At 66.2% G+C, this 56637-nt stretch carries 55 protein-coding genes (1 of these 55 only partly in view); 13 read left to right on the forward strand and 42 right to left on the reverse strand.

Translation table 11 applies throughout. The annotated features are described in order from the left end of the window. Nucleotides 1-389: 389 nt before the first annotated feature. The 3 genes from tyrS to AC3A4Z_RS21555 all read right to left on the reverse strand — a co-directional run bounded on the left by tyrS (nt 390) and on the right by AC3A4Z_RS21555 (nt 4750). A complete protein-coding gene (tyrS, locus tag AC3A4Z_RS21545) occupies nt 390-1703 on the reverse strand; it encodes a tyrosine--tRNA ligase (RefSeq protein ID WP_498714246.1) in 1314 nt (437 codons plus the stop codon). Nucleotides 1704-1805: 102 nt separating this feature from the next. Further along, complete coding sequence (locus tag AC3A4Z_RS21550; protein ID WP_498714248.1) at nt 1806-4034, reverse strand: HelD family protein; 2229 nt, start codon at nt 4032-4034, stop codon at nt 1806-1808. 53 nt (nt 4035-4087) lie between these two features. Next, nucleotides 4088-4750 (reverse strand): DNA-3-methyladenine glycosylase, encoded by a 663-nt coding sequence (locus tag AC3A4Z_RS21555; RefSeq protein WP_498714250.1) that lies wholly within the window; start codon nt 4748-4750, stop codon nt 4088-4090. A gap of 113 nt (nt 4751-4863) precedes the next feature. On the opposite strand from AC3A4Z_RS21555, the gene AC3A4Z_RS21560 reads away from it, so the two are divergent. Together AC3A4Z_RS21560 and AC3A4Z_RS21565 are read left to right on the forward strand one after the other, a co-directional pair. Next, a complete protein-coding gene (locus AC3A4Z_RS21560) occupies nt 4864-6399 on the forward strand; it encodes a DNA-3-methyladenine glycosylase 2 family protein (RefSeq protein WP_498714252.1) in 1536 nt (511 codons plus the stop codon). Continuing rightward, on the forward strand, nt 6396-6890 hold the full coding sequence (locus AC3A4Z_RS21565; protein ID WP_498714254.1) for a methylated-DNA--[protein]-cysteine S-methyltransferase: 495 nt from the start codon (nt 6396-6398) through the stop codon (nt 6888-6890). Before AC3A4Z_RS21560 ends, AC3A4Z_RS21565 begins: the two co-directional genes overlap by 4 nt. Before the next feature lie 3 nt (nt 6891-6893). Here the strand turns inward: AC3A4Z_RS21565 and AC3A4Z_RS21570 are convergent, their stop codons facing one another. From AC3A4Z_RS21570 to argC, 10 genes are all read right to left on the reverse strand, one after another. Beyond that, the gene (locus AC3A4Z_RS21570) at nt 6894-7655 is read right to left on the reverse strand and encodes a maleylpyruvate isomerase family mycothiol-dependent enzyme (protein WP_498714256.1); all 762 of its coding nucleotides are present in this window, start codon (nt 7653-7655) and stop codon (nt 6894-6896) included. A 10-nt stretch (nt 7656-7665) separates the two neighbouring features. Continuing rightward, nucleotides 7666-8214: a pyridoxine/pyridoxamine 5'-phosphate oxidase gene (locus tag AC3A4Z_RS21575; protein WP_498714257.1), complete on the reverse strand. Its 549-nt coding sequence runs from the start codon at nt 8212-8214 to the stop codon at nt 7666-7668. 149 nt (nt 8215-8363) lie between these two features. After that, nucleotides 8364-9791 (reverse strand): argininosuccinate lyase, encoded by a 1428-nt coding sequence (gene argH / locus AC3A4Z_RS21580; RefSeq protein WP_498714260.1) that lies wholly within the window; start codon nt 9789-9791, stop codon nt 8364-8366. Between the two features lie 5 nt (nt 9792-9796). Beyond that, entirely contained in the window at nt 9797-11002 is a 1206-nt protein-coding gene (locus tag AC3A4Z_RS21585) for an argininosuccinate synthase (protein WP_498714262.1), read from the reverse strand. 46 nt (nt 11003-11048) lie between these two features. Continuing rightward, nucleotides 11049-11579 carry an arginine repressor gene (locus tag AC3A4Z_RS21590; protein WP_493970590.1) on the reverse strand — a complete coding sequence of 177 codons (531 nt, stop codon included), beginning with the start codon at nt 11577-11579 and terminating at the stop codon, nt 11049-11051. Continuing rightward, nucleotides 11579-12589, reverse strand: coding sequence for an ornithine carbamoyltransferase (gene argF / locus AC3A4Z_RS21595; protein ID WP_498714264.1), 1011 nt, complete (start codon nt 12587-12589; stop codon nt 11579-11581). The genes AC3A4Z_RS21590 and argF overlap by 1 nt, the downstream gene beginning before the upstream one ends. Next, nucleotides 12586-13800 (reverse strand): acetylornithine transaminase, encoded by a 1215-nt coding sequence (locus AC3A4Z_RS21600; protein ID WP_498714362.1) that lies wholly within the window; start codon nt 13798-13800, stop codon nt 12586-12588. The genes argF and AC3A4Z_RS21600 overlap by 4 nt, the downstream gene beginning before the upstream one ends. A 107-nt stretch (nt 13801-13907) precedes the next feature. Then, the gene (argB, locus tag AC3A4Z_RS21605; RefSeq protein ID WP_050055635.1) at nt 13908-14867 is read right to left on the reverse strand and encodes an acetylglutamate kinase; all 960 of its coding nucleotides are present in this window, start codon (nt 14865-14867) and stop codon (nt 13908-13910) included. A 40-nt stretch (nt 14868-14907) separates the two neighbouring features. Beyond that, nucleotides 14908-16074, reverse strand: coding sequence for a bifunctional glutamate N-acetyltransferase/amino-acid acetyltransferase ArgJ (gene argJ, locus AC3A4Z_RS21610; protein WP_498714267.1), 1167 nt, complete (start codon nt 16072-16074; stop codon nt 14908-14910). Continuing rightward, the gene (gene argC, locus AC3A4Z_RS21615) at nt 16071-17102 is read right to left on the reverse strand and encodes an N-acetyl-gamma-glutamyl-phosphate reductase (RefSeq protein WP_493970586.1); all 1032 of its coding nucleotides are present in this window, start codon (nt 17100-17102) and stop codon (nt 16071-16073) included. Before argC ends, argJ begins: the two co-directional genes overlap by 4 nt. Before the next feature lie 169 nt (nt 17103-17271). Between argC and AC3A4Z_RS21620 the strand changes: the two genes are divergently transcribed. Beyond that, nucleotides 17272-18363 carry a fatty acid desaturase family protein gene (locus AC3A4Z_RS21620; protein WP_498714269.1) on the forward strand — a complete coding sequence of 364 codons (1092 nt, stop codon included), beginning with the start codon at nt 17272-17274 and terminating at the stop codon, nt 18361-18363. Nucleotides 18364-18441: 78 nt separating this feature from the next. After that, complete coding sequence (locus AC3A4Z_RS21625; RefSeq protein WP_498714270.1) at nt 18442-19407, forward strand: quinone oxidoreductase family protein; 966 nt, start codon at nt 18442-18444, stop codon at nt 19405-19407. A gap of 78 nt (nt 19408-19485) precedes the next feature. On the opposite strand, the gene pheT is transcribed toward AC3A4Z_RS21625, so the two are convergent. Continuing rightward, complete coding sequence (gene pheT, locus AC3A4Z_RS21630) at nt 19486-22029, reverse strand: phenylalanine--tRNA ligase subunit beta (RefSeq protein WP_498714272.1); 2544 nt, start codon at nt 22027-22029, stop codon at nt 19486-19488. Nucleotides 22030-22031: 2 nt separating this feature from the next. Next, nucleotides 22032-23093, reverse strand: a complete 1062-nt coding sequence (gene pheS / locus AC3A4Z_RS21635) for a phenylalanine--tRNA ligase subunit alpha (RefSeq protein WP_498714274.1) — start codon at nt 23091-23093, stop codon at nt 22032-22034. 223 nt (nt 23094-23316) lie between these two features. On the opposite strand from pheS, the gene AC3A4Z_RS21640 reads away from it, so the two are divergent. From AC3A4Z_RS21640 to AC3A4Z_RS21650, 3 genes are read left to right on the forward strand one after another with little or no spacing between them, the layout of a single operon-like run. Continuing rightward, nucleotides 23317-23787 (forward strand): hypothetical protein, encoded by a 471-nt coding sequence (locus tag AC3A4Z_RS21640; protein WP_498714364.1) that lies wholly within the window; start codon nt 23317-23319, stop codon nt 23785-23787. A 3-nt stretch (nt 23788-23790) separates the two neighbouring features. Beyond that, nucleotides 23791-24555 carry an SIMPL domain-containing protein gene (locus AC3A4Z_RS21645; protein WP_498714276.1) on the forward strand — a complete coding sequence of 255 codons (765 nt, stop codon included), beginning with the start codon at nt 23791-23793 and terminating at the stop codon, nt 24553-24555. 32 nt (nt 24556-24587) lie between these two features. After that, on the forward strand, nt 24588-25691 hold the full coding sequence (locus AC3A4Z_RS21650; RefSeq protein WP_498714278.1) for an Rv2578c family radical SAM protein: 1104 nt from the start codon (nt 24588-24590) through the stop codon (nt 25689-25691). Nucleotides 25692-25767: 76 nt separating this feature from the next. On the opposite strand, the gene AC3A4Z_RS21655 is transcribed toward AC3A4Z_RS21650, so the two are convergent. Then, complete coding sequence (locus AC3A4Z_RS21655) at nt 25768-26214, reverse strand: (deoxy)nucleoside triphosphate pyrophosphohydrolase (protein WP_498714280.1); 447 nt, start codon at nt 26212-26214, stop codon at nt 25768-25770. 167 nt (nt 26215-26381) lie between these two features. Between AC3A4Z_RS21655 and AC3A4Z_RS21660 the strand changes: the two genes are divergently transcribed. After that, nucleotides 26382-27590 carry an MFS transporter gene (locus AC3A4Z_RS21660; protein ID WP_498714282.1) on the forward strand — a complete coding sequence of 403 codons (1209 nt, stop codon included), beginning with the start codon at nt 26382-26384 and terminating at the stop codon, nt 27588-27590. Nucleotides 27591-27640: 50 nt separating this feature from the next. Here AC3A4Z_RS21660 and AC3A4Z_RS21665 read toward each other — a convergent pair whose 3' ends face one another. Further along, nucleotides 27641-28600 (reverse strand): cation diffusion facilitator family transporter, encoded by a 960-nt coding sequence (locus AC3A4Z_RS21665; protein ID WP_498714284.1) that lies wholly within the window; start codon nt 28598-28600, stop codon nt 27641-27643. Nucleotides 28601-28796: 196 nt separating this feature from the next. Here AC3A4Z_RS21665 and AC3A4Z_RS21670 point away from each other — a divergent pair, with 196 nt between their 5' ends. Further along, nucleotides 28797-29072 (forward strand): GlsB/YeaQ/YmgE family stress response membrane protein, encoded by a 276-nt coding sequence (locus AC3A4Z_RS21670; RefSeq protein ID WP_498714286.1) that lies wholly within the window; start codon nt 28797-28799, stop codon nt 29070-29072. An 87-nt stretch (nt 29073-29159) separates the two neighbouring features. Here AC3A4Z_RS21670 and AC3A4Z_RS21675 read toward each other — a convergent pair whose 3' ends face one another. The 4 genes from AC3A4Z_RS21675 to infC form a co-directional block, all read right to left on the reverse strand. After that, the gene (locus tag AC3A4Z_RS21675) at nt 29160-30071 is read right to left on the reverse strand and encodes a TrmH family RNA methyltransferase (protein WP_498714287.1); all 912 of its coding nucleotides are present in this window, start codon (nt 30069-30071) and stop codon (nt 29160-29162) included. Between the two features lie 64 nt (nt 30072-30135). Then, nucleotides 30136-30522, reverse strand: a complete 387-nt coding sequence (gene rplT, locus AC3A4Z_RS21680) for a 50S ribosomal protein L20 (RefSeq protein ID WP_050055645.1) — start codon at nt 30520-30522, stop codon at nt 30136-30138. Nucleotides 30523-30638: 116 nt separating this feature from the next. Next, the gene (gene rpmI, locus AC3A4Z_RS21685; protein ID WP_009358635.1) at nt 30639-30833 is read right to left on the reverse strand and encodes a 50S ribosomal protein L35; all 195 of its coding nucleotides are present in this window, start codon (nt 30831-30833) and stop codon (nt 30639-30641) included. 116 nt (nt 30834-30949) lie between these two features. After that, nucleotides 30950-31984: a translation initiation factor IF-3 gene (gene infC / locus AC3A4Z_RS21690; protein WP_498714289.1), complete on the reverse strand. Its 1035-nt coding sequence runs from the start codon at nt 31982-31984 to the stop codon at nt 30950-30952. Between the two features lie 387 nt (nt 31985-32371). On the opposite strand from infC, the gene AC3A4Z_RS21695 reads away from it, so the two are divergent. Beyond that, nucleotides 32372-32758, forward strand: coding sequence for a DUF1844 domain-containing protein (locus AC3A4Z_RS21695; RefSeq protein ID WP_050055647.1), 387 nt, complete (start codon nt 32372-32374; stop codon nt 32756-32758). Nucleotides 32759-32903: 145 nt separating this feature from the next. Here the strand turns inward: AC3A4Z_RS21695 and AC3A4Z_RS21700 are convergent, their stop codons facing one another. The 8 genes from AC3A4Z_RS21700 to AC3A4Z_RS21735 all read right to left on the reverse strand — a co-directional run bounded on the left by AC3A4Z_RS21700 (nt 32904) and on the right by AC3A4Z_RS21735 (nt 39159). Then, nucleotides 32904-34205 carry an MFS transporter gene (locus AC3A4Z_RS21700; RefSeq protein WP_498714292.1) on the reverse strand — a complete coding sequence of 434 codons (1302 nt, stop codon included), beginning with the start codon at nt 34203-34205 and terminating at the stop codon, nt 32904-32906. A 54-nt stretch (nt 34206-34259) separates the two neighbouring features. Further along, entirely contained in the window at nt 34260-35147 is an 888-nt protein-coding gene (locus AC3A4Z_RS21705; protein WP_498714293.1) for an SseB family protein, read from the reverse strand. Nucleotides 35148-35175: 28 nt separating this feature from the next. Then, the gene (priA, locus tag AC3A4Z_RS21710) at nt 35176-35922 is read right to left on the reverse strand and encodes a bifunctional 1-(5-phosphoribosyl)-5-((5-phosphoribosylamino)methylideneamino)imidazole-4-carboxamide isomerase/phosphoribosylanthranilate isomerase PriA (RefSeq protein WP_498714295.1); all 747 of its coding nucleotides are present in this window, start codon (nt 35920-35922) and stop codon (nt 35176-35178) included. Nucleotides 35923-35966: 44 nt separating this feature from the next. Further along, a complete protein-coding gene (locus AC3A4Z_RS21715; RefSeq protein ID WP_181762693.1) occupies nt 35967-36125 on the reverse strand; it encodes a CG2302 family histidine operon protein in 159 nt (52 codons plus the stop codon). Next, entirely contained in the window at nt 36125-36937 is an 813-nt protein-coding gene (gene hisH, locus AC3A4Z_RS21720; RefSeq protein ID WP_498714299.1) for an imidazole glycerol phosphate synthase subunit HisH, read from the reverse strand. Before hisH ends, AC3A4Z_RS21715 begins: the two co-directional genes overlap by 1 nt. Further along, nucleotides 36934-37554 carry an imidazoleglycerol-phosphate dehydratase HisB gene (gene hisB / locus AC3A4Z_RS21725; RefSeq protein ID WP_498714301.1) on the reverse strand — a complete coding sequence of 207 codons (621 nt, stop codon included), beginning with the start codon at nt 37552-37554 and terminating at the stop codon, nt 36934-36936. The genes hisH and hisB overlap by 4 nt, the downstream gene beginning before the upstream one ends. Nucleotides 37555-37614: 60 nt before the next feature. Next, nucleotides 37615-38733 carry a histidinol-phosphate transaminase gene (locus tag AC3A4Z_RS21730; protein ID WP_498714303.1) on the reverse strand — a complete coding sequence of 373 codons (1119 nt, stop codon included), beginning with the start codon at nt 38731-38733 and terminating at the stop codon, nt 37615-37617. Nucleotides 38734-38802: 69 nt separating this feature from the next. Then, nucleotides 38803-39159, reverse strand: a complete 357-nt coding sequence (locus AC3A4Z_RS21735) for a LysM peptidoglycan-binding domain-containing protein (RefSeq protein WP_498714367.1) — start codon at nt 39157-39159, stop codon at nt 38803-38805. Nucleotides 39160-39540: 381 nt separating this feature from the next. Here AC3A4Z_RS21735 and lexA point away from each other — a divergent pair, with 381 nt between their 5' ends. Beyond that, a complete protein-coding gene (gene lexA / locus AC3A4Z_RS21740) occupies nt 39541-40275 on the forward strand; it encodes a transcriptional repressor LexA (RefSeq protein ID WP_498714305.1) in 735 nt (244 codons plus the stop codon). Nucleotides 40276-40340: 65 nt separating this feature from the next. Here lexA and AC3A4Z_RS21745 read toward each other — a convergent pair whose 3' ends face one another. Together AC3A4Z_RS21745 and hflX are read right to left on the reverse strand one after the other, a co-directional pair. Next, complete coding sequence (locus AC3A4Z_RS21745) at nt 40341-42398, reverse strand: ATP-dependent DNA helicase (RefSeq protein WP_498714307.1); 2058 nt, start codon at nt 42396-42398, stop codon at nt 40341-40343. Continuing rightward, on the reverse strand, nt 42391-43971 hold the full coding sequence (gene hflX, locus AC3A4Z_RS21750; protein WP_498714309.1) for a GTPase HflX: 1581 nt from the start codon (nt 43969-43971) through the stop codon (nt 42391-42393). Before hflX ends, AC3A4Z_RS21745 begins: the two co-directional genes overlap by 8 nt. Before the next feature lie 425 nt (nt 43972-44396). On the opposite strand from hflX, the gene AC3A4Z_RS21755 reads away from it, so the two are divergent. Then, nucleotides 44397-45020, forward strand: a complete 624-nt coding sequence (locus tag AC3A4Z_RS21755; protein WP_498714311.1) for a class I SAM-dependent methyltransferase — start codon at nt 44397-44399, stop codon at nt 45018-45020. Here AC3A4Z_RS21755 and dapF read toward each other — a convergent pair. The 6 genes from dapF to AC3A4Z_RS21785 all read right to left on the reverse strand — a co-directional run bounded on the left by dapF (nt 44992) and on the right by AC3A4Z_RS21785 (nt 50600). After that, nucleotides 44992-45936, reverse strand: a complete 945-nt coding sequence (gene dapF / locus AC3A4Z_RS21760; protein WP_498714317.1) for a diaminopimelate epimerase — start codon at nt 45934-45936, stop codon at nt 44992-44994. The two genes, AC3A4Z_RS21755 and dapF, sit on opposite strands and share 29 nt — an antisense overlap. 52 nt (nt 45937-45988) lie before the next feature. Further along, a complete protein-coding gene (gene miaA / locus AC3A4Z_RS21765; RefSeq protein ID WP_498714320.1) occupies nt 45989-46885 on the reverse strand; it encodes a tRNA (adenosine(37)-N6)-dimethylallyltransferase MiaA in 897 nt (298 codons plus the stop codon). A gap of 2 nt (nt 46886-46887) precedes the next feature. Beyond that, complete coding sequence (gene miaB / locus AC3A4Z_RS21770) at nt 46888-48483, reverse strand: tRNA (N6-isopentenyl adenosine(37)-C2)-methylthiotransferase MiaB (RefSeq protein ID WP_498714322.1); 1596 nt, start codon at nt 48481-48483, stop codon at nt 46888-46890. A 3-nt stretch (nt 48484-48486) separates the two neighbouring features. Continuing rightward, nucleotides 48487-49125, reverse strand: a complete 639-nt coding sequence (locus tag AC3A4Z_RS21775; RefSeq protein WP_498714326.1) for a regulatory protein RecX — start codon at nt 49123-49125, stop codon at nt 48487-48489. A 3-nt stretch (nt 49126-49128) separates the two neighbouring features. Continuing rightward, on the reverse strand, nt 49129-50184 hold the full coding sequence (gene recA, locus AC3A4Z_RS21780) for a recombinase RecA (RefSeq protein WP_091418086.1): 1056 nt from the start codon (nt 50182-50184) through the stop codon (nt 49129-49131). Nucleotides 50185-50375: 191 nt separating this feature from the next. Beyond that, a complete protein-coding gene (locus AC3A4Z_RS21785) occupies nt 50376-50600 on the reverse strand; it encodes a DUF3046 domain-containing protein (RefSeq protein ID WP_050055659.1) in 225 nt (74 codons plus the stop codon). A 41-nt stretch (nt 50601-50641) separates the two neighbouring features. On the opposite strand from AC3A4Z_RS21785, the gene AC3A4Z_RS21790 reads away from it, so the two are divergent. Beyond that, nucleotides 50642-51148, forward strand: a complete 507-nt coding sequence (locus AC3A4Z_RS21790) for a MarR family winged helix-turn-helix transcriptional regulator (protein WP_498714329.1) — start codon at nt 50642-50644, stop codon at nt 51146-51148. Between the two features lie 146 nt (nt 51149-51294). On the opposite strand, the gene AC3A4Z_RS21795 is transcribed toward AC3A4Z_RS21790, so the two are convergent. The 5 genes from AC3A4Z_RS21795 to AC3A4Z_RS21815 all read right to left on the reverse strand — a co-directional run. Next, complete coding sequence (locus tag AC3A4Z_RS21795; RefSeq protein ID WP_050055661.1) at nt 51295-51747, reverse strand: helix-turn-helix domain-containing protein; 453 nt, start codon at nt 51745-51747, stop codon at nt 51295-51297. A 150-nt stretch (nt 51748-51897) separates the two neighbouring features. Then, the gene (locus tag AC3A4Z_RS21800; protein ID WP_493970560.1) at nt 51898-52392 is read right to left on the reverse strand and encodes a nicotinamide-nucleotide amidohydrolase family protein; all 495 of its coding nucleotides are present in this window, start codon (nt 52390-52392) and stop codon (nt 51898-51900) included. Further along, a complete protein-coding gene (gene pgsA / locus AC3A4Z_RS21805; protein ID WP_493970559.1) occupies nt 52389-53030 on the reverse strand; it encodes a CDP-diacylglycerol--glycerol-3-phosphate 3-phosphatidyltransferase in 642 nt (213 codons plus the stop codon). Before pgsA ends, AC3A4Z_RS21800 begins: the two co-directional genes overlap by 4 nt. 23 nt (nt 53031-53053) lie before the next feature. After that, a complete protein-coding gene (locus AC3A4Z_RS21810) occupies nt 53054-55930 on the reverse strand; it encodes an FtsK/SpoIIIE family DNA translocase (RefSeq protein WP_498714333.1) in 2877 nt (958 codons plus the stop codon). 145 nt (nt 55931-56075) lie between these two features. Next, a protein-coding gene (locus AC3A4Z_RS21815) for a ribonuclease J (RefSeq protein ID WP_498714335.1) crosses the window boundary here: on the reverse strand, nt 56076-56637 show its 3' end. Its footprint extends 1130 nt past the window's final position; 562 of the gene's 1692 nt are visible here — the last part of the coding sequence; the start codon falls outside the window, past its right edge; its stop codon occupies nt 56076-56078.

Genomic DNA, 56637 nt, shown 5'->3' on the forward strand with positions numbered 1-56637 from the left:
GATCAATTCAACCAATCACTAAAACAATTGGTATCAACAAACTTGGCACACTATTGAGTTCTCAAACAACAGACACATTCGAATATTCCCGAAACAATCCAAGTAAATGAATTTCTTTTTCGTATTTCTTCGCTGCGATGTTTCGATCTTATTTCATTCATTTTCACTTTGCAAATCCGGTTGTTTTCCCGGTATTCACTCGGTGGAATGAATCCGCCCAGCAAGAAACGAAACAATTTCTCCAATCCGCGCTTTGCGCGGCCAAGAATTGCTTCTTATTTGTTGGGGGTTGGCCGCCACTCGGCGGTGGCGACTCAGAAAACAATACACGCCCCTCCGCGGGCGTGCAAATCGCCTGCGGAGGAGCGTGCAAAGTGTGCCGCTATGGGCTAGGGAACCAGTACTTCCACGGTTGCCAGGTTCTTCTTGCCCCTGCGCAGGAGCAGGTACCGGCCATGCAGGAGTTCGGACTCGGAGATCACGGCTTCAGGATCCAGCACCTTCTCGTTGTTCACATAGGCACCGCCCTCGCCAACCGTGCGTCGGGCAGCAGACTTGCTGTCCGAGAGCCCGGAGGCAACCAGCAGGTCAACGATTCCGAGCGCATCCACCTGCACAGTGGTGGAAGGGAGTTCTGAAGTAGCTGCCTGGAGCGTCTGCTTGTCCAGTGCGGACAGGTCACCGTTCCCAAACAGCGCAGCCGATGCGGCGATGACCTTTTCGGTAGCCTCCACCCCATGGACCAGGGCCGTGACTTCGAAGGCAAGCTTCCGCTGGCCTTCACGTGCAAAGGGGCGCTCAGCCACAGCGGCCGCAATGTCTTCGATCTCGGCGCGGGTCAGGAAGGTGAATACCTTAAGCCGGTCCACAACGTCAGCATCTGCGGTGTTGAGCCAGAACTGGTAGAAGGCGTAGGGGCTGCACATGCCGGCGTCGAGCCAGATGGCGTTACCCTCACTCTTGCCGAACTTGGTGCCGTCAGAGTTGGTGATCAAAGGCGTTCCCAGCGCGTGGACGCTCTTGCCCTCCACCTTGCGGATCAGCTCGGTGCCGCTGGTGAGGTTGCCCCACTGGTCCGAACCGCCGGTCTGCAGCATGCAGCCGTAGTCCCGGAAGAGCTGCAGGTAGTCCATGCCCTGCAGGATCTGGTAGCTGAACTCCGTGTAGCTGATGCCTTCGTCGGAGTTCAGCCGCGAGGCCACGGCGTCTTTGCGCAGCATGGTGCCAACACGGAAGTGCTTGCCCACCTCACGCAGGAAGTCGATGGCGCTCAGCGGCGCGGTCCAGTCCAGGTTGTTGACCATGCGGGCCGCGTTGGCGCCCTCGAAGCTGAGGAACCGGCTCACCTGGGCCTGAAGGTAGCCCACCCATTCGGCCACCGTGTCCTTGGTGTTCAGCGTGCGCTCGGCCGTGGGGCGGGGATCACCGATCAGGCCGGTGGAGCCGCCCACCAGGCCGAGGGGCTTGTGGCCGGCCAGCTGCAGCCGGCGCATCACGAGCAGCTGGACCAGGTTGCCCAGGTGGAGGCTCGGCGCGGTGGGATCGAAGCCGCAATAGTACGTGACCGGGGCACCGGCGAGGAGCTTTTCCAGCTCTGCCTCGTCAGTGGAGACGTGGACCAGGCCACGCCACTTCAGTTCCTGCCAGATGTTGGCAAAAGTGGGGTCGTTCTGCTGCGTTTCGAGGCTGTTGATTTCTGGCACGCCTTCTAAGTTAGCAGTATTACCGGGCACCGGCGCCTGGACAGAGGCGCCGGTGCCCGTCCGTCGCGCGGAACAAAATGCGGCGGGACCGGACAGCGAAGGTCAGCGCTTGATGCCGGCCGGGACAGGCTCGGCAGCGATCAGCCGCAGCCGCTGGGTGGCGCGGGTCATGGCCACGTACAGGTCCCCCACCTTGCCGTGCTCGTGGTTGAGCATCGTTGCGGGCTCCAGCACCACCACGCCGTCGAACTCCAGGCCCTTGGCTTCGCGGGGGCTGATTACCACGATGTCCTGTTCGTAGCTGCCGGCACCGGTACCGATGCGGCGGCCGTATTCGGCGCGCAGGGCAGCAGTGGCCTCCGGCAAAAGGTGACCGTCGGCGATGACAGCCAGCAGGCCGCCGTCGAGCGCTTCCAGTTCCTCCGGCAGGACCTCCACCAGGCGGCTGACCACCTGGCCCGGCTCCACCTCGTCGATGACGGGCGACCAGCGCCCTTCCCGCACGGCCTTGGGCGCGGACACCACAAGTCCCGCCGCGTTGGCCATGCGGACCGCGGCCTCGGCAATCTGGGAGGGAGTCCGGTAGTTGACCGTCAGCTCCTCCAGCTGCCAGCGGTCCCCGAACATCGGGGCGAGCGCACCCTGCCATGAGTTGGCGCCGGCCACGGAACTGGTCTGCGCAATGTCCCCCACGATGGTGAAGGACTTCAGGGGGCAGCGGCGGACCAGCAGGCGCCACTGCATGGGCGACAGCTCCTGCGCCTCGTCCACCACAATGTGTCCAAAGGCCCAGGTGCGGTCGCTGGTGGCGCGCTCGGCAGCCGTCAGGCGGGCTTCCTGTTCCTGGTTCTGCTCTGCCAGCTCCTCGGCAGACATCAGCGGGTCCACCCCTGCCGCCTCCATGTTGACCAGTGTCTGCTTGGCGTTGGCCAGATCGCGGGCACGGTCGTGCTCCTGCTGCGCCAGGCCACGGCCGGCCGCCGGGTCCAGCTCACCCAGGAGCTCTGCGGCTTCGTCCAGGAGCGGAACATCGGACTCAGTCCACGGCGCGTCGGCCGGGCGCAGCAACAGGGCCCGCTCAGCCGGGCTCATGTCCGGAGTGCAGAACTCAAGCAGCGCCGGCTTGCTGAACAGCTCCGAGATCAGCTTTTCGGGCGTCATGGGCATCCAGCACAGGTTGAGGGCAATGCGCACATCACGGGCAGTGCGGACGTCCTCGGCCAGATAGGAGCGGTCCGCGTTGTTGCCGATGTTGCCGGCTTCCACCAGATCGGTCATCTGTTCTGTCAGTTCGCGCAGCAGGATCTTGACGAACGTCACGCGGGCTTCGTTGTGCGGCTTGCCGGTGGAACGGGCACGTTCGCGGGCACGGCGGACCTGGCGCGGGGTCAGCACCAGCTTGCGGCCGTCCACCTCCAGGATCCGGTTTTCCGAGGGGATGCGCTGGCGGTTGGCTACAGCGTTGGCCACCACTGTTGCCATATCCAGGCGGCCCTTGATGGCGGCGACGTCGGCGTCAGGTTCCGGGACAGCGTTAATGCCGGGCATCAAGCGGCCCAGGCTGGCCATCACGACGCCGGTCTCGCCGAGGGAGGGCAGCACCCTTTCGATGTACTTCATAAACGACGACGACGGGCCCACCAGCAGCACGCCCGCGGACTTCAGGCGGTCACGGTGGGTATAGAGCAGGTAGGCGGCGCGGTGCAGCGCCACAGCGGTCTTGCCGGTGCCGGGCCCGCCCTGCACCACGACGGCGCCGGAGATGGAGGACCGGATGATGCGGTCCTGTTCGGACTGGATGGTGCTGACGATGTCCGACATGCGGCCGGTGCGCTTGGAGTTCAGGGCCGCGAGCAGGGCACCTTCGCCCTGCAGGGACTCGTCGTCGGAGAGCATGTCGGCGTCCAGGACGTCATCTTCGATGGCTTTGACTTCGCGGCCCTGCAGGATCAGGTGCCGGCGGCGGCGGACGCCCTGCCGGTCAAAGGCCGTGGCCTGGTAGAAGTGCCCGGCTTCGGGCGCGCGCCAGTCCACCATGAGCCGCTGCAGGTCCTCGGTGGTGAGGCCGATGCGGCCGATGTACTGTGCCTCCCCGGAGTCCAGGTCAAGGCGGCCGAACACCAGCCGGTCATCGACCGCATCCAGCTGTGCCAGGCGGTCCTCATACAAAGCCGCGAAAGCGTCACGCTCGGAAACGTTCTGCATGGTGCCCACAGCCCCTGCCCGCCGGACCTGCGCCAACTGCTTGCGCTTTTCCTCGCGCAGCTCCTCCAGCCGGGCATACAGCCCGGCAACATAGTCCCGTTCGTGGGCCAAATCGGCGTCGAGCATTTAAACGTTCCCCTATCGCAAAAGACAGACCGTCCATTCTACAACCATTTCCGTTAACGCAGGTGTGCCCTGGCCTGCCTGGGTTTCGCTGCCTTGTACTTGGAAACAGTGGGGTCACCGCTGATCCAGAACCGCCAGGAGTAATCGTCCGATCCGCCGGCGCCTGACACGCCCACCCGGGGACCGGAGCTCACGTGGTCAGCGGGACGCTCCGGGAGCGTGAGGCCGAACGGCGGCGCCAGTGCGTCCCGGCCGCTGTATGCGGTGGTCAGGCCCAGCGCCTTGGCGAGCCGTGCCGGCCCGCTGGCGAGGTCGGCAGGACTTTTGGAGGTGGCGCGGCGGTGCCGGGCGAGCTCCACGCCCTCCACAATCTCCCCGGCGCGCAACAGCAGTGCAGAGGCCACCCCCTCCGGGCCGCACACGATGTTCGTGCAGTGGTGCATCCCATACGTGAAGTAGACGTACAGGTGCCCGGCCGGGCCGAACATCGGGGCATTCCGGGGAGTGGGGCCGCGGTAGGTGTGCGAACCGGGATCCGGATGCAGGGAATCCTCCGGACCAAGATAGGCCTCCACCTCGGTGAGGCGGACGGACACCCTGCCCTCCCTCGACTCATGGGTCAAGACGGCCCCCAGCAGTCTCGGGGCCAGCTCGCGGGCATTGCCGGACAGGAACTCCCGCAGCGCTTCCGGATCCGGCGAGTGGCTTCTGCTCATGGCCAGACTCTACCCAAATCAGCAGCGATAGGACGTGAATCCGAGAGAAACAGCGCCACGGCCATGTCCGATTTCCGCTAGCTCCGACTTCGCCAGGCTGGCAGGATGGAGGAATGGATTTCTGGCAGCGCTACCGGGCAATTGATGCCCGGGACACCCGGTTCGACGGACAGTTCTTTACTGCCGTGCGGACCACGGGCATCTATTGCCGCCCGTCGTGTCCGGCCAGGACGCCCAAGGCCGCGAACGTCACCTTCTACGAGACCTCCGCCGCTGCGCACGACGCCGGCTACCGGGCCTGCAAGCGCTGCCTCCCCGAGGCGGTCCCCGGAACCCCGGCATGGAACGTCCGCCAGGACATCGCCGGCCGGGCCATGCGCCTGATCAACGACGGCGTGGTCAACCGCGACGGCGTGGACGGCCTGGCCGCCAGGCTTGGCTACTCATCGCGGCAGCTGAACCGTATCCTCAGCCAGGAACTCGGCGCCGGTCCCCTCTCGCTGGCCAGGGCAGGACGGGCGCAGACAGCGCGCACCCTGCTGGTCTCCACGTCCATGAAGCTCGCCGACGTCGCCTTCGCTGCCGGCTTCAGCAGCGTCCGGCAGTTCAACGAAACCATGCTGGAGGTCTTCGACATGACCCCCACCGCCCTCCGCGCCGCCCGGCACCCCCAGGCCGCCGGCGGCTCCACCGCCCTGACCCTCAGCCTTCCCTACCGCCAGCCCTTCGACCCCGGCATCTTCACGTTCCTGGCCGTGCGCGCCATCCCCGGAATCGAAGCAGGAACAGCGTCCTCCTATGCGCGGACCCTCCGGCTGCCGCAGGGCGACGCCCGCTTCCGGATTGAGTACGACGCCGGCGCTCCCGGGCGGCCGCTGACCCTCACCATCGGCGCGGTGGACCTTCGCGACCTGCCGGCACTGCTCAGCCGCGTCCGGCGGCTGTTCGATCTGGACGCCGATCCGGTAGCGATCGACAGTGCCCTGGCAGTGGACGGCCGGCTCTCCGCCTCAGTGGCAGCCGTGCCGGGCGTCAGGATGCCCGGCGCGCTGGACCCCGCCGAAATGCTCGTCCGGGCGATGATCGGCCAGCAGATCACCGTAGCGGCGGCGCGGACGGCACTCACCCAACTGGCCGCCGTCGGACGTTCCAGCCAAAGCCCCGGCGACGGCCTGGAGCGTATGTTTCCCACTCCGGCCGAGATCGCAGCTGACGGCCACGCCCTCCTTCGGGGACCCAGGAAACGCGCGGATTCCCTCCGTGCGGCCGCCGCCGCCCTCGCGGAGGGCACCCTGGATTTCGGCTATGGCGACGACGTAGCCAGCCTGGGTGCGAAGCTGCTGCCGCTGGCCGGGGTGGGACCATGGACGGTGGGCTACCTCGCGATGCGGGTCCTCGGCGCCCCGGACATCTTCCTGGCCAACGACGCGGCGGTGCGGAACGGGGTCAAGGCGCTGGCCCAAAGGGATGCAGCAGCCGGCGGCCCCGGCACCGCCAGCCCCGACTTCCGCGAAGTCAGTCCCTGGCGCTCGTATGCCACCATGCACCTGTGGCGGGCAGCAGCCCAGGCCGCGGCCGTCTCCCGCCGGAGCGGCACTACAAAGGTTGCCGGTGCAGCCACCGGAACAGCAGAGAAGGCGAAACCATGAAGGCCCAGTTGCTTCAGATGTCCACTCCGGACGGCCCGTTCACCATCCTGGCCCAGGACGGTGTGGTCCTTTCCAGCGGGTGGACCGACAAGCCCGGCGACCTGACCGGACAGATCCATCCCTCCCTGCGCCCTGCCTCCATTGAACTGGTTAACGGCCTTGGCGACATCTCCGCAGCTGTGGAGGCGTTCTACGCAGGGGACCCAGGGCCGGCGATGCGTGTGCCCGTGCTGCAGAAGTCGGGTCCGTTCCGTGCCCACGCCTGGGACGTGCTGCGCCTCGTGCAGCCGGGATCTCCGGTGACGTACACCGAGTACGCCGGGCTGGCCGGCAACCCGAAAGCCGTCCGGGCGGCCGCCAGTGCCTGCGCATTTAATGCCGCAGCGCTGTTTGTTCCCTGCCACCGCGTCATCCGGACAGACGGTTCGCTGGGCGGATTCCGGTGGGGACTGCCCATCAAGGAGAGCCTCCTGGCCCGCGAGGCCGCCTGACCGCTACTTGGAGGTGGGGGTTCCGGCTGGCCATGGCAGGAGTTCGGGCAGGTCCACACCGTCAGCGGCTGCGGAGGCGCGCAGGCTCCCCAGGGTAGGTTCGCGGCCGGCCAGCCAGGCGGCAATGTCCGTGATCATGCCGTTGACCACGATGGACCGGTTTCCGCTGCCGATGCTCACCGGTGGGAGGCCGAGCGGCTGCAGCACCAGCTTGTCCTCGGCCGGGACACGGGCTGCGAGGAAGTCGAACAGGTGCTCGCAGAAAGGCCTGCTCCACGTTTCCGGTCCCCTGCCCGTCTCCAGGTCCGCGTTGTGGATGACGAGTTCGCGCCACAGCGCGAGGCCGCCGTCCAGGACCACTCCCCCGCGGTACGAGATGGGTGCCCACCAACCCGTTTGGTTAGCGGACGAGTCCTTGATTCCGGGCAGCACATCAAATGCCCGCAGGACCCGTTCCAATGCCGCAGCCAGGTCCGCACGGTGGGCGGCGGCGTCGTGGCCGGCCGCCACATCGATCGCCTTGTTCCGGCCCGCCATGCCGCCGTCGTACAGCTCAATGGTTTCGCCGCGCGCGGCGTACTCAAGCTGCCGGGCCATCGCGTTGGAGATCCCGGCCAGGTGGGCCAGGACGTGGCCCCTCGTCCAGCCGGGAAGCGCGGATGGCGCCTCGACATCCGCGTCACTGAGTTTGGCAACATCGACAGCGATGTTATCGGCAGCCTGATGGAGTGCGGCGAGCAGGAGTTCGGGTTCGGGAGCTGTCATGGCGCTCATCCTAGCCGGGAAGGGCGCCGTCCGGGCCAAGGCGGTGCCGAACGTGCTGGCCGTCGATGCTGGCCTGCCAAAACTCGATTTCGGCGGGCCGGAGGGCGTAAAGCTGCCAGTTGGCGTTTTCACTGCCGTCAGCCCGCGGCCGCTCCGCCCAGTCCCGGGCCGAAGCCTCGGCGGACAGTTCCACCACGGGCCCAGCCACCCGGACCTGCCGGCCCTGCGAGGCCCAGTAGAAGTTCATGGCGGCGCTGGGTTCCTCTTCCAGCTCCCGGCCTTTCCGGGACGTGCGGGACGTGGCGAAGTGCCAGCCGTCGTCGTCTATGTTTTTCAGGATCAGCATCCGGGAGGACGGCTGGTGCCCGCCGCCGGCAGCACTGCCAATCGTGGCGAGGCTGAACGCGTGCGGCTGCTGCTCCCCCGCGGCCAGCGCCTCGTCCAGCCACTGTTTGAACAGTTCTGTGGGATCCTGCGGCGACTTGTCCGGATCGAAGCCGGGAAGCTCGGCCGGGAAGTCGGGAAGCGTGCGAAGGAACTTGCGGAACGTTTCGCTCATGGCTCCACCCTAGCGGCGGGTCCGCGCCCCATTAATGCGCAACGCTCTCTCAGTTAATGCGCGAATTTCGGCTACGCTCTCTCACTTTCTTAGGGAAAGTGAGAGAGCGTTGGCCCAAAAACCGCATTAAGTGAGAGAGCGTTGGGTTGTTACTTTGCGTACTCGCGCACGCCGTCGAGCTCGGCTTCCAGTGCTGTCAGCTGGCGTTCGACGGCGGCCGGTGCCGTTCCGCCCTGGGAGTTGCGGCTGTTCAGCGAACCCTCCGTGGACAGGACCGTGCGGACCTCCGGCGTGAGGTGCTCCGAGATGGCCGCGTACTCCTCGTCGGTCAGGTCCCACAGCTCCACGCCGCGGGATTCGGCCTGCTTGACCGCCGCTCCGGAGAGTTCGTGCGCCTCGCGGAACGGGACGCCCTGGCGGACGAGCCACTCCGCGATGTCCGTGGCCAGCGCGAAGCCCTGCGGCGCCAGCGATTCCATCCGTTCGGTGTTGAACGTCAGGGTGGCGATCATGCCGGATACGGCAGGGAGCAGGAGCTCGAGGGTGTCGGCGGCGTCGAACACCGGTTCCTTGTCCTCCTGCAGGTCGCGGTTGTACGCCAGCGGCAGGCCCTTGAGCGTGGCCAGGAGCCCGGTCAGGTTGCCGATCAGGCGTCCTGCCTTGCCGCGGGCCAACTCCGCCACGTCGGGGTTCTTCTTCTGCGGCATGATGGACGATCCCGTGGAGTAGGAATCGTGCAGCGTCACAAAGGAGAACTCCTTGGTGGCCCAGAGGATGACTTCCTCCGAGATCCGGGACAGGTCCACCCCGATCATGGAGCAGACCCAGGCGAACTCGGCGAAGACGTCGCGGGAGGCGGTGCCGTCGATCGAGTTGTGGGCCGCGGAGTAGAAACCGAGATCCGCGGCTACCGCCTCCGGGTCCAGTCCCAGCGAGGAGCCCGCCAAAGCGCCGGAACCGTAGGGCGAGACGCCTGCGCGCTTGTCCCAGTCCTGGAGCCGCTGCACGTCGCGCAGCAGCGCCCAGGCGTGGGCCAGCAGATGGTGGCTGAGCAGGACGGGCTGGGCATGCTGCAGGTGGGTCCGGCCCGGCATGGCGACGCCGTGGTGGGCCTTGGCCTGCTCCACCAGTGCGTCCACTGTGGCCAGGACACCGCGGGCGATGATCCGGGCGTGGTCACGCAGGAACATCCTGCCGAGCGTGGCCACCTGGTCGTTGCGCGACCGGCCGGCACGGAGCTTGCCGCCCAGCTGCGCACCGGCACGCTCGATCAGGCCGCGTTCCAGCGAACCGTGCACGTCCTCGTCGGATTCGGCCGGCAGGTAGGCGCCCGAGGCTACGTCCTCATCCAGCCGGGTCAGGGCGTCGAGCATCCCCTCCAGCTCGGCGTCGTCCAGCAGGCCGGCCTTGTTCAGCACCCGGGCATGGGCCTTGGACCCGGCGATGTCGTAACGCGCGAGGCGCCAGTCAAAGTGCGTGGACTTGCTCAGCGCCGCGAGGGCGTCTGCGGGGCCGCCGGCGAACCGGCCACCCCACAGCGCGCCGGTGTTTGTAGCCTCAGCCTTAAGCTCAGCCACAGGGGCTACTTTCCCGCGACGCGGATGTCGCGGCCGGAGGCAACCTTGGCGGACATGCCCCACAGCTCGATGAAGCCCCGGGCCATGGACTGATCGAAGGTGTCGCCGGTGTCGTAGGTGGCCAGGGAGAAGTCGTACAGCGAGGTGTCGGAGCGGCGGCCGTTGACGATGGCCTGGCCGCCGTGGAGCACCATGCGGATGTCACCCGAGACGTACTTCTGCGTGTCCTCGATGAAGGCGTCCAGGGAGCGCTTCAGCGGCGAGAACCACTGGCCGTCGTAGACCAGCTCGGCCCAGCGCTGGCCAACGGTGGCCTTGAAGCGGGCCTGCTCGCGCTCGATGGTGATGTCCTCGAGGTGCTTGTGGGCGGTGATCAGCGCCATGGCACCGGGTGCCTCGTAGATTTCGCGGGACTTGATGCCCACCAGGCGGTCCTCGACGACGTCGATCCGGCCCACGCCCTGGGCACCGGCGCGCCGGTTGAGTTCCTTGATGGCCTGCAGCGGGGTGACCTTCACGCCGTCGATCGCAACCGGGACACCCTGCTCGAAGGAGATGATGACCTCATCCGGTGCCGGTGGGAACTCCGGGGTGGCGGTGTAGTCGTAGATGTCCTTGGTGGGGGCGTTCCAGATGTCCTCGAGGTAGCCGGTTTCCACGGCGCGGCCCCAGACGTTCTGGTCGATCGAGTACGGGTTCTTCTTGGTGGTCTCGATGGGCAGGCCCTTCTCCTCGGCGAAGGCGATGGCCTTGTCGCGGGTGAGGGCGAGGTCGCGGACCGGTGCGATGCACTTCAGGTCCGGGCCGAGGGTCTGGATGCCCACTTCGAAGCGGACTTGGTCGTTGCCCTTGCCCGTGCAGCCGTGCGCAACAGTGGTGGCGCCGAATTCGCGGGCGGCCTTGACCAGGTGCTTGACGATGACCGGGCGGGAGATGGCGGAAACCAGCGGGTAGTGGCCCTGGTAGAGGGCGTTGGCCTTCAGTGTGGGCACGCAGTATTCGTTGGCGAACTCGTCGGACGCGTCGGCCACGTAGGCTTCGACGGCGCCGCAACCCAGGGCGCGCTGGCGGATGGTCTCGAGGGACTCGCCGCCCTGTCCAACGTCAACCGCCACGGCGATGACCTCAGCGCCGGTGGCTTCACCGATCCAGCCGATGGCTACGGACGTGTCCAGGCCGCCGGAATAGGCCAGCACAATGCGTTCAGTCACTTTAGATGCTCCTTGTTGGGGGGTTTGGTGGTTGTTGTCTTCAAGCTTATTGCCCGGCTTCCTCGGCCAGCTGCAGGAAGCGGGCTGCGAGGTCGGGGCCGCCCAGCGGGTCCCGGGACACCAGCAGCACGGTATCGTCACCGGCGATGGTGCCCAAAATGGACGGCATCACCGAGTGGTCGATGGCCAGGGCCAGGAAATTGGCGGCTCCCGGCGGGGTGCGGAGTACGGCGATGTTGGCCGAGGCCTCCGCGGTGACCAGGAGTTCGCTGCAGAGCCTGGCCAGCCGGGCGTCCAGGATTTCCTGGCTCACCCCGCTTTTGGCGGCCCGCTCGCCGCCCTCGCCGGGGACGGCGTACACCAGCACGCCTTCCTTGCCGCGGACCCGGACGGCGCCGAGTTCCACGAGGTCGCGGGACAGGGTGGCCTGGGTGACCTGCACGCCATCGTCGGCCAGCAGTGCCGCCAGCTCCGCCTGCGATCGCACGGACTGGTTCGTCAGGATGGCCGTGATGCGGGCCTGGCGGGCTGTTTTGGTCGCCGGGCTGGAGCCCTGCGACGCCGGCTGGGCGGACACTAGAACGTGCTCTCCCCGGTGCCTTCGACAGGAGAGAGGCCCTCGACAAAGGCGAGGCCGGACCGGTGCATGAGCCAGGCCATCAGGGCCTTCTGGGCGTGGAGCCGGTTTTCGGCTTCATCCCAGACAATGGACTGCGGGCCGTCGATGACGCCGGCAGAAATCTCATAGCCGCGGTAGGCGGGCAGGCAGTGAAGCACGACGGCGTCATCCGCAGCCTGTGCCATGGCGGCCTCATCCACGGAGTAGTCCCGGAACAGCTGCATCCGGGCTTCCTTTTCGGCTTCCTGGCCCATGGATACCCAGGTGTCTGTTGCGACGACGTCGGCACCCTGGAGCGCCTTGGCGGCGTCGGTGGTGATCAGGACAGAGCCGCCTGTTTCAGCCGCCCGCTCTTCGGCGGCGGCGACAATCTCCGCGGCGGGCAGGTAACCTTCGGGCCCGGCGATGCGGACGTGCATGCCGGCCGTAACGCCTGCCAGGAGGTAGGAATTGGCCATGTTGTTGGCCGCGTCCCCGAGGTAGCTCATGGTGAGGCCCTTGAGTTCGCCCTTATGTTCCTTCACGGCCAGCAGGTCGGCGAGCAACTGGCAGGGGTGGTAGTCGTCGCACAGCGCGTTGATGACCGGCACCCTGGAGTTGTCCGCCATCGCCACCAGACCGGCGTGCGCACCGGTCCGCCAGACGATGGTGGACACCATGCGCTCCAAGACCTTGGCGGTGTCCTCCACGGACTCCTTGTGGCCGATCTGGGCTTCGCCCGGGTTGATGATGAGGGCGTTGCCGCCCATGTCCGCGATGCCCGTGGCGAACGAAACCCGCGTCCGGGTGGAGGTCTTGTCGAAGATCACGGCAACGGTCTTGCGGCCGCTGCCTCCTGCGGCGAAGGGCTGGATGCTGTACGGATCAGCCTTCATTCGGACGGCGAGGTCCAGGACCTCCGCCTGCTCGGCGGGGCTGAGGTCCGTGTCCTTGAGGAAGTGCCGGGTGGTGCCGGTGGCTGTTGTCACTGGGCGTCCTTAGCTGCTTGGAGGATGGCCGGGAAGGCTGCGAGGAAGGAGTCTGCCTGCGCTGTGGTGAGGACCAGCGGCGGCGCCAGGCGGATGGTGCGGGGTCCGGGGCTGTTGACGATGAAGCCGGCGTTAAGGCCGGCCTGCACCACGGCCGAAGCTACGTCCGCGTCCAGGTCGAAGCCAATGAGCAGGCCTTCGCCCCGGACTTCGGTGACGCCCGGGATGGCTGCCAGCCCGGAGCGCAGGTGCTCCCCCACCGCAGCGACATTGGCCAGGACATCCTGGCTCTCGATGGCGTGCAGGGTGGCGAGGGCAGCCGCCGTGGCCACGGGGTTTCCGCCGAAGGTGGTGCCGTGCTGGCCCGCGCTCAACAACGACGACGTGCCCTCACCAAAGGTGATAAGCGCACCGATCGGGAAGCCGCCGCCCAGGCCCTTTGCCAGGGTGACAGCGTCCGGCATGATCCCGGCGTCCTCACTGGCCAGCCATTTACCCGTACGGCCGATGCCGGTCTGCACCTCATCGAGGATGAGCAGCGTCCCTACCCTTGCAGTCAACTCCCGTGCTGCCTGGAGGTATCCGGGCGGCAGGGGGCGCACGCCCGCTTCGCCCTGGATGGGCTCCAGGAAGACCGCAGCCACGGTCTCGTCCACAGCGTCCTTGAGTGCTTCGACGTCGCCGAACGGGATGTGCACCACACCGCCGGGCAGCGGCTCGAACGGCGTCCGGTAGGCCTCTTTGGCGGTCAGGGCAAGGGCGCCCATGGTCCGGCCGTGGAAGGCCCCCTCCAAGGCAATGATTTTGGTCCGCTTGGTCTCCCCGCCGCCCGTGTTGCGGCGGGCCAGCTTGAAGGCGGCCTCGTTGGCCTCGGTTCCGGAGTTGGTGAAGAACACCTTGGAACCGGCCGGCGCATTGCTGAGGGCCAGGAGCTTTTCGGCCAGCGCGATCTGCGTGGGGCTGGTGAAAAAGTTGGAGACATGGCCGAGCGTTGCCAGCTGGCTGGAGATGACCGACGTGACGAAGGGGTTGGCGTGGCCCAGTGCGTTGACTGCAATGCCGCCGAGCAGGTCGAGGTATTCCTTGCCGTCGGCGTCCCACACGAGGCAGCCGGCGCCGCGGACCAGGACGCGTTGCGGCGTCCCGAACACGCCCATCAGCGAGGTGGAGTAGCGGGCCAGCCACTCGGATCCGCTTCCCGTTCCAGTCATAACGGAAGCTTTGGAGGCCGGACCGGCGATGGGGGCCCGGGAGTGGTCGGGCACCGCGAAGCGGGCGGGGCCCCCATCGCCGGCCGGACTCACCTCAAAAGTTTCGTTCATGCGTTCATCTCCTCGTCGGGGACGACCTGGGTGCCAATGCCCGCCGTCGTAAATGTTTCAAGAAGCATGGAGTGGGGCAGGCGCCCGTCCACGATATGGGCGCGTTCCACCCCTTCGTCGATGGCCTTGAGGCAGGCGGCCATCTTGGGGATCATGCCCGATTCGAGTTTGGGCAGCATGTCCCGCAGTTCCGAAGCCGTCAGTGAGGAAATCAGCGAGGACTTGTCCGGCCAGTTGGCGTAGAGGCCTTCGACGTCTGTCAGGATGACCAGCTTCGAGGCGCCCAGCGCCGAGGCGACGGCCGCGGCCGCGGTGTCCGCGTTCACGTTGAGGACCTGGCCGGTGGGCTGGAAGCGTGCCGTGCCGGCCACGCCGTCGCCGCCGTCCACGATCTCCGGGGCAACGGTGGAGATCACCGGGATGCGGCCGGCCTCAAGGATGTCCACAATGCCTGCGGGGTCGACGCCGACAACCTCGCCTACCAGCCCGAGATCCACTTCTTCGCCGTCCACCACGGTCCCGGTCCGGACAGCGCGCAGCAGCCCGCCGTCTTCCCCGGACATGCCCACGGCGTAGGGTCCGTGGGAGTTGATCAAGCCCACCAGTTCGCGTCCCACCTGGCCGGTGAGGACCATTCGGACCACGTCCATGGCCTCGGGTGTGGTGACGCGCAGTCCGCCCTTGAACTCGGATTCAATGCCCAGCCGGCCCAGCATGGAGTTGATCTGCGGGCCACCGCCGTGGACCACCACCGGGTGGATGCCCACGTGGTGGAGGAAAACGATGTCCTCGGCGAAGGCGCGGCGGAGTTCGTCGTTGACCATGGCGTTGCCGCCGTACTTGACCACCATGATGGAACCGGCGAACCGCTGGATCCAGGGCAGCGCTTCGATCAGGGTTGCTGCCTTGTCCTGGGCATCGGACATGCTGGTGGTTTCACGCGTCTGGGTGTTCATGCTGTCACTTTCCGCAACGGTTTTTCCGGGGGCGCGGCTCCTAGCTGGAGTAGGCGCTGTTCTCGTGCACGTAGTCGTGGGTGAGGTCGTTCGTCCAGATGGTGGCCTCGGCGTCGCCCGCCTGCAGGTCGATTTCCACGAGAACTTCGCGGGGCTCGAGGTCCACCAGGGCACGGTCGTCGCCGATGCTGCCGTTGCGGCAGATCTGGATGCCGTTCATGGAGACGTTGAGCTGGTCCGGCTCAAAGACGGCGTCAGTGGTCCCCACCGCTGACAGCACGCGTCCCCAGTTGGGGTCTTTGCCGAAGATTGCAGCCTTGAACAGGTTGGAGCGGGCCACGGACCGGCTGACGGTTTCGGCGTCGGCTTCACTGGCGGCGTTGAACGTACGGATGGCGATGTCGTGGCTGGCACCTTCGGCATCACCAATGAGCTTGCGGGCAAGCTCGGCGCACACCTGGGTGAGGCCGGCGCCGAAAGCCTCGGCGGAGGGCACTGCGCCTGAAGCGCCGGAGGCAAGGAGCACCACGGTGTCGTTGGTGGACATGCAGCCATCTGAGTCAGCACGGTCGAAGGTGACGCGCGTGGCGTCGCGGAGCACGACGTCGAGCATTTCCGCCTCCACGGCCGCATCCGTGGTGAGGACCACCAGCATGGTGGCCAGGCCGGGAGCGAGCATCCCGGCGCCCTTTGCGATGCCGCCGATGCTGAATTCCTGGCCGTCGGCGTCCGTGCCGATGAACAGTGCGGCCTTGGGCACCGAGTCGGTGGTCATGATGGCGTTGGCAGCATCAGGTCCGCCGTCGGTGCTGAGGGCCTTGGCAGCTGCCTCCACGCCGGGAAGGATTTTGTCCATGGGCAACTGCTCGCCGATCAGGCCGGTGGAGCAGACGAAGACATCGGTGGCCGAGAGACCCAGCACTTCGGCCACTTTTTCGGCCGTGCTGTGGGTGTTCTGGAAGCCGGTGGGCCCGGTGCAGGCGTTGGCCCCGCCGGAGTTGAGGACCACAGCGTCCACACGGCCGTCCGAGACCACCTGGCGGGACCAGTGGACCGGGGCGGCAGCCACGCGGTTGCTGGTAAAGACCGCGGCGGCGGCCTTGGCGGGGCCGTCGTTGACCACCAGGGCGAGGTCCGGGTTGCCGGAGGCTTTCAATCCGGCGGTGACGCCGGCTGCCCGGAATCCCTGAGGCGCGGTAATGGTCACGGAGCTACTCCCTGGAAGTTAAGGCCTGCGGTTTCTGCGAGGCCGAGTGCGATGTTCATGGACTGGACCGCGCCGCCGGCGGTCCCTTTGGTGAGGTTGTCAATGACGCAGGTGACGATGACCCTGCCGGTGTGCGCGTCGAAGGCAAGCTGCATAGCCGCGTGGTTGGACCCTTGGACGGCTTTGGTGGCGGGCCACTGGCCTTCCGGCAGGACGTGCACAAACGGTTCGTCGTCGTACGCGTCGGTCCACGCCTGGCGCAACTGTTCCGCGGTGGTGCCCGGTTTTACCCTGGCCGTGGCCGTGGTGAGGATCCCGCGGCTCATCGGCGCCAGCGTGGGTGTGAAGGAAACTGTGACCTGCTCCCCTGCCGCGTTGGACAGGCCCTGTTCGATTTCGGGCGTATGCCGGTGGCCGCCGCCCACGCCGTAGGGGCTCATGGACCCCATTACTTCGGAGCCGATCAGGTTCACTTTTGCTGCCTTGCCTGCGCCGGAGGTGCCGGAGGCGGAAACGATCACGACGTCGTCGGGCTGCAGGAGGTGCGCGGCGAACCCTGGCGTCAGTGCCAGCAGGGCCGACGTCGGATAGCAGCCTGGGACGGCGATGCGGTTGGCGCCCTTGAGGGCTTCACGCTGTCCTGGCAGTTCCGGCAGGCCGTAGGGCCAGGTTCCGGCATGGGCTGAACCGTAGAACTTTTCCCACGCTGCGGGATCCTCCAGGCGGTGGTCGGCGCCGGCGTCGATCACCACTGTCCCTTCCGGAAGCTGGGCGGCAATCTCGGCGGAGGCGCCGTGCGGCAGGGCGAGGAAGACCACGTCGTGGCCGGAGAGGTTCTCCACGGTGGTGTCCTCCAGGATGCGGCTGGACAATCCGTGCAGGTGGGGCTGCAGCTCGCCGAGGCGCGAACCGGCGTTGCTGTGCGCGGTGATTGCTCCGATGGTCACATCCGGGTGGCCCGCGAGGAGGCGGAGCACCTCTCCCCCGGCGTAGCCGCTGGCGCCTGAGACTGCAACAGAAATAGTCATGCTCCCACCTTACAGCAAAAGTATTCACTAGACCCGATATTTATGCATGCATCGAAACCCCCGCCGGTGGATGCGCCGGAAGGCCTGGCGTATCCTCAGGAGAGGGTGATCTTGACCGTGCAGTCCGAATGTCGGCTGCAATGTTGCCCGCAACAGTCATGAGGCAGCTTTGTCCACCACCCTACCCACTTCCGGTCGCTCCATACCGCGTATCCGGCAACCGAACGCCGTTGTCCTGAGCTATTCCGAACTTCTGAAGGCCGTCAAGGCTGAAGGCCTGCTGGAACGGCGGGTTGGCTTCTACGCCACGCTGTTCACAGTCCTCGTCCTCCTGATGGCAGCGGCCTGGTTTGGCTTCGCCCTGATCGGGGACAGCTGGTTCCAGCTCCTGATCGCAGCCGCCATCGGCGTCCTCTGCACCCAGCTGAGTTTCCTCGCCCACGAGGCCGGCCACCGCCAGATTTTCGCTTCACGCCGGGCGAATGACTGGTCCGCGCGACTGCTGGCCACGTCCGTGGCGGGCATCAGCTACTCCTGGTGGGAACAAAAGCACGGCGCCCACCACAACAACCCGAATGTGATCTCCAAGGACCCGGACATAGCCACCGGCGCAATCGCCTTCCACACCGAGGGCGCCTCCACGCGGCAGGGTCCGCTGTCCTTCCTGACCAGGAAACAGGGCTGGTTCTTCTTTCCCCTGCTCTTCCTCGTGGGGTTGGGCCTCCAGATCGATTCCGTCCGCTTTATTGTGCGCCGGGCAAAAGTGACGCACCGCTGGGTGGAGATTCCGATCCTTACCGTGCGCCTGGCCCTGCTCCCCGTACTCGCCTTCACCTTCCTGCCCCTGGGTATGGCCTTCGCTTTCATCGGCGTCCAACTGGCGGTCTTCGGCTTCTACATGGGCGCCTCGTTCGCGCCCAACCACAAGGGCATGCCCGTCCTGCCGGCGGACAGCAGGGTGGACTTCTTCAGCCGGCAGGTCCTGACATCACGGAACATCTCCGGCGGCCGCTTCATGGACATCCTGATGGGTGGCCTGAACCGCCAGGCGGAACACCACCTCTTCCCGGACATGGCCCGGCCCCAGCTGGACAAGGCGGCCAAAATTGTCCGTGAGTACTGCGCCAAGCACCAGGTTCCCTATACCGAAACCACCCTTGGCACCTCCTTCGGCATCATTGTCCGCTACCTCAACCAGGTGGGGCTTGCCGCCGGGCGCCACTTCGAGTGCCCCATGACGACGGTTACGCGCCGCTACTGAGTATCGCCGGCCGGCCGGCCGGCGGCGCCTAGGATGGGTTGACCGGGCCAGGAAACTCCCGCCCGCGGAAGGAAACCCATGACGCACGCTATTGTCGCCGGGCAAGCCGGCGGTCCCGAAGTCCTCTCCTACGTTCCGGTTGAGCGCCCCGCTCCCGGACCCGGGCAGCTGCTGATCCAGGTGGCCGCAGCCGGAGTGAACTTCATTGACACCTACAAGCGCAGCGGCGTGTACAAGGTGCAGTATCCGTTCATTCCTGGCTCTGAGGCAGCCGGTAGGGTTGCAGCCGTTGGTGAGGGGGTCACCGGGTTCGCGGAGGGGGACCGCGTGGCCACTGCCGAAGGCGCTGAATGCTACGCCGGCTACGCGCTGGTGGACGCTGACAAAGCGCTGCCCGTTCCCGACGGGCTCGACGATTTCACCGCTGCCGCCCTTCCGCTGCAGGGCCTGACGGCGCACTACCTGATCAACTCCACCTTCAAGGTGGAGGCCAGCCATAACGTCCTGCTGCACGCCGGCGCCGGCGGTGTGGGGCTCCTGCTGATCCAGCTCCTGAAGGCAAAGGGCGCCCGGGTCCTCACCACCGTATCCACCGACGAGAAGGAACAGCTTGCGCGTGAGGCCGGGGCGGACCACGTCCTGCGCTACGAAGGTTTTCCGCACCATGTACGCGAGCTGACCAACGGCAAGGGTGTGGACGTGGTGTATGACGGCGTTGGCCGCGACACTTTTGACGGTTCCCTCAGCTCGCTGCGTGTCCGGGGCATGCTGGCCCTCTTTGGTGCGGCGTCCGGCCCCGTACCGCCGGTGGATCCGCAGCGCCTCAACGCCGGTGGTTCGCTGTTCCTGACCCGGCCAACCATGGGCCACTACCTGCGGGACGAGGCGGAACGGCGCTGGCGTTCGGACGAAATTTTCGCCGCGGCGGCCGGCGGAAGTTTGAAGGTCCGGATCGGCGCACGCTACCCGCTGTCCCAGGCCGGCCAGGCGCACCGCGATCTTGAGGGCAGGAAGACCACCGGCAAGGTCCTCCTGGTTCCTTAGACATGTTTTAGCGCCTCAACGGCAGAAGTCCCCGCAACCACGGTTGCGGGGACTTCTGTCACTGAGGGTTGCCTGCGCTTAGCGCTGCACCGCGCCGAACCGCTCGGCGGCCAGGGCAACGGCGCTTTCACGGGCTGCCGATGCCTCGTCCGCCGTCAGGGTGCGGTCGTCGGCCCGGAACCGGAGGCCGAAGGCCAGCGATTTTTTGCCGTCCTCGATCCCCTTGCCGGCGTAGACGTCAAAGAGTGCAACGTCTTCCAGGAGTTCGCCGGCGCCTTCGCGGAGGGCGGCCAGTACCTCATCGGCCGGGATGTCCGAAGGGACCACAAGCGCCACGTCCTGGGTGGCCACCGGGAACGAGGAGATGTGGCGGGCCACAATCACATCCGGGGCGGCCTCGAACAGTGCATCGGCGTTGAGCTCGAGGGCCACCGAGCGCGCCGGCATGTCCAATGCCGCCAGCAGCTTGGGGTGCAGCTCGCCGGCGTAGCCCAGCACTTCGCCGCTACGGAGGGAGAGCCGGGCCGTCCGGCCGGGATGGAATGCCTGGTGGCTTCCCTGGCTGACTATCAGCTCCACGCCCAGGACGTCGCCGGCGAGCCGGGCGATATCCAGGGCATCAGCCCAGTCCCACACACGCGGGGCGTGCGCTGCGGCGGCCGGCGAATCATGCCCGGTGAGGACCACGGCGAGATGGAACGGCTGGGCGGGGACGCCGTCGTACAGGGCATCCAGCACCTCATCGGAGGGCTTGGCACCCAGCGGCGGGATTGATTCGGTACCCATTTTCTCGGCGGGCAGGAACACCACGCCGGACTCGAAGAGCGCCAGGTCGCGGAAGCCGCGCGAGTGGTTCCGCTTGGCCACTTCGATGAGCCCGGGCAGGATGGAGGTCCGCAGGAAGCCCTGCTCCTCGCTGATCGGGTTGGCCAGCTTGATGGCCGTCCGGCCCGCACCCTGTTCGGCCACGCCGAAGGTATCGTTCGCGGCTTTGGACACGAAGGGGTAGGAGAGGACCTCGGTGAGGCCCGCATCGGCCAGTGCCTGGATGAGGCGGCGGCGCTGCTGCTGCACGCGGGTCAGGCCGCGCCCGGGAGGCGCCACGGGAAGCGTCGCGGGAATCTTGTCGTAGCCCACCAGGCGGGCGATTTCCTCGGAGAGGTCCTCCTTGGTCTCCAGGTCATGGCGCCAGCTGGGGGCAGTGACGCTCCAGCCGCCGTCGTTCTTTTCCACGGCCGCGCCCAGGTCCTCGAGGGAGGTCACGATCTGCTCTTCAGTGAAGTCGATGCCGATCCGGGCGGCAGCAAATTCCGCGGGGAGATCGATGGTTACGGTGTCCGGGGCGGTTCCGACGTCGGTTCCGGCCTCGTCTGCCGTGCCGCCTGCCAGCTCCACGAGCAGGTCCACCACGCGCTGCGCCGCGATGCCGGCCACCTGCCAGTCAACGCCGCGCTCGAAGCGCTTGGACGCTTCGGACGGCAGCTTGTGGCGGCGGCGGGAACGGGAGATGGACACCTCGTCGAAGTGTGCAGCTTCCACCAGGATGTTCGACGTCGTGTCGCCCACCTCGGTGGCCGCGCCGCCCATGACGCCGGCGATGCCGATGGCGCCGGAGTCGTCGGTGATGAGCAGGTCCTCGGGGTCAAGGGTGCGCACCTTGTCATCGAGGGTGGTGATCTTCTCGCCGGCCGCGGCACGGCGCACCACGATGTCCCCGGACAGCTTGTCCAGGTCGTAGCAGTGCGTGGGCTGGCCCAGTTCCAACATCACGTAGTTGGAGATGTCCACCGGCAACGAGATGGAGCGGATGCCCGCCAGGCGGAGGCGGGACACCATCCACGGTGGGGTGGGCCTGGTGGCGTCCACTCCGCGGACAGTCCGCGCCACGAAGCGGTCGGCGCCAGGCTTGCCGTAAATGGGGGCGTCGTCGTTGAGCTTGACGCCGTACCCGCCGGAAAGTTCCGCCGGGGCTGCCACGAGCGATGCGGGATCGGTGAAGGTGGTCCCGGTTGCGTGGGCGTATTCCCGTGCCACGCCACGGATGGAGAAGGCGTAGCCGCGGTCCGGGGTGACATTGATTTCAGCGGCTTCATCGTAGAGGCCCAGCAGCTCCATGGCATCCGTGCCCACTTCCGGGTCGAGCCCGATGCGGGACAGCACCAGGATGCCGTCGTGGTCCTCGCCGATGCCCAGCTCACGGACAGAGGCGATCATGCCGGCGGAAAGGTGGCCGTAGGTCTTGCGGGCAGAGATGTGGAAGTCGCCCGGCAGCACGGCGCCCGGCAGCGTGACCACCACTTTGTCGCCTTCCACGAAGTTGTGGGCGCCGCAGATGATGCCCTGCACGCCGGAGGGGTCGATGCCCTTGCCGGTGAGCGTCTGCTCCTGCCCCTCCGGAACAACGCGGACCTGGCACCAGTTGATGGTTTTGCCGTTGGTCTGCGGTTCCTTGACCAGGCTCAGAACCTGGCCCACCACGATGGGACCCTTCAGGGTGTCCGTGGGACGGTGGACGCCTTCTTCTTCAAAGCCCACCTTGACCAGTTCGGCCATCACGTCTTCGGCCGTTGCTCCGGCCGGTACCTCCGCGAATTCACGCAGCCAGGAAATTGGGATACGCACTGTTAGATCTCCATCCCGAAGTGCTCGCTGAAACGTACATCGCCTTCGATCATGTCGCGCATGTCGCCGACTTCGTTGCGGAACATGAGCGTCCGCTCGATGCCCATGCCGAAGGCAAAACCTGAATAGATGTCCGGGTCGATGCCCGCGGCGCGGAGCACGTTGGGGTTGACCATGCCGCAGCCGCCCCACTCGATCCACCGCGGCCCGCCCTTGGCTCCGGGGTGGAAGATGTCCAGCTCGGCGGAGGGCTCGGTGAACGGGAAGTAGTTGGGACGCAGCCGGATCTGGGCTTCGTCGCCGAACATCTGCCGCGCGAAGTGCTCCAGGGTGCCGCGCAGGTCCGCCATGCTGAGCTTCTTGTCGATGGCCAGGCCCTCGAACTGGTGGAACACGGGCGTGTGCGTGGCGTCGAGTTCGTCGGTGCGGAACACCTTGCCCGGGCACAGCACGTAGATGGGCAGTTCGCGTTCCAGCATGGAGCGGACCTGCACCGGGGACGTGTGGGTGCGCATCAGGAGGTGGGCCTCGGGCGGCTCCACAAAGAAGGTGTCCTGCATTTCGCGGGCCGGGTGGTCCGGCTTGAAGTTCAGCGCATCGAAGTTGAACCACTCCGATTCGACCTCGGGTCCCTCGGCGATTTCCCAGCCCATGCCCACGAAGATGTCCGCGACGCGGTCCTGCAGGGTGGACAGGGGGTGCCGGGCACCGGCACGACGACGGCGGGGCGCGGCAGTGACGTCAACGGTCTCTTCGAGGAGGATCCGGGCGTCGTTTTCGGCTTCCAGCTCTGCCGTGCGGTCCGCGAGCGCCTTGTTAACCCGGCCGCGCGAGGCGCCCATGAGCTTTCCGGCGATGGCCTTCTGGTCCTTGGGCAGCTTGCCGATTTCACGGTTGGCCAGGCTGAGCGGCGACTTTTCACCCGTGTGCGCGAGCCTCACCGCCTTCAGCTCGTCAAGGGTGGCCGCGCCGGCGATGGCGGCGATGGCCTGGTCTACAGCGGCAGTGATGGCGGCTTCATCCGTGGGGTTCGGAATGGCGGCGCCCGGCAAAGTTTCAGTCATCTACTGTTCTTAGCTACGAGTCGTGGCTGCCGGCGGGCATTTCCGGTTTCCCGGCAGCGCTTCCGCTGGCAGGTCATGGATGAATGCCCTCAATTTCAGTTCATTCAATGACCAGGTCAGGGCACACCGGAAAATCCGGCTGCCACTGCCCTCCAGTCTAATTGAACCGTCCGGCTACCATGGCCTCATGACACCACGGAAGCCTTCGGGGGTTCGGCGGCCGCTGACAGCTCCACAGGTTGTGCGGGTGGTTGCGAACGCCGTCAACGGCAGCACCGTCCTGGGTCTCGCCGTGGCCGCGTTGTCCCGGACGGATGTAGGCCGGGGCCCGCGGGGGCTCATCATCGCCGGCGGGTACAGGTGGCGCCTGCCGTTTGCCAGTGCGTTCACCCTGGGGAATGTGGTCTTGTGCCGCTGCACCGGTGAGGACCTGCTGTCCCGGCCGGGGCTGCTGGAGCACGAGGAAAAACACTGTTCCCAGTACGCCTGGTGCCTGGGCATCCCCTTCCTCCCGCTCTACTTTCTTGCCGCCGGGTGGTCCCTGCTCCGCACCGGCAATCCCGGGACGGGCAACATTTTCGAACGGCAGGCAGGCCTCGCGGCCGGCGGGTACCCAGTGCGCACCGGCCGGCAGCCCCGTCCCCGGCGTCTTCGCCGGCCCCGTACTCCAGGACCTGCCGGAACGGAGGCGTGACCCATGCCCGGCGAAGCCAACCAGAACGCCGACATGACCGGCTCCGATGAGGCGGGGAACGCCGTCGGGCGGGCCACGGATAAGTCTGGCGGCGCTGCGGCCGCCGGCACTGTCAGCGTCACCGGAACCGGTTTCGCCGAAGCTGCCCCTGACCTGATGGTGGTATCCATCGGGGTGGAGTGCCGCGCCGATTCCGTGGCAGCGGCGTGGTCGCGGGCAGGCACCAGTTCCGACGCCGTAGCGTCAACATTCCGCCGCCACGGTGTTGCGGACGAGGACATCAGGACCTCCGGGCTCAACGTCCGGGCAGACCTCGTGTGGCGGGAAGGCGAAGGCCAGTCTGTCACCGGATATGTCGCCGCCAGCAGCCTCACTGTCAGGTTGCGGACTCCCGCGTCCGCCTCGGCAGCGATTTCCGAGGCCGTGGAGGCCGGCGGGAACGACGTCCGGCTCAACGGCGTTGACCTGACGTTCGCGGACGACGCCGAGGTCCGGGCACGTGCGCGGGATGCCGCCTGGGAGGACGCGCTCCGTTCGGCCGGGCAGTTTGCCCGCCTCGCCTCTGCCCGGCTTGGCCGGGTTCTTTCCATCACGGACACGGTGGGGCCGCAACCTCCGGAGCCCCTCCCCCGGATGCAGCGCGCCGCCTCGGTGGAAGCACTTGGCGTGGAAGCCGGCGAAACCGAGGTTTGCGTTGCCATCAAAGTCGTCTGGGAGCTCGACTACTTGTTCCGTGGGCTTTCCGGGCGGCCGGCCGGCGGTGCTTGACTTAAGTTCGAACATACATTCGAATAGAGCTCATGAGATGGGATGCCCAAGCACTGATGCCGCCGCCGGCACAAGCAGCCGCGGGTAGTGCCGCTCCTGCCCTTCTTCCCCTGGCCGGGCTGGTGCGGTCGGTCACCACGCCGGAGTTCGCCGGTATCACCTTTCACGAGGTCACCGCCAAATCGGTGCTCAACAAGGTTCCGGCAGGCTCGCGTATGCCGTTCGAATGGACTATCAACCCTTACCGGGGGTGCAGCCACGCCTGCGTGTACTGCTTTGCCAGGAAAACCCACACCTACCTCGATTTCGACGCCGGGCGCGACTTCGACAGCCAGGTGGTGGTGAAAGTCAACGCGGCGGAGGTCCTCCGGAAGGAACTGTCCCGGCCGTCCTGGGGCCGCCACCAGGTGGCACTGGGCACCAACACCGATCCGTATCAGCGTGCCGAGGGGCGATACCAGCTGATGCCCGGGATCATTACCGCCCTGGCCGAATCCGGCACTCCGCTGTCCATCCTGACCAAAGGGACCTTGCTGGCCAGGGACATTCCGCTGCTGAAGAGCGCCGCCACCCAGGTGCCGGTGGGCCTGGGCATCTCACTTGCCATGACCAACGAAGCATTGCAGGAAGCCATCGAGCCGGGCACCCCCGGTCCCCGGGCGCGGCTCAAGCTGGTCTCCCGGCTGCGCGAGGCCGGTCTCCCCTGCGGAGTCATGGCCATGCCCATCCTGCCCTGGCTCACTGACGGCGACGAAGCTTTGGATTCCCTGTTTTCCTCCCTGGCCGCCGCGGGGGCCACCGGCGTCACCGCGGGCGCCCTCTACCTGAAGCCGGGCGGCACCAGGGAGTGGTTTATGAAGTGGCTGGCAGCCAATCATCCCGGGCTGGCGGGCCGCTATGGCCGGCTCTATGGCTCAGGCTCCTACGCTTCCAAGGAGTATCGGGCCTGGCTGGCCGGCCGGGTCCGTTTTTTCAAGGCCCGGTATGGTTTCTCCGATTCGTCGGGCTTCAGCCACCGGGACCTCGATGATCCCCGCGGCGAAGAAGCGGAGTACCCTGCGGGCATCATCCCGGCCGGCGTGCCCACAGCCGCAGCCAGCCCTGCAGGACCGGCAACCCAAGCGACACTGTTCTAGGAAGCGCAGGCTTCAGGGAACCCCACGTATCAGGGAACTCCGGGTATCAGGAGCGGAATTCCAGGAGTGAGGCGCTTCAGCGCTTGCCTGCTGCCGGCACACTAAGCGCCGCCAACAGCTCGTGGACAATCGGGAAGTCGGCCGGAATCCAGGGCAGGCCAAGAACCTCATCCTGGTCAGCCAGCGACACCCACCGAAGTTCGTCGTGGTCCTCAAGGGGCTGCGGTTCTCCCTGCACGATCTCTGCAAACCACACCCGCATGCTGGCCCGGTCGTTCAAGCGCCACCCGGTGGAGGCCTCCGCCGGAAGTTCAGCGCCGAGGCGCACCCCGATCCCCAGCTCCTCGCCCAGCTCCCGGCAGAGCGCCGCCTCGGGCTCTTCGCCCGGCTCCACCTTGCCGCCCGGGAACTCCCACAAGCCGGCCAGCTTCTCAGGAGCACTGCGTCGGGCCACGAGCAGCATGGAAGGTTCCGCGAGGCGGTCCACTACGGCTCCGCCCACCACCTGTATCAGTCCAGTCACCCGCCCCATTCTATGGGGGACAATGGAGAGGCCCGGGCACTCCGTCCGCTGTCCAGGGAGTACCCGCACCGTCCCGGGGGTTCCCGCAGTGGCGTCCAGGCCTTATCCAGCCCCACTGCCGTGGCTGCAGCCCATCTTGTATCTCCAGCACCTCGAAAAGCAGGCACATGAGCAGCGTCATACAGTCGCCCACGGCAACCAGCACCACCACCCCGAATATCGCTCTGGCTATCATTGCCCTCGCCATGGGAGGGGTGGGGATCGGGGTCACCGAGTTCACCATGATGGGCCTGCTGAAGGAAGTGGAACAGGGCCTGGACATCAGCACTCCCGAAGCGGGGCACCTCATCTCCGCCTACGCGCTGGGAGTGGTGGCAGGCGCACCGCTGCTGGCCGCCGTCGGCGCCAAACTTCCGCGCAAGAACCTGGCCCTGGGCTTGATGCTGTTCTTCACCGTGGCCAACCTGACGTCCTTCCTGGCCCCCGACTACGGAACCATGCTGGTGTCACGGTTCGCGGCCGGGCTGCCGCACGGCGCATTCTTTGGCGTAGCGGCCGTTATCGCCGCCTCGCTGGTGCCGCCCACCCGGCGCGGGTGGGCGATCTCCATGGTGATGGCGGGCCTGAGTATTTCCAACGTGATTGGCGTTCCGGCAGCAACGTGGGTGGGACAGACCTACGGCTGGCGCCTGCTCTTTATCCTGGTGGGACTGCTGGGGATGCTCACCCTGGTGTTGATCTGGCGGTTTGTTCCTTTCCACAAGGCGCATCCGGACGCCAGCATCCGACGCGAACTGGGGGCGCTCAAGCGGCTCCAGGTCTGGCTGGCCATCCTGATCGGCATTGTGGGCTTTGGCGGCTTCTTTGCCACCTACACGTACATCTCCCACACCATGACACACGTGGCCGGCCTCCCGTCATCGCTGATTCCGCTGGTGGTGGCCTTGTACGGGCTGGGCATGGTGGCAGGCAACGTGGTGGGCGGCAGGATTGCGGACAAGTCGGTGATGGGCACGCTGTACAGCGTGCTGCCTGCTATTGCGGTAGCACTGGTGGTATATGCCATCGCCGTGAACTGGCCCTGGTCAGCCCTGGTGATGGTGTTTGTGGTGGGCGCCGCCGGATCCATGCTTATCCCGGCACTGCAGACCCGCCTCCTGGACGCCTCCCCCGACGCACCCTCGCTGGCCTCGTCCCTGAACCACGCCGCCCTGAATGTGGCCAACGCGCTCGGAGCGTTCCTGGGCGGACTGGTGATCGCATGGGGCTGGGGCTATGTTGCCCCCGCTCTGGTGGGCGCATGCCTGGCCGTCCTGGGCCTTGGCGTTGCTATAGCCAGCGGATTGCTGGAGCGCAAGAAGCCGCTGGCCGCCTGATACAAGACGGGCTGCGGCTTTACTTGCTTGGCTGTTCTGGCGGGTAGCCGTCAGGGTCCGGGTGCCGCCGCAGCGGGCTGGTGGCCGGCGCCTTCCGCATCTGAACGGTGCAGGTCCGGCTCCAGGTAGATCACCCTGGCAATCGGCACTGCTGACCGGATGCGTGACTCGGCACTGTCGATTTCCCTCGCGATCTCCGCGCCCGTATCGTTGCGGTTGATGGCAATCTTGGCCGCCACCAGCAGCTCTTCCGGCCCCAGGTGCAGGGTCTTGAGGTGGATGATCCGGGTGCCGTCCGCTTCGAGGGCTTGGGCTATGCGTTCCACATCGTCCTTGGACGCTGATTCACCCACGAGCAGCGACTTCGTCTCCAGGGCCAGGATGACGGCGATCGCTACGAGCAGCAGGCCGATCATGGCCGTACCGGCAGCATCCCACAGTCCGTTGCCGGTAATGAGCGTCATGCCGACGCCAATGAGGGCGAACAGCAAGCCCAGGAGGGCGCCGAAGTCCTCAAGCAGGATGACCGGAAGTTCAGGTTGCTTGGCGCTGCGCACAAACTTTGCCCACGACTGCTGCCCGCGGGTGCGGTTCGATTCCTTGATGGCGGTCCGGAACGAAAAGGACTCGGCAATGATCGCGCCACCCAGGACGGCAAGGGGAACCCACCAGAAATCGCCTTCGATGGCGTGCGGGTGCTGGAGCTTCTCCCACGCCTCATACAGCGCAAAAAGACCGCCCACGCTGAACAGCACAATGGACACAATGAACGCGTAGATATACCGCTCGCGGCCGTAACCGAAAGGATGTTCAGGGCTGGCTGCCCGTTGCGACTTCTTGCCGCCCACCAGCAACAGGACCTGGTTGCCGGAGTCGGCCACCGAGTGGATTGCCTCGGCGAGCATCGATGACGAACGCGTCAGGAAATACGCGATGAATTTCAGCAGGGCGATGGTCAGGTTGGCAGCGAGAGCCGCAATAATCGCCTTGGTACCGCCACTTGCAGCCAACGGGCTCCACCTCTTCTACGGTTGGTGAACACTACGGTTTCGCGGATTCTGACTAGGCTCCGCCCATGGTTACCGTACCCGCCGGGGCGGCAGGCATGCACCGGAGGCAAGCCCAAAGCCTGCTGACAACCCCGGGGCCCTATGTTAGCTTGAAGCTCATCGGGACGGTTTATCCCGGTCACTATAAGGAGGAGACATGGGTTTTCTTGCTTGGATTATTCTCGGCCTCATCGTGGGGGCCATCGTTAAAGCCGTCATGCCCGGCAGGGTAGGCGGCGGTTGGGTCACCAGCCTTGTACTGGGCGTGGTAGGCGCAATAGTAGGCGGCTGGATCGGCAGCCTGCTCTTCAACAGGGGCGATCTGGCCTTCTTCGATCTCGGCACGTGGATTCTTGCCATCGTAGGCGGCCTGGTGGTCGCCGGCATCTACGGTGCCATCACCGGACGCGGCAGGGCAATGCGCGCGCCCTGAGTCCGGCCGACATATCTCCAAATTTCACCCAAGCGGGGGCTCCGGTTGATCCGGGGCCCCCGCTGCGGTTCTTGGGCCGGGGGTCAGCTATCCCGGGAGGGCCGCCGGGAGGTGCTGGGAACGGGCGCTGGCATAGAGGCAGACGGTGGCGGCCGTGCCGAGGTTGAGGCTTTCCGCTGCCCCGTAGACGGGGACGGCAACCCGATGGTCGGCGAGGTCGAGTTCAGCCTGGGACAGTCCCTGCGCCTCGTTGCCGAACAGCCAGGCGGTAGGTTTTTCCAGGTCGTATTCAGAGGGGGTGGTCTCCCCCGTCAGCCGGCGCCGGGCATTCTCGTCCTGCAGCGCATCGAGATTGAGGGAACCGTAACCGTCCGCGGCGAGGATGCCGATCCCCCGGGCCCGGCAGGCTTCAGCGAGTTCTGTGACATCTGCCCCCAGCACTACCGGGAGGTGGAACAGGGAGCCTGCGGTGGAACGGACGGCCTTCGGGTTATAGATGTCCACGCTGGAGCCGGTGAGGATGACTGCGTCTGCACCGGCCGAGTCCGCCGCGCGCAGGACTGTGCCGGCATTTCCCGGATCCCGGACCTGGCAGAGGACGGCAATGAGGCGGGGCCCGGCGTCGAGCACTTCCTCCAGGGGGACGTCAACGAACCGGCAGACAGCGATGATGCCCTGCGGATTGACCGTGTCCGCCATGGCGGCCAGGACGTCGTCGGTAGCCAGCCGCGCGTTGGTGCCCTCGGCGAGTTCCTCGAACTCAGGAAACCGGTCCAGGCAGGCTTCACTGGCGAAGACCTCCGTGACCACACCGGGGGCACCCCTCGCGAGGCGCTGCTGGTGCAGCTTCAACGCTTCGCGAACCGCCTGCGGGCCTTCAGCCAGGAACTGTCCGCGCTTTAAACGGGCCGGGCGCCCGGCAAGTTTTGCCACATCCCTCACCCGATCTGCTCGGGGGTTGGAGAGTGGTAAATCCTGCGGGCGCCCGGTGTCGTTCATAAAGGAAACTTTAGTGGCTAGGGCCACCAGTTCCTGAACTGTCCCATTGCGGGGTGCAGCGTTGCTACGCAACAACCTTCTTGGCGGAGGTGTCAGCGGGCAGCGAGTCCTTGGCAACCTGGACCAGTGCGGCGAAGGCGTTGGCGTCGGAGACAGCCAGTTCGGCCAGCATGCGGCGGTCAACTTCAACCTCAGCGGCCTTCAGGCCCTGGATGAGACGGTTGTAGGTGAGGCCGTTGGCGCGGGAAGCAGCGTTGATGCGCTGGATCCACAGGCGGCGGAAGTCGCCCTTCTTCTTCTTGCGGTCGCCGTAGCTGTACACAAACGAGTGCAGCAGCTGCTCTTTGGCCTTGCGGTACAGGCGTGAACGCTGTCCACGGTAGCCCTTTGCGCGTTCAAGGATAACCCGGCGCTTCTTGTGGGCGTTGACCGCCCTCTTCACACGTGCCACGTGCGTACTCCTTCGAAATTCTGATCCCAAGCATCTACTGCCGGATGTCCGGCGGCCTGAGAAGGCTTTTTGGCAGGTGACTTACACCAGGTGGTGCCAGTCAAAGAACTTGGAAATTAGATGCCGAGCATCTTCCGGATGACCTTGGCGTCGCCCTTGAAGACGATCTTGTCGCCGGCAAGGCGACGGGTCAGCCGGGAGGACTTGTGCTCGAGGTAGTGGCGGCGGTTGGCCTGCTGGCGGCGCAGCTTGCCGCTGCCGGTCAGCTTGAAGCGCTTCTTAGCACCACTGTGGGTCTTCATCTTCGGCATGGGAACCGATCTCCTTACGTGTCCGCAGGCGGGGCCTGCAGTTCTATCGCGCAGCTGCCCCTGAGGGCGGCGTGCTGGTTGCTGACTGCCGGAGGGCGGCCTCCGGCAGCTGTGAACTATGTGGTCTTCTTGCCAGCCGGCTTCGGCACTGCCTTGGGGGCAGGGCGCGCAGCGGGCTTGGGCGCAGCAGGCCTGGCCACCGGTTTCGGCGGAGCAGGAACTGCTGCGGGCTTCGGCGCCGCGGCTGCCGGCTTGGCAGCTTCGGGCTTGGCCGCAGTCGGCTGGGGTGCCGGTGCAGCAGCCTTGGGGGCTTCCTGCTTGGGAGCCTCAGCCTTGGGAGCTTCCTGCTTGGGAGCCTCAACCTTAGGGACTTCCTGCTTGGGAGCCTCAGCCTTGGGAGCTTCCTGCTTGGGAGCCTCAGCCTTAGGAGCTTCGGCTGCCTTGGCCGGAGCTTCCTCAGCGGCAGGTTCGACGGCGGGAGCCGCCTCCTGTGCGGGAGCAACAGCAACTGCTTCCGGTTCCGTCGAGACGGTGAAACCCTCGGGCAGCAGGTCCGCGAGGGACTGCGTCAGGGGTGCCTGGTCGTCGCCGGAAACGTCAATGCGGCCAGCTGCCTTGGCCTCGTTCTGAGCCTTCGCTTCAGCCCGCTGCGTAGCGCGGCGTGCTTCTGCCTTGGCCTCAGCCTTGTTTTTCAGCGGCCCAACCACCATGACCATGTTTCGGCCGTCGATCCGGGGGCTGGATTCAACCACGCCCACTTCGGCGACGTCGTCGGCGAAGCGCTGGAGCAGGCGGATGCCCATCTCCGGACGCTGCTGCTCGCGGCCGCGGAACTGGATCATGGCCTTGACCTTGTCCCCGGCGCCGAGGAAGCGCAGTGCGTGCCCGCGCTTGGTCTCGTAGTCGTGGGTGTCGATCTTCAGGCGGAAGCGGATCTCCTTCAGAACAGTGTTCGTCTGGTTCTTCCGTGCTTCACGTGCCTTGACCGCGGCCTCGTACTTGTACTTGCCGAAGTCCATCAGCTTGCACACCGGAGGCTTCGCCTGAGGTGCAACTTCAACGAGATCAAGGTCGGACTCGGCGGCCAGACGCAGGGCATCCTCAATACGGACGATTCCTACCTGTTCACCTGCAGGGCCGACCAGCCGCACCTCGGGGACGCGGATACGCTCATTGATTCTTGGCTCGCTAATGTTAAAGCTCCTGTGTTGTTGTGGGATCCGCCGGCAAATAGAGAAGGCCCCCAATTGCCGGAGCAATCGAAGGCCTCGAAGACTGGCTGCGCGTGCCATAGGGCACTGCATGTCCGGCGCCGGCGAATGCCGGAAACCAGAACCAACCAGGTACCCGGCAACCTTGCGTTCCATCGAACTTCCGGAACAGCGGCTGACGCGGGTGGGAGAGAACTCCGCTTGCAAACTGCATGCCATTCTACAGAGAAAAGTCCCCACAACGCAGGCGCTGCTGGGAACCTTGATCGTTTCTTGAACAATCTCTGAAATAACGACATCCAGTCGGTCTGTGTCAAGCTTACCAGTATGAGCACCCCAGACAGTAATTCATACGTTTTCGAGCCTGCCGATGCCGGCGTCGATGTCTCCCAGCAGATCCGCGACATTTCCGAAGTGCCGGCCATTGAGGTCATCACCACCGCGGCCGTCCACCTGATGAGTGCCGCGGCCGTCAAACTTGGCCTGGCTGCAGAAGAGAACGCCCAGGAGCTCAAGGACCTGGACGAGGCCCGGAAACTGATCACCGCACTGGCCGGACTGGTGACCGCTGCGGCCCCTGAAATCGGCTCCCAGCACGCAGGACCGTTGCGCGACGGTCTGCGGTCGCTGCAGCTGGCCTTCCGTGAAGAGTCGTTGATCCCCGACGCGCCGGGCAAGGGCCCGGGCGAAAAGTACACGGGCGCCGTCAACTAAAGGCGCAAACTTCCCCGGCAGTTCCCGACGGCGGGCCGACCTCCCAGAGGTCGGCCCGCCGTCGCGAGTTAACCCTGGAGTTTTTGTCCAGATATGCAGGGTTAGACGCATCTCAAGTCTGCATATCTGGACAAAAACTCCACTCCTACGCCGTGATGTTGTTCCTCCGGCGGCGCCGCTGGAGGACCAGCCCCACCAGGCAGAGCGCCACGCCCGCGGTTCCCACCGAGACAAAGCCTCCGGAAGGCCCGATCTGGTCGATGAAGACGCCCGCCAGCGGGGCGCCCAGGGCCACACCGGCTGTGAGGGCCGAGCCATACCAGCCCATGGCCTCGCCGCGCCGCTCCTCCTCCACGAGTTCCGCCACCTTCTCGGATGCGGACGAGAGGACAGGAGCGCAGAGGAGCCCGGGCAGGATCGAAACGAGCGCGAGGGTCCAGGTGTTGTGGGCGAAACCCATAGGGATGGTCAGGGCGGCCATGCCGAGTAGCAGGACAATGGGCGAGATGGGCCGGTGCATGGCACCGTAGATGAGCCCGCCCACCACGGAGGCCGCACACCAGAACAGGAATACAATTCCGATTTCGCCCTGGTGCCCGCCGGTTTCCAGCGCTGCAACGATGCCCACGTCGGTGCCGCTGAGGACCATTCCCGCTCCCGCGGCCACGGCGAAGAGCGCAGCCACGGTGGCCGTGAACCACGTGAAGTTTCCGGCGACTTTCGCCCTGAGTCCGGCACTGCGGGCAGTGTGGGCAGCAGCGGGGGCCAGGTCCGCGGCGGCCTCCTGCAGGTGCGCGGGGGCGGTAGAGACGACGGCGGCTTCGGCCGCGCGCTGCTGGTCCGCCTCGCAGTCGCCAGCGGTTGTGGCGCTGCGCGTGGGTGGGTTGAACCACATCAGGAACAGGCCGGCCAGGGACGTGGAGACGCCCACGATCGTCAGGCCCGCCACACTGAAGCCGCTGGTGGCCACGATGGCTCCCGCGGCGGGGCCGATCATAAACACCACTTCGGTGGTGATGGCGTCGAGGGCGAAGGCAGTGCGGCGCTGGTCGCCGTCGGCCAGCACACCCAGGGACTGGCGTACCACGCTGAAGATGGGGAGTGTGAGCAGTCCGCCTACAAAGACCAGCGGCAGGAGCCATTCGTAGGACACATGCGGGACGATTGACCATATGACGGTCTCGGATACCACTGAGGGGATCAGGGCTTTGCGCAACCCCACGGTGTCCACGCGGCGGCCGCGCCAGGGCGCGCCCAGGGCGATGCCGATGGTCATCACGGCGGCGGCCGTACCGGCCGCGGCGTAGCCCTGGCCGAGGGTCAGGACGATGTGCAGGGTCAGCAGCACGCCGGCTGCCGAGTGCGGAATGCGGGCGATCATGCCCACCAGGAGCAGCCGCCGGATGGGCCGCACGGCAAGCAACTCCCGGTAGAGAGCGAAATTCACGAAAGAATCCTTCGGTCTGCCGCAGCCGGCCGGGGATCCCCCTCCTCGCCGCAGCTAATGGTCAGCGCGCCGCAGTTTTACCTCGATGGAGTCGACCCGCTCCCCAAACAATACATTCCGGGACCACTCAGCCTGGAGTCCGGCCACCAGTTCCTGCACGGCGGCAGCGTCCAGGCCGTCCTCCAGGTATAGGACCACCTGCAGCTCGGGACCGGCCCCTCCGCCGGGGAAGACGGCCCCGTCAGCGGTGCGGGCTGCCACTCCCCTGCCCGGCAGGAGCTCCAGGCTCCGCACCGCGGGGAAGCCGGCTGCAGCCTGGCGCATCTGCCCGGCGAGGACATCATCGATATAGGAAGGGATCCAGTCCTGCTGCTGGGCCAAAGCCCACAGGGCCGGGCGCCGGACCACAAATGTGACCGTCGAGCCCGGGTCCAGGACCAACAGTTCGGCTCCTTCGGCCACCGCCGAAAGGGCCGCGCGGGCGGCGTAGACCGCTACCGGCCGTGCCTCCGGGTGCCACGCGCTGAGTGCCTCGGCGGAGGTGAACGCCGGCATGGCGGTCCGGCCGTCGGCGGCTTTGAGTGTCACCAGGGCCATGTCCGCCTGTTTGTCGGCGTGCAGGCCGTCCTGGCCTTCGGCTTCTTCCGCGAGCTGGGCGACGATCGGAATAAAAACCCTGGCGGTGGCGAGGGAGGCGACCACGGCTGCCTCGTCCCCGTGTCCGGCCTGCAGGGCCGCGACGGCGCTGAGGTAACCGGCGTCGGCCAGTCCGTCGTCGTTCTCGAAGTTGTGGATCTTGGCATGCTCCCCTGCCAGGCTGCGCCCGGCCCAAGGCTGGCCGGCAGAGTCGGCGGCACCGCCGGCGCCGGCCAGCGCTGCGGCGATGTGGCCGGGAAGGTGGCGTTGCGGAGGGGTACCGGATCCGGAGTCGGTGCTGGGCATGGCGTTGCCTGGGGACTGGTGCGGCTGGCTAGCGGCGGCCGGCCACGTCGAGGGCTTCGGGCAGCGTGAAGGCACCTGCATACAAGGCCTTGCCCACGATGGCGCCCTCGACCCCCAGCGGCACCAGTGAGCGCAGGACCTTGAGGTCGTCCAGGCTCGAAATGCCCCCGGACGCCACCACGGGCTTGCCGGTTTTTTCGACCATCTGGCGGAGCAGCTCCACGTTAGGCCCCTGCAGGGTTCCATCCTTGGTCACGTCGGTGACTACGTAGCGCGAGCATCCAGCCTCTTCAAGCCTGCCCAGGACATCCCAGAGGTCCCCGCCTTCCTTGGTCCAGCCCCGGCCGGCCAATGTGGTTCCGCGGACATCGAGGCCGACGGCGATCTGGTCGCCGAAGCGTTCGATGGCCCGGCGGGTCCACTCCGGGTTTTCCAGGGCTGCCGTACCGAGGTTCACACGTGCCACGCCCAGCCCAAGTGCCGCTTCGAGTGTTGCGTCGTCGCGGAGGCCGCCGGAGAGTTCCACCTTGATGTCCAGCCTGCCCACCACTTCGCGCAGCAGCTCGGCATTGGAGCCGCGTCCGAAGGCGGCATCCAGGTCCACCAGATGGACCCACTCGGCTCCCTGCTGCTGCCAGTTCAGTGCCGCTTCCAGCGGGGTTCCGTAGCTAGTTTCGCTGCCGGCTTCGCCCTGGACCAGCCGGACGGCCTGGCCGTTGACGACGTCGACGGCGGGCAGCAGTTCAAGAACCGGCAGGTCGGTAGCGCTGTTCATCAGAATCCTCGAAGGTTGGGGGGGGAAAACGGGTAAGGGTGCGGCTAGTTGGCCGGCAGCGTCAGCAGATAGGCGGCGAGCAGTGCCATGCCCGCCAGGACATAGAAGGAAACCTGGGTCCAGAGCGGTTTGTGCTGCTGCCGGAACGAGATGCCGCCGCCGATGAGCAGGCCGGCGAGTCCCATCAGCAGGACAGACCACACTAGGCGTCGCCGCCGGCAGGAGTTTCGGTGTCAGGAGTTTCGGTGTCAGGCACCGGATTGCCTGCCTCCGGGGTGGCTGCGCCGGCGTTGCCTGCCTCGGCCGGCCTGCGCAGGGCATCCACCCAGTTACGGAGGAGCTGAGCGCCGGCGTCGCCGGACTTTTCCGGGTGGAACTGGGTTGCGCAGAGCGGACCGTTCTCCACTGCGGCGATAAACGGGGCGCCGTGCTCGGACCAGGTGACCAGCGGCGCGGCCATCCGCGGCTGGATGACATCGAAGTTCCATTCCTGCACGCCGTAGGAGTGCACGAAGTAGAACCGCTCGTTTTCGACGCCGGCAAAGAGCTTGGAGCCCTCGGGCACCTTCACGGTGTTCCAGCCCATGTGCGGAACCACCTCAGCGGGAAGGAGTTCCACTTTTCCGGGCCATTCGCCGATGCCTTCAGCCTCGGTGCCGTGTTCCACACCGGCTTCGAACAGCACCTGGAGGCCTACGCAGATCCCCAGGACCGGACGTCCTCCGGCGACGCGGCGGCCGATAAGGCGGATGCCGTCCACAGCCTTGAGCTCACGCATTACGGTTTCAAAGGCGCCGACGCCGGGAACCACCAGGCCGTCGGCGTTCAGGACGTCCTCGGGCTTTGCGCTGAGGATTACCTCGGCGCCTGCGCGCTCGAGGGCACGGACTGCCGAGCGGACGTTCCCGGAGCCGTAGTCCAGCACCGTGACGGTGGGTTTCCCCTCGGGGGACGGCAGCTTCTGTGAAGCTGAGGGATCGATGATGGCGCCGTCGCGCAGGACCTGGCCGCTCACAGCGCACCCTTGGTGGAGGGAATGCCTTCGACGCGGGGATCGGACTCAACGGCAGCGCGGAGGGCACGTGCGAATGCCTTGAACTGGGCTTCGACGATGTGGTGCGGGTCCCTGCCCGCGATCACGTTCATGTGGAGGCAGATTCCGGCGTGCAGGGTGATCGCTTCAAAGACGTGGCGGGTCAGCGAGCCGGTGAAGTGCCCGCCGATCAGGTGGTATTCCTGGCCTGCGGGCTCCCCGCCGTGTACCAGGTACGGGCGGCCGGAGACGTCGACGACGGCGTGGGCCAGTGCTTCATCCAGGGGCACGGTGGCTTCACCGAAGCGGCGGATTCCCGCTTTATTGCCAAGGGCGGTGCGCAGCACTTCACCAAACGTGATGGCAACGTCCTCGACGGTGTGGTGGACGTCGATGTGGATGTCCCCGGTGGCCTTGACCGTCAGGTCGATGAGTGAGTGCTTGCAGAGCGCGGTGAGCATGTGGTCGTAGAACGGCACCGAGGTGTCGATGTCCGAGACGCCGGTACCGTCGAGGTTGATCTCCACGAGCACGGAAGACTCGCTGGTGGCACGCTCCATGCGTGCCGTCCTGGCCGCAGTGGATCCGGTGGAACTCATGGTCAAGTGTCCTTTGGGAAGAAGGAGTGGTTCAGGGCGTCCAGCGCCGGTACTTCCAGTCTAGGCGGGAAGCTTCGACTGGCTGGTAAGGATGCTTTCCAGGGACGTGAGGAAGGCTGTGGTTTCCGTCTCAGTGCCCGCTGTGACGCGCAGATGCCCCGGGATTCCAACATCGCGGATCAGCACACCAGCGTCCAGCAGTTCCTGCCAGACCTGGTGCGGGTTCTCCAGCCCGCCGAAGAACACATAGTTGGAGTCCGAGGCAGCCGGCTTCAGGCCCATCCTGGTCAGCTCCGCCACGATCCGGTCGCGCTGTTGCTTGATGTCCTCAACGTCCGCCATCAAGGCTTCACGGTGCTGAAGGGCTGCCAGCGCGGTGGCCTGCGTGATGGCGGAAAGGTGGTACGGGAGCCGGACCAACCGCAACGCGTCGGTGACTTCGGGCGCCGCGGCCATGTAACCGAGGCGGGCCCCCGCCAGGGCGAAGGCCTTACTCATGGTGCGCGAAACGATGAGCCGCTCACGGCCAGGCAGGAGGGTGAGCGCACTGGGCGTTCCGTCATGGGCGAACTCGTGGTACGCCTCGTCCACAATGACGATCGTCTGGCTGGCCTCGCCGGCCTCGTACACGGCCTCGACAACATCGAGCCCAAGGCCGGTTCCGGTGGGGTTGTTCGGGGAACAGAGGAAAACAATGTTGGGCTGCAGTTCCTTGACCTGCAGGGCGGCCGATTCAGCGCTAAGGCCGTAGCCCTCCGCCCGGTCGCCCACGATGTATTCGGTGTCCGTGCCGCTGGCCAGCAGCGGGTACATGGAGTACGTGGGCGGGAAGCCAAGTGCAGTGCGGCCGGGTCCGCCGAAAGCCTGGAGGATCTGTTGGAGTACCTCGTTGGAACCGTTGGCCGCCCAGATGTTCGTCTCGTCTAGGCCGTGCCCCAAGTACTCCGCCAGGGCCTTGCGCAGTTCGGTAAATTCCCGGTCCGGGTAGCGGTTCAGGCCTGCGGCAGCCTCCGTTACTGCGGCACTGATGGCCGCGCGGACATCCGCGGGCACGCCATGGGTGTTCTCGTTGACGTTGAGGAGGATGGGGACATCCAGCTGGGGGGCGCCGTAGGGGGTCAACCCACGAAGGTTGTTGCGGAGGGGAAGCCGGTTCAGGCGCTCTAGCTGGTCATTCACCTGAACAGTTTAGTGCCCGTGCAGGAGACCGGAAAATGTGACGGTGCCCTGTTCGCGCTCAGCGTGCAGCTAGCGTGTGGGCACGTACAGCTGCTGGCCGGGGTGGACCGCGCCGGCACTCAGGTTGTTGAGCTGCACGATGTCCGCCACGACATCGCGCGCATCCCGCCCGGGATCAACGGTTCCGGCGATAGCCCACAGGGACTGGCCCGGCTGCACGATGACCGTGACCGTGGGGGTGACCGAAAGGTCTGCCGCCGATTCCGAGGCCTTTGCCGGCGAGTTGAAGAAGCCGGCAAGGGAAAGAAGCAAAGCCGCCAGCAGGACCAGGGGGATGCCGATCAGGACCACCTTCCCGCGGCGGGTCAGCCGCAATGGCGGCAGGGGTGCAGGACGCTCCGGCTGCCGGCTGGCCGGCTGCGACATGAGTTGATGCACCGAAAGAAGCTGCGGACGTGAACCCTGTGAAGCAGATGTAGCTGACATGAACTGAGCCCTCCTGGACCTGACCGTGCTGCCCGATGTTCCCTCAGCGCCGCGGCCGCTGGATCCGGAACTGGTCCGGGTTTTCGAACGGCTTCACGCTGAGTAGAACAAATGTTCGAACTTTGCTTTCTCTGTTTTAGCACTTATCAACGAATAATGTCGAGACTCGCTAGAACAAATGTTTGAAAATGCCAAGTGGCTGGCCTAGCTTTGAAGACAAGAACAACCACCTCTGAAGTTGATCAGCAGGGTCTGACAATTACGGCGGCTACTCCGGGTCCAGGCCGCAAAGCCGGGGCAAACTGAAAGGCATTGGCGAATATGGCAGCAGCAGCCGCCGGGGGCAGGGCAACCTCCCAACCGAAGAAGACCGCCAAGGGCCTGACGCCGCGGCAGAAGAAAATCCTCGAGACCATCCAGCGCTCGGTCAATGACAACGGTTACCCGCCGTCCATGCGGGAAATCGGCGACACCGTGGGCCTCGCGAGCCTCTCCAGCGTCACCCACCAGCTCTCGCAGCTGGAAAAGCTCGGCTACCTCCGCCGCGACCCTAAGAGGCCTCGCGCCATGGAGGTATTGATGCCCCTGACGCTGGATGGAGGTGCGCCCAAGGCGGCAACGGAGCCGTCCAGCCTTCTGCCGGGCAGCAGCGCCACGGTGACCGAACTTCCCACCGCCATGGACACCGCCATGGTTCCCCTGGTGGGCCGGATCGCCGCCGGCGGTCCCATCCTGGCCGACCAGGTGGTGGAGGATGTCCTGCCGCTCCCCCGCCAGCTGGTGGGCCAGGGAGAGCTGTTTATGCTCAAGGTCGCCGGCGATTCCATGGTGGACGCGGCGATCTGCGACGGCGACTGGGTGGTGGTACGCCGCCAGGCGGACGCGGCCAACGGCGATATTGTCGCAGCGCTGCTGGACGATGAAGCTACCGTCAAGACCTTCCGCCAGCGTGACGGCCACACCTGGCTGCTTCCGCAGAACACGCAATACGAACCCATTTTGGGCGACCACGCCACCATCATGGGCAAGGTTGTCTCAGTGCTCCGCTCGCTCTAGTCGGCCCGGTACGGCCGTCTTGCCGGCAGCGCGAAGGCGCTGCCGGCAAGGCGTAGGCGTTTCCGTCAGGCGTTCTCCTGCGCGAGCCGCTCAAGTGCCGCGATCGCCGTCGTACGGTCCGTTGTGGACCAGAAGGGCGGCATCGCGCCGCGAAGGAATCCGGCGTAGCGTTCGGTGGCCAGCCGGGAATCCAGTACCGCCACCACGCCTTTGTCCCCGGTGGAGCGGATGAGGCGGCCGGCTCCCTGGGCCAGGCGGATCGCAGCGTGGGTGGCCGAAACAGACATAAAGCCGTTGCCGCCCGCCTGCGCCACAGCGCGGGACCGTGCAGTCATCAGGGGATCGTCCGGCCGCGGGAACGGAATCCGGTCAATGACCACCAGCCGGCAGGACCCGCCCGGTACATCGACGCCCTGCCACAGGGACATGGTGCCGAACAGGCAGGTGTCGGGTTCGTCCGCGAACTGTTTCACAAGCGCCGTCATGGTGGAATCGCCCTGGCACAGGATGGTCATCCCCAGCTTTGGCCGCAGCACATCGGCTGCTTCCTCTGCCGCGCGCCGGGACGAAAAGAGGCACAGTGCACCGCCGTTGGATGCCTGGATCAGGGCTTCGAGCTCTGCCAGTGCCTCCGGCGACACGCCCCGGCCCGGCTTGGGCAGGTGGCCCGCCACGTAGAGGATGCCCTGCTTGGGATAGTCAAAAGGTGAGCCGACGTCAACACCGGACCAGCTCGGCGCCCCCTCCCCGACGAGGCCAAGCCCGCCCGCTGCGGGCTCGAACGCCGAACCGATGGCCAGGGTCGCCGACGTCAGCACCACTGTGTGCCCCGCGAACAGGCCCTCCCGCAGGCGGCCCGCGACGGAGAGCGGGGCTATGTTGACCAGCGCAGGAGCCGTCTCGTCCGGTTGGGAATAGCCCTGCTGCGGGTCAAACGAGCTGGCCCGGGAGAACCACACCACTTCCCGGTTCTCCCGGCCTGCCAGTAGTCGTTCACAAAGTTCCAGGATGAGCATCAGCCGGGAGCGCGCAAGCTGCCGCCCGCCGTCGGCCGTTGTGCTGCTGTCCCCCTTTGAGTCGGACAGGGCGGCCCGGCAGGCCTCACGCAGCTGGTCCACGCAGTCCAGCTGCTCATCATTCAGGCCGTTCGGCAGCAGCCCGTTGGGGACACCCGCCAACGCAACCTCAAGGTTGGCTGCAGCCGCGTTCAGAGCGTCCACGGTGATGGCCGTGTGCTTGCGCGCACCGGCAGCGGCGGCATGGACCATGGCCACCGAGAGCTGGCCGGACACCGCGCCGGTCACCCGGTCCTGGAGCTCGTGGGCCTCGTCCACCACCACCACATCGTACTCCGGGAGCACGGCCAGGCCTTCAAAAGCGCTGACGGCGAGCATGGCATGGTTGGTGACCACAACGTCGGCGTCGGCGGCGTCCTGCCGGGCCAGCTCGCTGAAGCATTCTGCCGCCATGGGGCACTTCTGCGCGCCCAGGCACTCCATGGAGGTGACCGAGACCTGCCGCCAGGCGCGGTCCGTGACGCCGGGCAGAAGCTCGTCCCGGTCCCCGGTGGTGGTCTTTTCCGCCCACTCCCGCAGCCGGACCACTTCCTTGCCAAGCTGCGAGGCGGGACCGCCCACCGCCGCAGCGAAATGCGGGACGCTGGTGTCCTCCCCCAGGGAAAACAGCTGGCCCTCGGAGGGTTCCTCCGAGGGAAAACCGCCTTCGAGTTTGTGCACGCAGACGTAATTGGACCGGCCCTTGACCAGCGCCACCTTGACGGGCCGGTCCAAGGCCGGGGTGATGGTTTTCAGGAGCCGGGGCAGGTCCCTGCCCACGATCTGGGTCTGCAGGGCAAGCGTTGCGGTGGACACCAAGGCAGGCTTGTCGCTCTCCAAAGCATGAGCGATCAGGGGAATCAGGTATGCCAGCGACTTTCCCGTGCCGGTGCCCGCCTGGACGAGCAGGTGGTCTCCGGTTTCGATGGCCCGGGCAACGTGCCTGGCCATTTCGTGCTGCCCGGTCCGGCTTTGGCCGCCCATGCCTGCTACGGCCCGGTCGAGCAGTTCGATCACGAACTGCTCGCCGGGCGCAGCTGTGGCTTCGTCGGCCACGGCGTCAGTCATGGGTGACGAATGATTCCAGTTCAGCCGCAAGGCCTTCCCGGACTTTGACTACTGCCCGGGTGCCGGCTTCATCGTGGTCAACGCTGATGATCTCAGCGTCCGATTCGTGCAGCTTGCTCACCAGGTCACCGCGGTCGTACGGAATGAGCAGGTCGAGCTTGACGGACGGCCGCGGAATGGCCTCACTGATGGCCTGCAGCAGCTCGGGGATCCCTTCCCCGGTGCGGGCCGAGACCACCACGTGCCGTGGTTCGCGCTGCTTCAGCCGTTCCACCACAAACGGATCCGCGGCGTCGGCTTTGTTCAACACGATGATCTCGGGCACCTTTCGGGCGTCCACTTCGCTGAAGACCTTGCGGACAGCAGCGATCTGGCCCTCGGGGTCGGGGTGGGACACGTCCACCACGTGGAGGATCAGGTCCGAGTCCGCCACTTCCTCAAGGGTTGACCGGAAAGCCTCCACCAGTTGCGTGGGCAGCGACCGGACGAAGCCGACTGTATCGGCGAGGGTGTAGCCCAGTCCGTCGGCGGTCTCGGCCTTGCGGACCGTGGGATCCAGCGTGGCGAACAATGCGTTCTCCACGAGAACCCCGGCGTCCGTCAGGCGGTTCAACAACGAGGACTTGCCGGCGTTGGTGTAACCCGCGATGGCCACCGAGGGTACTTCATTACGACGCCGGTTGGCGCGCTTGGTCTCGCGGGCGGGCTTCATCGCGGCGATCTCCCGCCGCAGCTTGGCCATGCGCGTGCGGATCCTCCGGCGGTCCAGCTCGATCTTGGTTTCACCCGGACCACGCGAACCCATGCCGGCTGCTGCGCCACCCACCTGGCCACCGGCCTGGCGGGACATGGACTCACCCCAGCCGCGGAGGCGCGGCAGCAGGTATTCGAGCTGGGCCAGCTCCACTTGCGCCTTGCCTTCCCGGCTCTTGGCGTGCTGGGCGAAAATGTCCAGGATCAGCCCGGTCCGGTCGATGACCTTGACCTTGACGATGTCCTCCAGGCCACGCCGCTGGGATGGAGCCAGTTCGGCGTCCACCACCACGGTATCGGCGCCGGTGGACATCACGATGTCCTTCAGTTCCAGGGCTTTGCCGGAGCCCAGGAAGGTGCCGGGGTCCGGCTTGTCACGGCGCTGTACCAGGCCGTCCAGGACCTCCGAGCCTGCGGTCTCGGCGAGGGCGGCGAGTTCGCGCAGTGAGTTCTCCGCGTCGGCGAGGGTGCCTTCGGACCAAATGCCCGCAAGCACCACACGTTCCAGGCGGAGCTGCCGGTATTCGACTTCGGTGACGTCCTCGAGTTCCGTGGACAAGCCCGCCGTGCGGCGCAGGGCCCGGCGTTCCTCGAGGTCCTGCTGGTCGCCGTCGTATGTTGAATGTTCTTCGTCCAGGCGGGAGATGGCCTGGGCCTGGCCCAGTACGCCTTTTCCGTCGCCGCGCTGCGCTGCGCCCGGCGTGCTGACGGATTTGGCCGGTACGTCCTTGGAGAGAATCCGGTCGATCACGGCCTGGATTTCCTCAGGACTCATGTCCTGGGCGGCTGGATCTGATCCGGTGTTGGGCTGGCTGGTCATGGTCTCCTTTGAAGGTTCGGCATTTCCAGAATAGTGCCGATTGCTGGTGGTTGGGGAAGTATTCGCGCTGGGCTGACGGCCTGCTGTCATGCAGTTCTCCTGGTTGGTCCCGCGAGGCAGCAAATGGGCCGGCGGGTGGCGGCCGCCTCACGGAGGCGACGACGAAGGAAGTGCCGGAGCATCAGCGAAAGGGACAGCAGGAGGCTGACTTTCGAGTATTGTCCGGCGGCCGGAATAACGCTTGGGCGTGGTCCGGTGCACAAGTGCGGAAGGCGTGAACGCCTGCTTCGCTGTGGGACAGTTTCTTCGGGACGGGCGTGGCCCGTGCCGGCTACTCGAAGATCAGGAACATGCCTTCTACCCTAACAGAGCCGTCCCATATGCAGTTTCCCATTACGCTGCAAGGGGAACTACTCTGGCCAGTTATGGAGTCCGCTCACTATTTCAGTTCATCCCCCACCGGCCCGTTTACCCGCAAGCCGCTCACTGTGGAACTGGCAGGGGAAACACGCAGGCTGCAGACTTCAAGCGGCATCTTCAGCCCGGACGGCATCGACAAGGGAACTGCAGTGCTCCTCGCCGAGGTCCCTGCCCCTTCGCCTACCGGCAACCTGCTGGATATCGGCTGCGGCTGGGGTCCGATCGCGCTGACCATGGCCCTGCGGGCGCCCCATGCGCAGGTTTATGCTGTGGACGTCAACGAACGCTGCATTGCCTTGACCAACGAGAACGCGGCGGCCCTGGGACTGTCCAACGTGGTGGCCAGCACGCCCGGGGACGTGGATCCGGACGTGCGTTTCGACACGATTTGGTCCAATCCGCCCATCCGGATCGGGAAGGACGAACTCCATTCCCTGCTGACGCTGTGGCTGCCCCGCCTGGCACCGGGTGGAACTGCCTGGCTTGTGGTGCAAAAGAATCTTGGCTCGGACTCGCTGCAGCGGTGGCTCGCGGCAGAACTGGATGGTTCCTTTGCCGTGAGCCGGGAATCAACGTCCAAGTCGTTCCGGATCCTGAAGGTCAGGAAAGCGTCCCTGTTGCCACAATAACGGCGGGTCCGCTGAGCTCGACGTGTTCGTGGCCTCCGGGGCCGGCGAAGAACTTCACGCCCACCACGCCGCCAGGGACGTTGACGCGCCAGGTGTCCGGAGCTTCAGCTCCTGCCCAGTGCCGGATGGCCACGGCGGCGGCGCACGCGCCAGTACCGCAGGACTGCGTCTCCCCCACGCCGCGTTCGTGCACGCGCATGGTGACGGAACCCACGCCGTCGTGCACCAGCGGCTCGGCCGGGACAACAAACTCCACATTGGTGCCGTTCACGGGCACGGGGTCCACCACAGGGGCGGTGTACAGCCGGGTCCCGGCGAGTTCCGAAAGTTCGGCGAGGGCAACAACGGTGTGCGGGTTGCCCATGCTGACGGACAGCGCCGGCCGCGGGACTTCCAGCCCGTCGGCCGTCACGAGCGAATCCATCGCCTTGGCCGTAGCCTCGCCGGGGAAGATGAACTCCCACGGACCCATGTCGACGGCGTAATCCTCGCCTGTCCGCACCACTGTCTTCGCGCCGGCGCGGGTGCCGATGGTGAGTGCGCCGCCGTCGGGCAGGTCAACCAGGCCCTCCGTGCGCAGGAAGTGCACAAAGACGCGGACACCGTTGCCGCACATTTCGGACAGTGACCCGTCGCCGTTGCGGTAATCCATGAACCATTCGGCACCAGGGACGGCAGCGAGCAGTTCCCGGCCCTCCGGAAGGAACCGGGACGGGACCGCCCGGATGAGGCCGTCACCGCCGATGCCGCGGTGCCGGTCGCACAGTGCGGCCACCTGCTCAGCGGCTATGGTGTGTTCTCCCTCGGGATCGGCCACGAGGACAAAATCGTTGCCGGTGCCGTGGCCCTTGGAAAAGCGCAGCCCGCCCAGCGTTCGGAAGGCGTGCGTGGTTGACTCGGCAAGGGTTGCATCCATGGTGTTAAGGGTACCGGCCGGGAAGCGCAGGCCCGAAACCGGGCAGCGCCCGTTAGCTGCAGAACGCGGCCGCGCGGGACGTCAGCGCGGGGTCCTGCCAGTCCAGCCAGCTGATGCGCGGGTCGGCACGGAACCAGGTGAGCTGGCGGCGGGCGAACTGCCGGGTAGCCACGATGGTTTCTTCGGCGGCCTCACCGACTGTTGTGCCGCCGTCGAGCACGCGCAGGAACTGTGCGTAGCCGAGGGCACGCGGCGCCGTTTTGCCCTGCCGGAGGCCTCGGGCTTCGAGCCGCTCAACTTCGGCAAGCAGGCCATCGTCCACCATGCGGTGCACACGAAGGGCCAGCCGCTCACGCAGCTGTTCGCGGTCGACGCTCAGCCCGATCTGCACCGCAGGCTGGACGTACTCCCGCTGCGGCATAAAGGAACTGAACGGGCGGCCCGTGAGCTGATGGACCTCCAGCGCGCGGATGATGCGCCTGCTGTCGGACAGCCGGCCGGCGGACACCGGATCCACGGCCTGGAGCCGGGCGAGCAGAGCCTCGGCACCCTGGGCTGCCAGGTCATCCTCAAGCTGCTGCCGCACCGCAGGATCGGTTCCCGGAAATTCCAGGACGTCCAGCGCGGCGCGTACGTACAGTCCGGAACCGCCGGCAAGGATGGCACGTTTGCCGCGTGAATGTATATCCGCGATGGCGGCCCTCGCCTGCTCCTGGAACTGGGAGACGCTGGCCTCCTGGGTCACATCCAGGATGTCCAGGAGATGGTGCGGTACTCCCCTGCGTTCGGCCAGGCTGATTTTCGCCGTGCCGATGTCCATGCCCCGGTAGAACTGCATGGCATCGGCGTTAATCACTTCGCCATCGAGTTCCAGCGCCAGGTTGACGGCAAGGTCGGACTTGCCTGAGCCGGTGGGACCGACGACGGCGATAACCGGCTGGGCGCCCACTGTCAGCGGGTGCGCACGGGCAGAGAGGGCATACCGAGGGACACCCCGGCCCGGCCGTTACCGCTGCCGCTGCCCGGGGCGGGAACGCCGCAGGACTCGGCCTGCGACCTGTCCCAGGCGTCGCCGGCGCGGGACCGGCGAAGGCTGTAGTCCTCAAGGGTTGGATCGGCCACGAGGTGGAAGGCTGCAGCCTCCGTGATGGTGACCGTGACGAGGTCGCCCGGTCGCGGTGCCGGCGCGCCGTCAGGTACTGAGAAGTGCACCAGCCGCTGGTCCCGGGACCGGCCGGAGAGGCGGTGGGTTTCCCCGGCCTTGCGGCCGGACTGGGCGGTGACCATGACCTCCACCCTGCGGCCGAGCTGCTTCCGGTTTTCCTCTGCGGCGATGCGGTCCTGCAGGGCAGTAAGCCGTTCGAACCGCTCCTGCACCACAGCCTTGGGCAACTGGTCCGGCAAGTCGGCGGCGGGGGTCCCCGGGCGCTTGGAGTACTGGAAGGTGAAAGCCGTGGCGAAACGGGACTTTTCCACCACGTCCAGGGTGGCCTGGAAGTCTTCTTCAGTTTCACCCGGGAAGCCGACGATGATGTCCGTGGAGATCGCGGCGTGGGGAATCTTCTCCCGGACCTTGTCCAAAATGCCGAGGAACTTCGTGGACCGGTAGGAACGCTTCATGTCGCGCAGGACTTTGTCCGAGCCCGACTGCAGCGGCATGTGCAGCTGCGGCATCACGTTGGGCGTCTCAGCCATGGCGTCGATGACGTCGTCCGTGAACGCGGCCGGGTGGGGGCTGGTGAAGCGAACCCGCTCAAGCCCTTCAATATCGCCGCAGGCACGAAGGAGTTTGGAGAAGGCCTGCCGGTCGCCAAACTCCACGCCGTAGGAGTTCACGTTCTGGCCCAGGAGGGTGACTTCGATGGCACCGTCGTCAACCAGGGCCTGGATCTCCGCGAGGATGTCGCCGGGACGGCGGTCCTTCTCCTTGCCGCGCAGGGACGGAACGATGCAGAACGTGCAGGTGTTGTTGCAGCCGACCGAAATGGAAACCCAGCCCGAGTACACGGAGTCGCGCTTGGTGGGAAGCGTGGACGGGAACACGTCCAGGGACTCGAGGATTTCCAGCTGGGCCTCGTGGTTGTGCCGGGCCCGTTCCAGCAGGGCAGGCAGGGCACCGACGTTGTGCGTGCCGAACACGGCGTCCACCCACGGAGCCTTTTTCAGGATTGTTTCGCGGTCCTTCTGCGCCAGGCAGCCGCCCACCACGATCTGCATCCCCGGGTTGGCCGCCTTCACGGGGGCGAGGATGCCGAGGTTGCCGTAGAGCTTGTTGTCGGCGTTCTCCCGCACGGCGCACGTGTTGAAGACCACCACGTCAGCCTGGCCGCCGTCTGCCGGCACGTAACCGGCATTTTCCAGCATTCCTGCCATGCGCTCGGAATCGTGCACGTTCATTTGGCAGCCGAAAGTACGGACCTCGTAGGTGCGGGACTTCTGGGCCAGGTTGTCCGGAGCGGCAACTGCCTGGGCCGCGTCAGGGTCCGGTGAAGCGCCGCCTGATGAGGCGTCGGGGCCGGAAAGTGGGGAGGGAATGGTCAAACTCACCTGTTAAGGGTACCGGTTCACCGGCTCGTCATGGTCTGGAGCCGCCCGGGCATCCAGGACCTCGGAGACAATGCGGAAAGCCTGCGACGGCTGGTAGCCCTTCCGTGCGAGCATCGATGCCAGCCGGCGCGTGGCCTTATCCCGCTCTGCCCGGTCCGCCAGGTCAACGCCCGACCGCAGCTTCCGCTCCACCAGGCTCCTCGCGGCCGTCTCCTCATCAGCGTCCGAAATCTGCTCCAGAGCTGCCTCGGCGGTTTCCTGCTGGACGCCCTTTTCCGCGAGCTCCCGCCGGAGCGCGCCCTTGGCCAGCTTCCGGGACTGCGAACGGCTCCGCACCCACGTGTCGGCGAAATCGGCATCATTGACCAGGCGGGCTTCTTCGAACTTGTCCAGTACCGCCTCGGCAACATGCTCCGGAATGTTCCGCTCGGCAAGCTTGCGGGCCAGTTGAAGCCTGCTTTTCGCCGATGCGGCCAACTGCCGGTACACAATGTTCCGGGCCACCGAAAAGGGATCAGGCTCGGCATCCTCCGAGGCGGGCGAGTCCGGATCCGGCCCGTCCTGGAACGCATCAGCAGAAAAGGCAGCGCGCCGCCCGCCGGTCCTGGACCGGCGGGGACGCGCGTCGTCAGTACCGTTCAAGGGCTAGAACCCGTCTACGGCCTTCAGCTTCGGGGAGTCCTTGGACTCGGCCTCTGCCGGCTTCACACCAACGCCGAGCTTTTCCTTGATCAGGCGCTCCAGCTCGGCGGCCAGCTCCGGATTGTCGCGGAGGAACCGGCGGGAGTTTTCCATACCCTGGCCCAGCTGGTCACCGTCGTACGTGAACCAGGAGCCGGACTTCTTGATGATGCCGTGCTCAACACCCATGTCGATGATGCCGCCCTCGCGGGAGATGCCCTGGCCATAGATGATGTCGAACTCGGCCACCTTGAAGGGCGGGGCCATCTTGTTCTTGACGATCTTGGCCTTGGTGCGGTTGCCCACCGAATCCGCGCCCTCCTTGAGGGTCTGGATGCGTCGGACGTCGATACGGATGGAGGCGTAGAACTTCAGGGCCTTACCACCGGTGGTGGTCTCGGGGGAACCGAAGAAAACACCGATCTTTTCACGAAGCTGGTTGATGAAGATCGCCGTGGTTTTGGTCTGGCTGAGGCGGCCGGTGATCTTACGCAGGGCCTGGCTCATCAACCGGGCCTGGAGGCCAACGTGGCTGTCGCCCATGTCGCCCTCGATTTCCGCGCGGGGCACCAGGGCGGCAACGGAGTCGATGACGATGACATCCAGGGAGCCTGAACCGACCAGCATGTCCATGATTTCCAGGGCCTGCTCACCGGTGTCCGGCTGGGAGACCAGGAGAGCGTCCGTGTCCACACCGAGCTTGGCGGCGTACTCCGGGTCCAGGGCGTGCTCGGCATCGATGAAGGCGGCGATGCCGCCCAGCCGCTGGGCGTTGGCCACCGCATGCAGTGCAACGGTGGTTTTACCCGAGGATTCCGGACCGTAGATCTCCACGACGCGGCCGCGGGGAAGGCCGCCAATTCCCAGGGCCACGTCCAAGGCAATGGAGCCGGTGGGGATGACCTCGATGGGGGCCCGGACTTCGTCGCCGAGCCGCATGACTGAGCCTTTACCGAACTGCTTGTCGATCTGGGCCAGCGCTGCTTCGAGCGCTTTTGCACGATCCGGGGCTGCCGCCATGGTTCACACCTCTAATGCTTTCTCGCTTTGGAGTGGCCTCAGTGGCCGTTTATTGGTCATCTCTGACGCTAATGGGACCCACTGACATTCCGGCCGGAGGACGGCGGCTATGTGGATAACCCGCTAGGAAAAGCATAGCTTTACCCGAACAGGTATTCGAACAATAGCCCGGCGTGTCAGACGGATTCGGTCTATTCGGCCCGGGGCTTGATGTCCCGGCCGAGCCGGCGCTCGGCGGGAACGTCCTGGACATCGCAGACCGCCAGCCAGACCTTGCGGGGCTCCACTCCGGCGGCCAGCGCCTGGTCCGCAGTCCGGCCGCCCACTCCCGCAAGAACAAGGGTGCTGCTAAGGACCCGCGAGTAGCCGGCGCCAAATTCATCGTCCATAAGTCGCCAATAGTCGCTGATTCGCACCTGTTGAGTCTCTCATGATCCCGGACCCTAGAATTGTTGCCATGAGCAACTCCCCTGCCGCCCCGACCCCCGCAGCCCGCGACGACGATGACCTGGTGGACGCCGCACTGCAGAACGTGGAGCACCAGATCAGCGTCTTCTGGCGGCGCGCACGGGCCATCTCCAACCAGCTCTCCCGCCAGGTCCATCCGGACATGGAACCGGCTGCCTACGGTCTGCTGACGGTGATACGGCGGGAGGGCCCCATCCGGCTTACGGACCTGGCCATGAACATCGGCGTGGGCAAGCCGTCCGTCAGCCGCCAGATTGCGTTCCTCGAAAGCATCGGGCTGGTTTCGAAGGAAGCTGATCCGCTGGACGGACGCGCGCAGGCCATCCGGCTCACTCCCAAGGGCGAGGAAAAGATGCACCAGGTCCAGGACGCGCGCCGGGAGGTCTTCCGGGAGCGGCTGGGTGAATGGCCGGTGGAGGACTTGCAGGAACTTGCCCGGTTTATGGCCAAGCTCAATGCAACCTATGAGCGCGACGGTTTCACGCAGGACATGTAGGCCAAAACCCCGGAGAGACCAAACCCTGCAGACGCATGCAAGCAAGGGAGCTGCCGGCCCCGGAAAAGTGACAGGAAACACAGAAAGCCCCCGGCGGGCTGCCGGGGGCTTCGTGTGCAGGATTCCGCCGCCTGGCGGATCAATCCTTACCGGGCGCCTGAAAGGAGGCCGGTTGAAAGTTCGTCATTGAGTTCGTTGTTCAGGTCGCGCTCAAGGTCGCGTCCGTAACGCTGGGAGAATTCCTGCGGTACGGTGTCCGGGACGGCTACGCCTTCGGCTACTGCCACGCGGTCGCTGACCTCGCGGAGCATGCTGGACAACGGAACGTCCAGGGCCGAGCAGATGGAGGACAGCAGCTCGGAAGATGCTTCCTTCTGGCCGCGCTCCACTTCACTGAGGTACCCCAGGGACACGCGGGCGCTGTGCGAAACCTCACGGAGCGTTCGCCCCTGACGCTGGCGAACATCGCGCAGGACATCACCGATTTCGTGACGAAGTACTACCATCTTGCGCTCCTTCTGTTCGCTCTTAGCCTGATCGGCGAGGCCCACATCCTTCCAGCGGACAACGCCGTTTACGGATACGGGCTGCTTTACCATCTGTATCGCCTTGCTCCTCGTTAAGTCCGGTCCGCCGTGAGGCGAACCGTGGTGATTTCATCCTAGGCGCCTCCGCTCTTCGGAAGCGACACAATGTAATAACTAATCGGTACCGGCTTTTGTTCCCGCCAACTTTACAGCCCGGTAACTTCAGGACGCCAGGGCCTCGATCAACCGTTCCAGCGCAGCCCCGCAGGCCTGGCCGCGGATATCTGCCCTGCTCCCTGAAAACGCATACTCGTAGGCGGTTGTTCCCGCTGCCGTGGCGACGCCGATGAACACAGTTCCCACCGGTTTTCCGTCGTGTGCTTCCGGCCCGGCAACGCCCGTAGTGGAGACGCCGATGTCGGCGCCAAGGGCGATGCGTGCACCCTCCGCCATGGCCGCGGCCACACCGTTGTCGACGGATCCCGCGCTGGCCAGCAGTTCCGCGGGAACTTTCAGCACGTCCGCTTTGACGGAGTTCTGGTAGGCCACCACACCGCCCTGCAGCATTCCCGAGGCGCCCGGAGTGTCAGCGAGGACTGCCGACACCATGCCGGCAGTGAGCGATTCCGCTGTGGCCACGGTGCGTTTTAGCTCCATGGCCTGCCGGACTGCCTGCTCAGCCAGATGGTGAAGCGAGAGATGCTGCTGGTTGGTCATGCCGGATCCTGTCCGCTGGTGGTTCCTTGGCCTTTGCCCTTGGCGCGCAGGCGCACAGCCTCGACAACATACTCGACACCGGTCCAGACGGTGATGGCCACGGCCACCATCATGACGGCGAAGGCCACCCAGGTGAGCCACGGTGCAATGGCGCCCAGCGGAAGCAGGTACAGGAAGATGGCCGCCGTCTGGACCACGGTTTTGAGCTTGCCGCCCCGGGAGGCGGGGATGACGCCGTAACGGATGACGAAGAAACGAAGGGCGGTGACGCCCCATTCGCGCACCAGGATCACCAGGGTGGCCCACCAGGGCAGCTCGCCGAGCACGGACAGCATCACCAGGGCAGACCCAATGAGCAGCTTGTCCGCGATAGGGTCGGCGATCTTGCCGAAGTCGGTCACGAGGTTCCGGCTCCTGGCGATGTCGCCGTCGAGCTTGTCAGTGTAAATCGCGACGGCGAACGCGGCCGCCGCTGCCCAGCGCCAGGGCCCGGACTCGCTGTGGAGGCCGGGCGCGTCCGCGATCAGGAACCAGACGAAGAACGGCACCAGCGCGATGCGGAGCATGGTCAGGACATTGGGAAGGTTCCAGACCCCGGCACGGCTGGAGCCGGCGGCGGTTGCATCAGTGCTAGTCACCTTTCTAGGCTACAGTCTCGGGCCTAGCGGCCCGTGAGGGACCAGGCGTCCTCGGAGCCGTCCTCGTCGTCGTACCCGCCCGGCGGGGAGTCGGAGCCGTCGTAATATTCCACGTTCTGCTTCCGCTGGTCCAGGTCCGCGGCCACCAGGTCTTCGGCGTACCCGCCCTGGGCGATGTTCGCGTTGGCGTTGTCGCTGAGCGCAGCTGTCTGAGCGTCCGGTGCTGCCGGCGCTTCCTGCCCCTTCATGGCGGCCAGCACTGGGGCGAGATCGTCCGGTTTCACCAGCACATCGCGGGCCTTGGAGCCTTCCGAGGGGCCCACCACTCCCCTTGATTCGAGGAGGTCCATAAGGCGGCCGGCCTTGGCGAAGCCCACACGCAGCTTGCGCTGCAGCATGGACGTGGAGCCGAACTGCGTTGTGACCACCAGTTCGGTGGCCTGCAGCAGCACCTCGAGGTCGTCCCCGATGTCGTCGTCGATCTGCTTTTTCGGCGCCTCCGCCGCGACGTCGTCGCGGTAGCTGGCCTGGAGCTGTCCCTTGACGTGCTCCACCACCTTGTGGATTTCGGACTCCGTGACCCACGCGCCCTGGACACGCATGGCCTTCGAGGCACCCATGGGCAGGAAGAGGGCGTCGCCCTGGCCGATGAGCTTTTCGGCACCCGGCTGGTCCAGGACCACTCGGGAGTCCGTGACGGAGGAGGTGGCGAACGCCATCCGGGAGGGCACGTTGGCCTTGATGAGGCCGGTGACCACGTCCACGGACGGCCGCTGGGTGGCCAGCACCAGGTGGATACCGGCGGCGCGGGCCAGCTGGGTGATGCGGACGATTGAGTCTTCAACATCTCGCGGCGCCACCATCATCAGGTCAGCGAGCTCGTCCACGATCACCAGCAGGTACGGGTAGGGGCGGATGACGCGCTTCGAATCCACCGGAGGCTGGACCTTGCCGGCACGGACGGCCTTGTTGAAATCGTCGATGTGCTTGAACCCGTAGTTGGCGAGGTCGTCGTAGCGGGCGTCCATCTCGCGGACCACCCACTGGAGGGCCTCGGCCGCCTTCTTGGGGTTGGTGATGATGGGGGTGATGAGGTGCGGGACGCCCTCGTAGGCGGTGAGTTCCACCCGCTTCGGGTCGACCATGACCATCCGCACCTCGTCCGGGGTGGCGCGCATGAGGATGGACGTGATCATGGAGTTCACGAAGGAGGACTTACCCGCGCCCGTGGCACCGGCCACGAGCAGGTGGGGCATCTTGGCCAGGTTGGCCACCACGTAGCCGCCCTCAACGTCCTTGCCCACGCCCATCACCATAGGGTGGTCGGTGCGGCGGGCGTTCTGGCTGCGGAGCACGTCGCCCAGGGATACGGTTTCGCGGTCCGTGTTGGGGATCTCGATGCCGATGGCGGATTTTCCCGGGATGGGGCTGAGAATGCGCACATCACTGGAGGCCACGGCGTAGGAAATGTTCTTGGACAGGGCGGTGACCCGCTCCACCTTGGTTCCCGGCGCCAGTTCGATCTCGTACCGGGTGACGGTGGGGCCGCGGCTGAAGCCGGTGACCGTGGCATCGACATTGAACTGCTGCAGGGTGTCAGTCAGGGCAGCGACGACGGCGTCATTGGCTTCCGTGCGCTCCTTCGGGATGGAGCCGGGCGTGAGATAGTCCGATGCCGGGAGCGTGTACGTCACGTCGCCGGCCAGGGACAACTGCTCGGTGCGCTGCGGGATGGGAACGGGCGGGGGTGCGGGAGCCACGGGGTTGGAGGGCACGGTGGGTGCGGCAGCCGGCTTGCTGGCGGCAGCCGCCATTCCGGGCGTGACCATGGGGATGGCTTCGGTGGCGTTGTCCTGGCCCGCCGCTGCGGCGCTGCCGAGGCCCTGTGCGGCCTTGATCTTTTCGACGGCGATCTCCGCCTGGGTGGGACGGCGGACGCCCGGGGCCGGACGCGGCGGCTCCGGCTCGTCGTCGTCGATGACGGCATGCTCGAAGGCTTCGTCGCCCACATACCCTTCCAGGCCGGCGTCGGACTCCTCATCCTTGCCGAAGAAGCGGCGCTTCTTCTTTTTCGGCGCCGCAGGCGGCCTCCGCTCCAGGTAGCTTCGATCGTGGCGGTTCCCGTCCTCCTCCTGCAGGTCGATGCCCATCAGGTGCTCATAGGCGCCGCGCAGCCGCCGCGGAATGGCGCCGAACGGCGTGGCGGTGATGATGAGCAGCGATACAAAGGCCAGCAGCCCGTAGAGCACCAGCGGCACGGCCGGATGGATCGCGGCCAGCGGGGAGGCGCCCAGGAAGCCCAGCATTCCGCCGGCCTGGCGCAGGCCGTCAAAGCCCTGGGCAACGGTGGGCTGTCCGCCCAGGATGTGGGCCAGGCCGCAGCCGGCAAACGTCATGATGAGGAAGCCGATCCCCACCCGGTTGTTGCCGCGCCCGTCCGAGGGCTGGCGGAAGAGCCGGAAGGCACAGACAAAGAGCATCAGGGGAAGCAACAGCGAGATCCAGCCGAAGGTCCCGTTCACCACGCTGTAGACGGCATCGGGGAACCAGCCTGTCAGGCCCCACCAGGCGAAGGTGGCGATGAAAATGCCGAGGGCAAGGTTGAACAGGGCGGCGCCATCGCGGCGTTCCTCGGCCGGGAGGTCGCTGACGTCATGGCCGATGCGCCGCACTCCCCCGCCCACCAGGTGGCCGACGCCCAGCCACGCGCCGCCTACCACGCGGAGCAGCCACGGTTGGTGCTGTTCGACGGCGGGAAGCTGGCGTGTCCTGGCCGTGCTGGTGCGCCCGGGCCTGGCCGGAGATTTTGCTGCCGTGGAGCTGGAACCGCGACCCCCGGCTTTGCTGCCGGAACTGGCCTTGCCGGATCCATTGGGCGCGGAAGTAGTACGAGTGGCCATAGTAGCCACGGTACCGGAACCGCACCGGTTTCCCGGGGATTTGGAGCCCGGCCATCCCCCTGGGTCAAAGGAGAAGGTGGGACTCCTGAAACGGCTGCGGCCCGCACTCCTGATGGGGAGTACGGGCCGCAGCCAGTGCGGGCCTCTAGGCTTCGAGGACCACAGGGATGATCATGGGCTTGCGGCGGAGCTTGCGGTTTACCCAGGTGCCTACCACCCTGCGGACCACCTGCTGGAGCTGGTGGCTGGTGTGGTCCGCGTGGTTCAGGACCGCTTCTTCGAGTGCCGCGTTGATCTTGGGAATGATGTCATCAAACACCGAATCGTCCTCGGCCACGCCGCGGGCATGGATTTCCGGCCCGGAGACCACCTTGCCGGTGGTCCGGTTGATCACGGTGATGATGGAGATGAAGCCCTCGTCGCCGAGGATGCGGCGGTCCTTGAGGTCGGCGTCGGTGATTTCCCCCACGCTTGACCCGTCCACGTAGACGAAGCCCACTTCCACCTGTCCCACTACATCGGCGCGGTGGTCCTTCAGGTCGATCACGGTGCCGTTGTCCGCGAGGATCACGCTGGCTTCCGGAACCCCGGACTCGATGGCGATCTTGCCGTTGGCGATCAGGTGCCGGGTCTCGCCGTGCACGGGCATGGCATTGAGCGGCTCAAGGATGTTGTAGCAGTACAGGAGCTCGCCGGCCGCGGCGTGG

The organism is Arthrobacter sp. Soil_C_49, from assembly GCF_057656635.1.

Coding starts and splice junctions, on each gene's coding strand:
- AC3A4Z_RS21565 (WP_498714254.1), top strand. CDS start 6,396: ATGAAGGCCCAGTTGCTTCAGATGTCCACTCCGGACGGCCCGTTCACC.
- AC3A4Z_RS21745 (WP_498714307.1), bottom strand. CDS start 42,398: ATGACTGACGCCGTGGCCGACGAAGCCACAGCTGCGCCCGGCGAGCAG.
- dapF (WP_498714317.1), bottom strand. CDS start 45,936: ATGGATGCAACCCTTGCCGAGTCAACCACGCACGCCTTCCGAACGCTG.
- AC3A4Z_RS21790 (WP_498714329.1), top strand. CDS start 50,642: ATGAGCAACTCCCCTGCCGCCCCGACCCCCGCAGCCCGCGACGACGAT.
- AC3A4Z_RS21800 (WP_493970560.1), bottom strand. CDS start 52,392: ATGACCAACCAGCAGCATCTCTCGCTTCACCATCTGGCTGAGCAGGCA.
- recA (WP_091418086.1), bottom strand. CDS start 50,184: ATGGCGGCAGCCCCGGATCGTGCAAAAGCGCTCGAAGCAGCGCTGGCC.
- hisB (WP_498714301.1), bottom strand. CDS start 37,554: ATGAGTTCCACCGGATCCACTGCGGCCAGGACGGCACGCATGGAGCGT.
- AC3A4Z_RS21555 (WP_498714250.1), bottom strand. CDS start 4,750: ATGAGCAGAAGCCACTCGCCGGATCCGGAAGCGCTGCGGGAGTTCCTG.
- AC3A4Z_RS21810 (WP_498714333.1), bottom strand. CDS start 55,930: ATGGCCACTCGTACTACTTCCGCGCCCAATGGATCCGGCAAGGCCAGT.
- AC3A4Z_RS21705 (WP_498714293.1), bottom strand. CDS start 35,147: ATGCCCAGCACCGACTCCGGATCCGGTACCCCTCCGCAACGCCACCTT.
- AC3A4Z_RS21550 (WP_498714248.1), bottom strand. CDS start 4,034: ATGCTCGACGCCGATTTGGCCCACGAACGGGACTATGTTGCCGGGCTG.
- AC3A4Z_RS21575 (WP_498714257.1), bottom strand. CDS start 8,214: ATGAGCGAAACGTTCCGCAAGTTCCTTCGCACGCTTCCCGACTTCCCG.
- AC3A4Z_RS21755 (WP_498714311.1), top strand. CDS start 44,397: ATGGAGTCCGCTCACTATTTCAGTTCATCCCCCACCGGCCCGTTTACC.
- AC3A4Z_RS21660 (WP_498714282.1), top strand. CDS start 26,382: ATGAGCAGCGTCATACAGTCGCCCACGGCAACCAGCACCACCACCCCG.
- AC3A4Z_RS21670 (WP_498714286.1), top strand. CDS start 28,797: ATGGGTTTTCTTGCTTGGATTATTCTCGGCCTCATCGTGGGGGCCATC.
- AC3A4Z_RS21795 (WP_050055661.1), bottom strand. CDS start 51,747: ATGGTAAAGCAGCCCGTATCCGTAAACGGCGTTGTCCGCTGGAAGGAT.
- AC3A4Z_RS21570 (WP_498714256.1), bottom strand. CDS start 7,655: ATGACAGCTCCCGAACCCGAACTCCTGCTCGCCGCACTCCATCAGGCT.
- lexA (WP_498714305.1), top strand. CDS start 39,541: ATGGCAGCAGCAGCCGCCGGGGGCAGGGCAACCTCCCAACCGAAGAAG.
- argB (WP_050055635.1), bottom strand. CDS start 14,867: ATGAACACCCAGACGCGTGAAACCACCAGCATGTCCGATGCCCAGGAC.
- AC3A4Z_RS21675 (WP_498714287.1), bottom strand. CDS start 30,071: ATGAACGACACCGGGCGCCCGCAGGATTTACCACTCTCCAACCCCCGA.
- AC3A4Z_RS21625 (WP_498714270.1), top strand. CDS start 18,442: ATGACGCACGCTATTGTCGCCGGGCAAGCCGGCGGTCCCGAAGTCCTC.
- argC (WP_493970586.1), bottom strand. CDS start 17,102: ATGACTATTTCTGTTGCAGTCTCAGGCGCCAGCGGCTACGCCGGGGGA.
- AC3A4Z_RS21560 (WP_498714252.1), top strand. CDS start 4,864: ATGGATTTCTGGCAGCGCTACCGGGCAATTGATGCCCGGGACACCCGG.
- AC3A4Z_RS21695 (WP_050055647.1), top strand. CDS start 32,372: ATGAGCACCCCAGACAGTAATTCATACGTTTTCGAGCCTGCCGATGCC.
- AC3A4Z_RS21650 (WP_498714278.1), top strand. CDS start 24,588: ATGAGATGGGATGCCCAAGCACTGATGCCGCCGCCGGCACAAGCAGCC.
- priA (WP_498714295.1), bottom strand. CDS start 35,922: ATGAACAGCGCTACCGACCTGCCGGTTCTTGAACTGCTGCCCGCCGTC.
- hflX (WP_498714309.1), bottom strand. CDS start 43,971: ATGACCAGCCAGCCCAACACCGGATCAGATCCAGCCGCCCAGGACATG.
- pheS (WP_498714274.1), bottom strand. CDS start 23,093: ATGACTGAAACTTTGCCGGGCGCCGCCATTCCGAACCCCACGGATGAA.
- AC3A4Z_RS21600 (WP_498714362.1), bottom strand. CDS start 13,800: ATGACTGGAACGGGAAGCGGATCCGAGTGGCTGGCCCGCTACTCCACC.
- AC3A4Z_RS21645 (WP_498714276.1), top strand. CDS start 23,791: ATGCCCGGCGAAGCCAACCAGAACGCCGACATGACCGGCTCCGATGAG.
- AC3A4Z_RS21735 (WP_498714367.1), bottom strand. CDS start 39,159: ATGTCGCAGCCGGCCAGCCGGCAGCCGGAGCGTCCTGCACCCCTGCCG.
- rpmI (WP_009358635.1), bottom strand. CDS start 30,833: ATGCCGAAGATGAAGACCCACAGTGGTGCTAAGAAGCGCTTCAAGCTG.